General features: G+C 72.2%; 51 protein-coding genes, 2 tRNA genes and 4 pseudogenes. 24 read left to right on the forward strand and 33 right to left on the reverse strand.

Annotated elements, in window-relative coordinates:
• Positions 1-817 (reverse strand): annotated as a pseudogene (locus ACIQMV_RS15485) (OmpL47-type beta-barrel domain-containing protein); the annotation flags it as partial.
• A gap of 606 nt (positions 818-1,423) precedes the next feature.
• Here ACIQMV_RS15485 and ACIQMV_RS15490 point away from each other — a divergent pair.
• The 4 genes and pseudogenes from ACIQMV_RS15490 to ACIQMV_RS15505 form a co-directional block, all read left to right on the forward strand.
• Complete coding sequence (locus ACIQMV_RS15490; RefSeq protein ID WP_402593109.1) at positions 1,424-2,446, forward strand: multicopper oxidase domain-containing protein; 1,023 nt, start codon at positions 1,424-1,426, stop codon at positions 2,444-2,446.
• A gap of 281 nt (positions 2,447-2,727) precedes the next feature.
• A pseudogene (locus ACIQMV_RS15495) lies at positions 2,728-3,663 on the forward strand (ThuA domain-containing protein); the annotation flags it as partial.
• A gap of 6 nt (positions 3,664-3,669) precedes the next feature.
• Positions 3,670-5,619, forward strand: a pseudogene (locus tag ACIQMV_RS15500) (ThuA domain-containing protein); the annotation flags it as partial.
• A 9-nt stretch (positions 5,620-5,628) separates the two neighbouring features.
• A pseudogene (locus ACIQMV_RS15505) lies at positions 5,629-6,762 on the forward strand (family 16 glycoside hydrolase); the annotation flags it as partial.
• A 96-nt stretch (positions 6,763-6,858) separates the two neighbouring features.
• On the opposite strand, the gene ACIQMV_RS15510 reads toward ACIQMV_RS15505, so the two are convergent.
• Complete coding sequence (locus ACIQMV_RS15510; protein WP_402593111.1) at positions 6,859-7,197, reverse strand: GNAT family N-acetyltransferase; 339 nt, start codon at positions 7,195-7,197, stop codon at positions 6,859-6,861.
• A gap of 40 nt (positions 7,198-7,237) precedes the next feature.
• The gene (locus ACIQMV_RS15515) at positions 7,238-8,227 is read right to left on the reverse strand and encodes a pirin family protein (RefSeq protein WP_402593113.1); all 990 of its coding nucleotides are present in this window, start codon (positions 8,225-8,227) and stop codon (positions 7,238-7,240) included.
• A gap of 136 nt (positions 8,228-8,363) precedes the next feature.
• On the opposite strand from ACIQMV_RS15515, the gene ACIQMV_RS15520 reads away from it, so the two are divergent.
• Complete coding sequence (locus ACIQMV_RS15520) at positions 8,364-8,843, forward strand: carboxymuconolactone decarboxylase family protein (RefSeq protein WP_402593115.1); 480 nt, start codon at positions 8,364-8,366, stop codon at positions 8,841-8,843.
• A 21-nt stretch (positions 8,844-8,864) separates the two neighbouring features.
• Here the strand turns inward: ACIQMV_RS15520 and ACIQMV_RS15525 are convergent, their stop codons facing one another.
• From ACIQMV_RS15525 to ACIQMV_RS15550, 6 genes are all read right to left on the reverse strand, one after another.
• Positions 8,865-9,887: an acetamidase/formamidase family protein gene (locus tag ACIQMV_RS15525; protein ID WP_141356060.1), complete on the reverse strand. Its 1,023-nt coding sequence runs from the start codon at positions 9,885-9,887 to the stop codon at positions 8,865-8,867.
• 51 nt (positions 9,888-9,938) lie between these two features.
• Positions 9,939-11,360 carry an APC family permease gene (locus ACIQMV_RS15530; RefSeq protein WP_402593117.1) on the reverse strand — a complete coding sequence of 474 codons (1,422 nt, stop codon included), beginning with the start codon at positions 11,358-11,360 and terminating at the stop codon, positions 9,939-9,941.
• 285 nt (positions 11,361-11,645) lie between these two features.
• A tRNA-Pro gene (locus ACIQMV_RS15535) sits at positions 11,646-11,719 on the reverse strand.
• A 75-nt stretch (positions 11,720-11,794) separates the two neighbouring features.
• Entirely contained in the window at positions 11,795-12,430 is a 636-nt protein-coding gene (locus ACIQMV_RS15540; protein WP_402593119.1) for an SRPBCC family protein, read from the reverse strand.
• Complete coding sequence (locus ACIQMV_RS15545; RefSeq protein WP_141356066.1) at positions 12,427-12,789, reverse strand: helix-turn-helix transcriptional regulator; 363 nt, start codon at positions 12,787-12,789, stop codon at positions 12,427-12,429. The genes ACIQMV_RS15540 and ACIQMV_RS15545 overlap by 4 nt, the downstream gene beginning before the upstream one ends.
• Positions 12,790-12,869: 80 nt before the next feature.
• Positions 12,870-13,394, reverse strand: coding sequence for a MarR family winged helix-turn-helix transcriptional regulator (locus tag ACIQMV_RS15550; protein WP_402593121.1), 525 nt, complete (start codon positions 13,392-13,394; stop codon positions 12,870-12,872).
• A 239-nt stretch (positions 13,395-13,633) separates the two neighbouring features.
• On the opposite strand from ACIQMV_RS15550, the gene ACIQMV_RS15555 reads away from it, so the two are divergent.
• Together ACIQMV_RS15555 and ACIQMV_RS15560 are read left to right on the forward strand one after the other, a co-directional pair.
• Positions 13,634-14,071 (forward strand): SH3 domain-containing protein, encoded by a 438-nt coding sequence (locus tag ACIQMV_RS15555; RefSeq protein WP_402593122.1) that lies wholly within the window; start codon positions 13,634-13,636, stop codon positions 14,069-14,071.
• Positions 14,072-14,234: 163 nt separating this feature from the next.
• Complete coding sequence (locus ACIQMV_RS15560) at positions 14,235-15,110, forward strand: DUF2690 domain-containing protein (RefSeq protein WP_402593124.1); 876 nt, start codon at positions 14,235-14,237, stop codon at positions 15,108-15,110.
• Between the two features lie 23 nt (positions 15,111-15,133).
• On the opposite strand, the gene ACIQMV_RS15565 is transcribed toward ACIQMV_RS15560, so the two are convergent.
• The 6 genes from ACIQMV_RS15565 to ACIQMV_RS15590 form a co-directional block, all read right to left on the reverse strand.
• Positions 15,134-16,459 (reverse strand): MFS transporter, encoded by a 1,326-nt coding sequence (locus ACIQMV_RS15565; protein ID WP_402593125.1) that lies wholly within the window; start codon positions 16,457-16,459, stop codon positions 15,134-15,136.
• Positions 16,460-16,633: 174 nt separating this feature from the next.
• Complete coding sequence (locus ACIQMV_RS15570) at positions 16,634-17,584, reverse strand: catechol 2,3-dioxygenase (RefSeq protein ID WP_402593127.1); 951 nt, start codon at positions 17,582-17,584, stop codon at positions 16,634-16,636.
• Positions 17,565-18,707, reverse strand: coding sequence for a 4-oxalomesaconate tautomerase (locus tag ACIQMV_RS15575; RefSeq protein WP_402593129.1), 1,143 nt, complete (start codon positions 18,705-18,707; stop codon positions 17,565-17,567). The genes ACIQMV_RS15570 and ACIQMV_RS15575 overlap by 20 nt, the downstream gene beginning before the upstream one ends.
• Positions 18,704-19,414 carry a 4-carboxy-4-hydroxy-2-oxoadipate aldolase/oxaloacetate decarboxylase gene (locus ACIQMV_RS15580; RefSeq protein WP_402593130.1) on the reverse strand — a complete coding sequence of 237 codons (711 nt, stop codon included), beginning with the start codon at positions 19,412-19,414 and terminating at the stop codon, positions 18,704-18,706. Before ACIQMV_RS15580 ends, ACIQMV_RS15575 begins: the two co-directional genes overlap by 4 nt.
• Positions 19,411-20,202, reverse strand: a complete 792-nt coding sequence (locus tag ACIQMV_RS15585; protein ID WP_402593132.1) for a PIG-L deacetylase family protein — start codon at positions 20,200-20,202, stop codon at positions 19,411-19,413. The genes ACIQMV_RS15580 and ACIQMV_RS15585 overlap by 4 nt, the downstream gene beginning before the upstream one ends.
• A gap of 96 nt (positions 20,203-20,298) precedes the next feature.
• Complete coding sequence (locus ACIQMV_RS15590) at positions 20,299-20,949, reverse strand: GntR family transcriptional regulator (protein WP_402593134.1); 651 nt, start codon at positions 20,947-20,949, stop codon at positions 20,299-20,301.
• Between the two features lie 243 nt (positions 20,950-21,192).
• Here ACIQMV_RS15590 and ACIQMV_RS15595 point away from each other — a divergent pair, with 243 nt between their 5' ends.
• Entirely contained in the window at positions 21,193-21,537 is a 345-nt protein-coding gene (locus tag ACIQMV_RS15595; RefSeq protein ID WP_401779350.1) for a cupin domain-containing protein, read from the forward strand.
• A 15-nt stretch (positions 21,538-21,552) separates the two neighbouring features.
• On the opposite strand, the gene ACIQMV_RS15600 is transcribed toward ACIQMV_RS15595, so the two are convergent.
• Positions 21,553-22,587, reverse strand: coding sequence for a LacI family DNA-binding transcriptional regulator (locus tag ACIQMV_RS15600; RefSeq protein ID WP_402593136.1), 1,035 nt, complete (start codon positions 22,585-22,587; stop codon positions 21,553-21,555).
• Positions 22,588-22,829: 242 nt separating this feature from the next.
• On the opposite strand from ACIQMV_RS15600, the gene ACIQMV_RS15605 reads away from it, so the two are divergent.
• From ACIQMV_RS15605 to ACIQMV_RS15615, 3 genes are all read left to right on the forward strand, one after another.
• Entirely contained in the window at positions 22,830-24,005 is a 1,176-nt protein-coding gene (locus ACIQMV_RS15605; RefSeq protein WP_402593138.1) for a phytanoyl-CoA dioxygenase family protein, read from the forward strand.
• A gap of 8 nt (positions 24,006-24,013) precedes the next feature.
• Positions 24,014-24,814, forward strand: a complete 801-nt coding sequence (locus ACIQMV_RS15610) for an SDR family oxidoreductase (protein WP_402593140.1) — start codon at positions 24,014-24,016, stop codon at positions 24,812-24,814.
• Between the two features lie 74 nt (positions 24,815-24,888).
• Positions 24,889-25,893: a Gfo/Idh/MocA family oxidoreductase gene (locus tag ACIQMV_RS15615; RefSeq protein WP_402593141.1), complete on the forward strand. Its 1,005-nt coding sequence runs from the start codon at positions 24,889-24,891 to the stop codon at positions 25,891-25,893.
• A 162-nt stretch (positions 25,894-26,055) separates the two neighbouring features.
• Here ACIQMV_RS15615 and nhaA read toward each other — a convergent pair whose 3' ends face one another.
• From nhaA to ACIQMV_RS15655, 8 genes are all read right to left on the reverse strand, one after another.
• The gene (gene nhaA, locus ACIQMV_RS15620) at positions 26,056-27,933 is read right to left on the reverse strand and encodes a Na+/H+ antiporter NhaA (RefSeq protein WP_402593143.1); all 1,878 of its coding nucleotides are present in this window, start codon (positions 27,931-27,933) and stop codon (positions 26,056-26,058) included.
• A gap of 63 nt (positions 27,934-27,996) precedes the next feature.
• Complete coding sequence (locus ACIQMV_RS15625; protein WP_402593145.1) at positions 27,997-29,241, reverse strand: serine hydrolase domain-containing protein; 1,245 nt, start codon at positions 29,239-29,241, stop codon at positions 27,997-27,999.
• Positions 29,242-29,409: 168 nt separating this feature from the next.
• Entirely contained in the window at positions 29,410-30,015 is a 606-nt protein-coding gene (locus ACIQMV_RS15630; RefSeq protein WP_402593147.1) for a GPP34 family phosphoprotein, read from the reverse strand.
• A gap of 112 nt (positions 30,016-30,127) precedes the next feature.
• Complete coding sequence (locus tag ACIQMV_RS15635; RefSeq protein ID WP_402593149.1) at positions 30,128-31,147, reverse strand: Gfo/Idh/MocA family protein; 1,020 nt, start codon at positions 31,145-31,147, stop codon at positions 30,128-30,130.
• Between the two features lie 21 nt (positions 31,148-31,168).
• Positions 31,169-32,071 (reverse strand): sugar phosphate isomerase/epimerase family protein, encoded by a 903-nt coding sequence (locus ACIQMV_RS15640; protein WP_402593151.1) that lies wholly within the window; start codon positions 32,069-32,071, stop codon positions 31,169-31,171.
• Positions 32,072-32,075: 4 nt separating this feature from the next.
• A complete protein-coding gene (locus ACIQMV_RS15645) occupies positions 32,076-32,993 on the reverse strand; it encodes an ATP-binding cassette domain-containing protein (RefSeq protein WP_225080224.1) in 918 nt (305 codons plus the stop codon).
• A 5-nt stretch (positions 32,994-32,998) separates the two neighbouring features.
• Positions 32,999-34,078, reverse strand: coding sequence for an ABC transporter permease (locus ACIQMV_RS15650; RefSeq protein WP_141356106.1), 1,080 nt, complete (start codon positions 34,076-34,078; stop codon positions 32,999-33,001).
• Complete coding sequence (locus ACIQMV_RS15655) at positions 34,075-35,094, reverse strand: sugar ABC transporter substrate-binding protein (protein ID WP_141356108.1); 1,020 nt, start codon at positions 35,092-35,094, stop codon at positions 34,075-34,077. The genes ACIQMV_RS15650 and ACIQMV_RS15655 overlap by 4 nt, the downstream gene beginning before the upstream one ends.
• 351 nt (positions 35,095-35,445) lie before the next feature.
• Between ACIQMV_RS15655 and iolC the strand changes: the two genes are divergently transcribed.
• The 5 genes from iolC to ACIQMV_RS15680 all read left to right on the forward strand — a co-directional run bounded on the left by iolC (position 35,446) and on the right by ACIQMV_RS15680 (position 41,148).
• Entirely contained in the window at positions 35,446-36,417 is a 972-nt protein-coding gene (gene iolC, locus ACIQMV_RS15660; RefSeq protein ID WP_402593154.1) for a 5-dehydro-2-deoxygluconokinase, read from the forward strand.
• 13 nt (positions 36,418-36,430) lie between these two features.
• Positions 36,431-37,309, forward strand: coding sequence for a deoxyribose-phosphate aldolase (locus tag ACIQMV_RS15665; RefSeq protein ID WP_141356112.1), 879 nt, complete (start codon positions 36,431-36,433; stop codon positions 37,307-37,309).
• 184 nt (positions 37,310-37,493) lie between these two features.
• On the forward strand, positions 37,494-38,411 hold the full coding sequence (gene iolB / locus ACIQMV_RS15670) for a 5-deoxy-glucuronate isomerase (RefSeq protein ID WP_402593156.1): 918 nt from the start codon (positions 37,494-37,496) through the stop codon (positions 38,409-38,411).
• Positions 38,412-38,418: 7 nt separating this feature from the next.
• Positions 38,419-40,302 (forward strand): 3D-(3,5/4)-trihydroxycyclohexane-1,2-dione acylhydrolase (decyclizing), encoded by a 1,884-nt coding sequence (iolD, locus tag ACIQMV_RS15675; protein ID WP_402593157.1) that lies wholly within the window; start codon positions 38,419-38,421, stop codon positions 40,300-40,302.
• Between the two features lie 60 nt (positions 40,303-40,362).
• Complete coding sequence (locus tag ACIQMV_RS15680; RefSeq protein ID WP_402593159.1) at positions 40,363-41,148, forward strand: GntR family transcriptional regulator; 786 nt, start codon at positions 40,363-40,365, stop codon at positions 41,146-41,148.
• An 84-nt stretch (positions 41,149-41,232) separates the two neighbouring features.
• On the opposite strand, the gene ACIQMV_RS15685 is transcribed toward ACIQMV_RS15680, so the two are convergent.
• Positions 41,233-41,306 (reverse strand) — tRNA-Pro (locus tag ACIQMV_RS15685).
• Positions 41,307-41,407: 101 nt separating this feature from the next.
• Here ACIQMV_RS15685 and ACIQMV_RS15690 point away from each other — a divergent pair.
• Together ACIQMV_RS15690 and cobF are read left to right on the forward strand one after the other, a co-directional pair.
• Positions 41,408-41,935 (forward strand): DUF309 domain-containing protein, encoded by a 528-nt coding sequence (locus ACIQMV_RS15690; protein WP_402593160.1) that lies wholly within the window; start codon positions 41,408-41,410, stop codon positions 41,933-41,935.
• Between the two features lie 84 nt (positions 41,936-42,019).
• Positions 42,020-42,808, forward strand: a complete 789-nt coding sequence (gene cobF, locus ACIQMV_RS15695; protein ID WP_402593162.1) for a precorrin-6A synthase (deacetylating) — start codon at positions 42,020-42,022, stop codon at positions 42,806-42,808.
• On the opposite strand, the gene ACIQMV_RS15700 is transcribed toward cobF, so the two are convergent.
• The 4 genes from ACIQMV_RS15700 to ACIQMV_RS15715 all read right to left on the reverse strand — a co-directional run bounded on the left by ACIQMV_RS15700 (position 42,750) and on the right by ACIQMV_RS15715 (position 46,699).
• Positions 42,750-43,553, reverse strand: coding sequence for a cobalt-precorrin-6A reductase (locus ACIQMV_RS15700; RefSeq protein WP_402593164.1), 804 nt, complete (start codon positions 43,551-43,553; stop codon positions 42,750-42,752). The two genes, cobF and ACIQMV_RS15700, sit on opposite strands and share 59 nt — an antisense overlap.
• 449 nt (positions 43,554-44,002) lie before the next feature.
• Positions 44,003-44,758, reverse strand: a complete 756-nt coding sequence (locus tag ACIQMV_RS15705; RefSeq protein WP_402593166.1) for a polysaccharide deacetylase family protein — start codon at positions 44,756-44,758, stop codon at positions 44,003-44,005.
• A 64-nt stretch (positions 44,759-44,822) separates the two neighbouring features.
• Positions 44,823-45,842, reverse strand: a complete 1,020-nt coding sequence (locus tag ACIQMV_RS15710) for a DMT family transporter (protein WP_402593168.1) — start codon at positions 45,840-45,842, stop codon at positions 44,823-44,825.
• A gap of 8 nt (positions 45,843-45,850) precedes the next feature.
• Positions 45,851-46,699 carry an SDR family oxidoreductase gene (locus tag ACIQMV_RS15715; protein ID WP_141356131.1) on the reverse strand — a complete coding sequence of 283 codons (849 nt, stop codon included), beginning with the start codon at positions 46,697-46,699 and terminating at the stop codon, positions 45,851-45,853.
• A gap of 299 nt (positions 46,700-46,998) precedes the next feature.
• On the opposite strand from ACIQMV_RS15715, the gene ACIQMV_RS15720 reads away from it, so the two are divergent.
• A complete protein-coding gene (locus ACIQMV_RS15720; RefSeq protein ID WP_141365984.1) occupies positions 46,999-48,066 on the forward strand; it encodes an MGDG synthase family glycosyltransferase in 1,068 nt (355 codons plus the stop codon).
• Positions 48,067-48,088: 22 nt separating this feature from the next.
• Here the strand turns inward: ACIQMV_RS15720 and ACIQMV_RS15725 are convergent, their stop codons facing one another.
• Together ACIQMV_RS15725 and ACIQMV_RS15730 are read right to left on the reverse strand one after the other, a co-directional pair.
• Positions 48,089-48,559 carry an RpiB/LacA/LacB family sugar-phosphate isomerase gene (locus ACIQMV_RS15725; protein WP_141356133.1) on the reverse strand — a complete coding sequence of 157 codons (471 nt, stop codon included), beginning with the start codon at positions 48,557-48,559 and terminating at the stop codon, positions 48,089-48,091.
• A 97-nt stretch (positions 48,560-48,656) separates the two neighbouring features.
• Positions 48,657-49,793 (reverse strand): serine/threonine-protein kinase, encoded by a 1,137-nt coding sequence (locus tag ACIQMV_RS15730; protein WP_402593170.1) that lies wholly within the window; start codon positions 49,791-49,793, stop codon positions 48,657-48,659.
• Positions 49,794-50,095: 302 nt separating this feature from the next.
• Between ACIQMV_RS15730 and ACIQMV_RS15735 the strand changes: the two genes are divergently transcribed.
• Positions 50,096-50,251, forward strand: coding sequence for a hypothetical protein (locus ACIQMV_RS15735; protein WP_172632780.1), 156 nt, complete (start codon positions 50,096-50,098; stop codon positions 50,249-50,251).
• Positions 50,252-50,326: 75 nt separating this feature from the next.
• Here the strand turns inward: ACIQMV_RS15735 and ACIQMV_RS15740 are convergent, their stop codons facing one another.
• Positions 50,327-51,100 carry a sulfite exporter TauE/SafE family protein gene (locus ACIQMV_RS15740; RefSeq protein WP_402593172.1) on the reverse strand — a complete coding sequence of 258 codons (774 nt, stop codon included), beginning with the start codon at positions 51,098-51,100 and terminating at the stop codon, positions 50,327-50,329.
• Between the two features lie 63 nt (positions 51,101-51,163).
• Between ACIQMV_RS15740 and ACIQMV_RS15745 the strand changes: the two genes are divergently transcribed.
• The 4 genes from ACIQMV_RS15745 (at position 51,164) to ACIQMV_RS15760 (ending at position 54,208) form a co-directional block, all read left to right on the forward strand.
• Positions 51,164-51,970 (forward strand): lysophospholipase, encoded by an 807-nt coding sequence (locus tag ACIQMV_RS15745; protein WP_402593174.1) that lies wholly within the window; start codon positions 51,164-51,166, stop codon positions 51,968-51,970.
• A 202-nt stretch (positions 51,971-52,172) separates the two neighbouring features.
• Positions 52,173-52,655 carry a Dps family protein gene (locus ACIQMV_RS15750; RefSeq protein ID WP_141356141.1) on the forward strand — a complete coding sequence of 161 codons (483 nt, stop codon included), beginning with the start codon at positions 52,173-52,175 and terminating at the stop codon, positions 52,653-52,655.
• Positions 52,656-52,843: 188 nt separating this feature from the next.
• Positions 52,844-53,386, forward strand: a complete 543-nt coding sequence (locus ACIQMV_RS15755; protein ID WP_402593176.1) for a hypothetical protein — start codon at positions 52,844-52,846, stop codon at positions 53,384-53,386.
• A 78-nt stretch (positions 53,387-53,464) separates the two neighbouring features.
• Positions 53,465-54,208 carry a DUF3566 domain-containing protein gene (locus tag ACIQMV_RS15760; RefSeq protein ID WP_402593177.1) on the forward strand — a complete coding sequence of 248 codons (744 nt, stop codon included), beginning with the start codon at positions 53,465-53,467 and terminating at the stop codon, positions 54,206-54,208.
• Between the two features lie 82 nt (positions 54,209-54,290).
• On the opposite strand, the gene ACIQMV_RS15765 is transcribed toward ACIQMV_RS15760, so the two are convergent.
• A complete protein-coding gene (locus ACIQMV_RS15765; protein ID WP_402593178.1) occupies positions 54,291-55,175 on the reverse strand; it encodes a Cof-type HAD-IIB family hydrolase in 885 nt (294 codons plus the stop codon).
• Positions 55,176-55,340: the final 165 nt, after the last annotated feature.

Consider the following 55,340-nt stretch of genomic DNA (forward strand, 5'->3'; position numbering starts at 1 on the left):
AGGCCGCACCGTCCAGCGAATACTCGACCTTCGCCACACCCGACTCGGCATCGGACGCGGACACCGTCACGGTCGCACTGCCGACGTAGTTACCGGAAGCATCCTTCGTCCCGGACACGGTCGCCGACGTCTCCGGCGGCGTCTTGTCCTCCGGAACAGCCGCCACCACGGTGAACTCCACCGACTTCACAGCCGACGTGTTCCCCGCCTTGTCCGACGCCCGATACGACAACGTATGCGCACCGACCTGACTCACCTCAACCGGCTTCGAATAAGCCGCGAACGCACCACCGTCCAGCGAATACTCCACACTCGCCACACCCGACTCGGCATCCGAGGCGGACACCGTCACCGTCGCACTGCCCACGTAGTTACCGGAAGCATCCTTCGTCCCCGACACCGTCGCCGACGTCTCCGGCGCGGTGGTGTCGCCGCCCTGTGCCGGGGTGACGACGAGTACACCGGTCATCAGCTGGTGGCCCGGCATCGCGCAGAAGTAGCGGTAGACACCGGGCGTGAGGACGACTTCGGCCGTGTACTTGCCGCCGTTGGAGTCGAAGGGGCTCGCCTGGAGGTTGAGGCTGACGTCCTTGTTGTAGTCGGAGTTCGAGACGTCGAAGGTCAACGTGTGCGGCATTCCGGTGGTGTTGCCGGTCGCCGCGCTGTTCTCGAACACGATCGTCGTCGGGCCGGCCACCGCGGTGGTGGGGGCCGACGTGTACTTCGTGTAGTCGTCGCCGGCCGTCCAGGTGAGCACCTGGTTCGCCGCCTTCTCGGACCCGCGGCTCGCCGCCGCGTACGCGGCAGGCACGGCCAGCGAGAAGGCCGCGAGGGCGACGGCCACCAGCGCCACCAGCACCGGATGTGCGCGGAATCGGTTGCGTGGCGCTGATCTTGAGAGGGGCGGATCCGTCTTGGCATGGAGCAGTCTTCTGAACACCGCTGCACCTTTCGCGAATTCGCTTGTGCGGCACCGCGCAGGGACTCGCGATCCCGTCTAGTGGATGTCCAGCCGCCGGGATGAGCGCGTCGAGGGGGTGGTCTCCCGGACCCAACCTCTCTCAAAGTGCGGCAACGTTGGGAAGCTACCGGGCTTTTGACTACTCGCCAAGGTCTATGGCCACAATCCAACCAACTTTGACCTGAGTCTGGAAAAACTGGAGGGGCGCCCGCTACGGTGAGGCGGTCCCGAGGCGAATCCCGTTCGCCCAGCCGTCCCGATTCCCGCCGTATCCGGCCCATCGAGCCAGGCCGGACGGCTGCCACCGGAGTCCGATCCGACGACCGCCCGCCTGCCCCACGGGCCTGAACGCCCCGCGCACCACCGCCCACCGCCCTGACGGGACGGCTGCCGTCGGCGGCGGCTCACATCACCACCACGCGACGCCTTCGGGCCCGCACGCGTTTTGAGGATTGGAGAGCGATGACCGAGTCAGGCGCAGGTACGAGACGCCTCTTCTCCCGGCGAGCCTTCGCCGCGGGGGCGGCCGCCACGGCGGTCGTACCCACGGTGCTCGGCGCCACCGCCGCCACCGCCGACCCGAAGGACAAGCCGACGGGGAACGGACAAGGAAACGGCAAGGGCACCGTCCGCAACCTGACCCTGTACATGGAGAGGCTGCCGAACGGGGACATGGGCTACGGCCTGAAGCCGGGCGAGGCGACGATCCCCGGCCCGCTCATCGAGCTGACCGAGGGCGACACGATGAACATCGAGGTCGTCAACAACCTGGACGTCGCCGCGAGTCTGCACGTGCACGGCATGGACTACGACGTCGCCAGCGACGGCACCAAGATGAACGACAGCGTCGTCGAGCCGGGCGGTCGGCGGACCTACGTCTGGCGCACCCACGCCCCGTCGAACCAGGGCGGGACGTGGGAGGCCGGCAGCGCCGGCTACTGGCACTACCACGATCACAACGTGGGAACCGAGCACGGTACAGGCGGCATCAAGAAGGGCCTCTACGGTCCCGTGATCGTGCGCCGCAAGGGCGACGTGCTGCCCGACAAGCAGTTCACGGTCGTGTTCAACGACATGACGATCAACAACCGGGGCGCCCACGACGCGCCCACCTTCAAGGCCGTCCGCGGTGAGCGGGTGGAGTTCATCGTGATCACACACGGCGACTTCTTCCACACCTGGCACATCCACGGCCACCGCTGGGTGGACAACCGCACCGGTATCCTCCAGGGTCCGCAGGACGTGAGCCGGGTCATCGACACCAAGACGGTCGGCCCCGCGGACTCCTTCGGGTTCCAGGTGATCGCGGGTGACCGGGTCGGCGCGGGTGCCTGGATGTACCACTGCCACGTCCAGAGCCACTCGGACATGGGCATGGCCGGTGTGTTCCTCGTGACCGAGGCCGACGGCTCGGTCCCCGGCGGCATGCCCCACCACATGGCCGAGACCGACGGCTCGGTCGCCGACGGCATGCACCACCACTAGAAGGCAGCGGCGGCGCCCTCGATCCGGGCTCCGCCCCCCAAGCCACGCCCGTCGTACCACCTGACGGTCCGACGGGCGTGTACGACTGCCGCCGGCCGGTCCTCACCCGCAAGGACCTGAGGCGAACCTGTCCTCGTCCCTCCGGCACCCGTCCTTCCCGGGCATCGTGACCGCCCGCCGAAATCCGTCTCACCCGGCGCACGCCGGGTGAGGCGTCCGCGGCAGCCCTCGCTCCATCCCCTGATCGCTCTTCCGTTGTCGGATCGAGTCAAGGAGCAAGCATGGGCAAGAGAGACCGGTTCGCCCTCTCACGACGAAGCGGAGCGCCGCCGTCGCGTCCCGCGCGGGCCTCTGGTCACGCGTGGTCCTGGCGCCGTGCGGTCGTCCTGCTGTCCAGCGCCGCGCTGACCGTGGGACTTGCCACGCTGCCGGCCGTGGAGGCGAACGCGCAGCCGCCGGCTGAGACCACCCAGGGCGCCGGCGCCGAGAGCCAGGTGAACGTCCTGGTCTTCCACGGACCGGCCGCCAAGCAGGACGACCCCGTGAAGAAGGCCGCGGCGGCGATCGAGACCCTCGGCGAGAAGAACGGGTTCAAGGTCGTCGAGTCCGATGACGCCGGTGTGTTCACCACCGCGAGCCTCGCCAAGTACCGAGGGGTGGTGTTCCTGTCGGCCGACGGCGTGACCCTCAACGCCGAGCAGGAATCCGCGTTCCAGTCGTACATCAAGAACGGCGGCGGATTCGTCGGCGTCCACGACGCCGCCCGGGCGCAGTCCGACTCCTCCTGGTTCACCGGGCTGATCGGCACCCGGCCCGCCCTGGGCCTGCCCGACGCCGAGAAGGTCGTCGAGAGCGCGGTCAACTCGGACAACCCGCCGAGCGAGACCAAGGACAAGCTGTTCGACGGCAAGGACGACACCAAGTGGCTGGCCCGTACGCCGACCGCCTGGGTCACCATGAAGCTGGACAAGCCGGTCGCGGTGGTCAACTACGCTCTGACCTCCGCCAACGACTACCAGGGTCGGGACCCGAAGGACTGGAAGCTCCAGGGTTCGCAGGACGGCCAGAACTGGACGACCCTGGACACCCGGAGCGGCGAGACCTTCCCGTCGCGGTTCCAGACCCGGCAGTTCCAGTTCTCCAACAGCACGGCCTACCAGCACTACCGGCTGGAGATCACCGCGAACAGCGGTGAGCCGCTGACCCAGTTGGCCGAGCTGCGGCTGTTCAACGCCAACCCGACGCCCCCGCAGGCCTCCAAGGTCCAGCAGGCCGTGGTTGACGTGACGGACCGTCAGCACCCGGCCAACGAGGGCCTGCCGCTGAACTGGACCCGCTCCGACCAGTGGATCAACTGGGATCCGAACCCGATCGGCAAGGTCCACACCATCGCCCAGGTCGAGGAGTGGAAGTACAAGCCGGGCGCCGGCGCCAACGGCGCGTTCCACCCGATCTCGTGGTGCCGTGACTACGACGGCGGCCGGTCCTTCTACACCGGCATGGGCCGCACCGAGGAGAGCTACACCACCGACACCAAGTTCCAGAGCCACCTCCTCGGCGCCATCCAGTGGACCACCGGCATGGTCCGCGGCGACTGCCAGGCGACCATCGCTTCCAACTACAAGACCGAGCGCCTGACCGCCCAGAACCAGGCGGGGCAGCTCGACCAGATCGGTGAGCCGCACGGTCTCACCATGGCCCCCGACGGCAAGGCCTTCTACATCGGCAAGGCCGCCTGCCCGTCCGGCCCGATCGTCGACTGGAACGACCCCAAGGTCGGTCTGGGCTGCGGCACCATCCACCAGTGGGACCCCAAGACCAAGAAGGTCAAGCTGCTCACCACGCTCGACGTGATGGGCAACCGGGGCAGCGGCGACGAACTGGTCAAGAACGAAGAGGGCCTCGTCGGCATCACCCTCGACCCGAAGTTCGACAAGAACGGGTGGATCTACATCTACTGGATGCCGCACGAGTCGATCGACCGCGACAAGCGGATCGGCCAGCGGACGGTCTCCCGGCTGACCTACGACTTCGCGTCCGAGTCCATCGACCAGGGCACCCGTAAGGACCTGCTGCACTGGGACACGCAGATCCACAGCTGCTGCCACGCCGGTGGCGGCATGTCCTTCGACAAGGACGGCAACCTCTACATCGGCTCCGGGGACAACAACTCCTCCGGCGGCTCCGACGGCTACTCCGGGAACAACTGGACCCAGGACTACAAGGGCGTCTCCTTCCAGGACGCACGCCGCACCTCCGGCAACACCAACGACCTCAACGGCAAGATCATCCGTATCCACCCCGAGTCCGACGGCACCTACACCATCCCCAAGGGCAACCTCTTCGCGCCGGGCACGGCCAAGACCCGCCCGGAGATCTACGTGATGGGTGTCCGCAACATCGCGCGGCTCTCCATCGACCCGGTGCACAACTGGCTGAACGCCGGCTGGGTCGGTCCGGACGCGGGAGCCTCCAACCCGGAGCTGGGCCCGGCCAAGTACGAGACGGCCACGGTCATCACCTCCGCGGGCAACCAGGGCTGGCCGTACTGCATGGGCAACCGGCAGCCGTACCGTGACCGCAGCAACACCGACGCCAAGGTCCTCACCGGCTGGTACGACTGCGACCACCTCAAGAACGAGTCGCCCCGCAACACCGGTCTGGTGGACATCCCGCCGGCCCGCGACAACATGATCTGGTACTCGCCCCAGGGCGGCGGACCGGTCTTCCCCGAGCGCTCCGACGGCAGCGGCGTCCCCAGCTACGTCGACAGCGAGGCCACCTACACCCAGCCGTACCTCAAGGGCGGCGGCCAGGCCGTCATGTCCGGTCCGACCTACCACCGTTCCCAGGTGGACACCAAGAGCGGTGTCGCCTGGCCGGCGTACTGGGAGGACAAGTGGTTCATCGGAGACGAGTCCAACGCCAACAACCGGGTCGCGGTGACCCTCGACCCCGACCACATCAAGGACCAGGGCGCGCCGGCCTTCGGTGAGGACCTGCGCAGCATCATCGCGCCCGGCGGCGGCGCCACCCAGCTGCAGAGCTGGATGGACGCCAAGTTCGGTCCCGACGGCGCCCTGTACATGCTCGACTACGCGGGCGGCTTCTTCAGCCTGCACAACAACCAGAAGCTCATCCGCATCACCTACCAGGGCGGCCCGGCCACCCCGAAGCCGCAGGACGCGGGGGCGCGGGTCATCACCCAGAGCAAGCCGAAGGCGGTGGCGTTCTCCAGCGCCAAGACCGGCGGTGTGGCCTGGGAGTGGGACTTCGGCGACGGCAGCAAGCCCTCGCACGAGGCCAACCCGACGCACACGTACGCCGACTACGGCACGTACCACGCGAAGCTGACGGTCACCTACGCCAACGGCGAGAAGGCCACCGCGACGCTCGACGCCAAGGCCGGCTGTCCGGCTCCCGACGCCCGGCCGACCGTCCAGCTGCTGGACACCGACACGGGCGTGACCAACCACAAGGCCGGTGGCGGCTGCACCGTCAACGACCTGATCGACGACGAGGCCTCCTGGTCGAACCACGGCGAGTTCGTCAGCCACGTCAACGCCGTGGTCAACGACCTCCGCAAGGAAAACGTCCTCGACAACCGCGAGTCGTCGGCGATCAGCAAGGCGGCGGCGAAGTCCGAGATCGGCAAGGTCGCCGGATACAAGTCCATCTTCGACGGGACCGCGGCGAGTCTGGCCGACTGGCGGCAGGCGGGCGCGGGCTCGTTCTCGGTCCAGCCGGACGGCACCATGCGCAGCTCCGGCGGCATGGGCATGCTGTGGTACGCCAAGCAGGAGTTGAAGGACTTCTCGGTCAGGCTCCAGTTCCGGGACGTGGCTCCGGACAACGCCAACGCCAACAGCGGCGTCTTCATCCGGTTCCCGGACCCGCGCACACCGCTGGCGGAGCGCCCGGCCGGCAGTTGCGGGACGGTGGGCTCGGCCCGTACCGCCCCCGAGTGGGTCGCGATCTACTGCGGCCAGGAGATCCAGATCTACGACGGGGCCACGGGCGAAGCCCAGAAGACCGGTTCCGTCTACAACTTCAAGTCGCTTGGCCTGGACAAGGCGGGGGTGACCCCGAAGGGCCAGTGGAACGACTACGAGGTGCGTGCGGTCGGACAGCACTACACGATCATCCGCAACGGCGTGGTGATCAACGAGTTCGACAACACGCCCGGCAAGTCGTCGTCCCGTGCGGGTGACCCGCCCACGGACCTGCGTCAGTTCCTCAGCGGGTACATCGGGCTGCAGAACCACAGCAACACCGATCTGATCGAGTTCCGCAACATCCGGGTACGGAGTCTGTAGCCGGACAGCAAGAGGAGCCGGGCTCGGGGCGGTCGCCCCGGGCCCGGCTCCTCTTTTTCCCGCTTCCGCGTCGGCCGGTTCTAAGCGTGCGAGCGGTCAGCCCAGTTGGGTGTCCAGCCACTGCAGGACGTCGGGGGTCACGGGGTCGGTGATGTCGGCGAACTCCTCGTGCCTCTTCAGGAACTTGGCCACGTACGGACAGACGGGCACGATCCGCTTTCCGGACTCGCGTACGTCGGTGAGCGCCTCCTGGACCAGCTGGGAGGCGAGGCCCTGTCCGGCGAAGGCGTCGTCGACCTCGGTGTGGTAGAAGACGCGCTGTTCACCGCGGTCGCGGTAGGCGGTCAGTCCGGCGCGCTTGCCGTCGACCAGGATTTCGTAGCGGTGCTTCGCGTCCGCCCGCTGGACGGTCGCAGCGGTGGAGGGCTGGCTCATCGGATGCCTCTCGGATGGGGTCGGTGACACGTCGAACGGATCAGTGGCGCGGTGGATTCCTGCGCGGCGTGATGACGGCGTTCGGCAGTGCGGGGGCGGGAAGCCGGTCTCCCGGGTACCCCTCGACCGCGCCGAAGCGATCGGAGGAGTTCTGCCATGCGTCACGGGCCTTGGCGATGTCCTCGTGGCTGCGCCCGATGAAGTTCCACCACATGACGATCTCCTCCTCGAACGGGGTTCCGCCGAGCAGGACCGTCCGTGCGATGTCGTCCGACTCGTTCGTCAGCGTCAGCGCGTCGACGCCCGGATGGGCGTAGCCCATCTCCGCGGGAGCCACCAGGGTGCCGGCCAGGCGTACCTCTCCCTGGTCGACCAGGAGGCCGTGCTCGAAGCCGGGGTCCACGGCGAGCGTGAGGGCGGCGCGCGGCTGGAGGACGATCTCGGCGCCGAGCAGGGGCGTGAAGGTCCGCACCGGGGAGGCGTGGCCGGCCAGGGAGCCCAGGAAGACCCTGATCTCGGCCCCGTCGATCCGCGCGGGCTCGGGTACGTAGTGCTGGAAGTCCCGTGCGGCGTCGCGGTGCTCCCCCGGCAGCGCCACCCACAGCTGGACTCCGTGCAGGACGGTGGTCCGTGGGGTGGAGACCTCCGAGTGGCAGATGCCGTACCCGCCGGTCATGAGGTTCAGCTCGCCGGGCCGTACGTAGGCGTGGCTGCCCAGGCTGTCCCGGTGCTCGATCTCCCCGCTGAACAGCCAGCTCACCGTCTGGAGCCCGGTGTGCGGATGCGGGGCGACGTCCATGCCGCCCGTCACCGAGACGTCGTCGGGGCCGTAGTGATCGGCGAAGCACCAGGCGCCGATCAGGGTCCGGGTGCGCTGCGGCAGGGTCCGCCGCACGGTCATCGCCCGGGGGCCGCCGAGGGGCACGTCCCGCGCGGTCAGGACGTCGACCCGGGCCGCCTCGGTCGGCCGCTCGCCGTCCGCCGGCCCGCCGCACCGCACTTCCATGGGTTTCGTCTCGGCGTTGCTCACCGTGGACCGCCTCTCCCAAGAATCGTTTTACATTCAACTATCATGCCGCGATAATAGGTCGGCGACACCGGCAGGTGCACACGACACGACACACCACACGACAAGGGAGCCGCACAGGCCCCGGAGGAGTCCCAGGTTGAGCACCCACACGACGGAGGCCGCGGACCGGCGGATCTTCATCGACAAGCAGAGCCCCACCGCCTACCGCGCGCTCGTCCAGACCGCGGAAGCGGTCCGTACGGTCGCCGCCGAGGCGGGGCTCGACCGGACGCTCGTGGAACTGGTCAACCTGCGCGTGTCGCAGATCAACGGCTGCGCCTACTGCCTCAACGTACACACCAGGGCGGCCGTGCGGGCGGGCGAGACCACACAGCGGATCGGGGTGCTGGCGGCCTGGCGGGACACCGAGCTGTTCACCCCCGACGAGCGCGCGGCGCTCGCGCTCGCGGAGGCGACCACCGACCCCGGTGACGCGGCGCTTCAGGAGGCCGCGTACGACACGGCCCGCGAGGTGCTCACCGACGACCAGATCTCCGCCGTGATCTGGGCGGCGGTCACCATCAACGCGTTCAACCGGATCTCGATCATGAGCAAGCATCCGGTGCGGCCGCAGTAGACGGCCCCTGGCCGGGGCGGCTCAGCGCTGCCGCAGGTATTCCGCGCCCAGCGCCCGCAACCGGTCGTGGACCCCGGTGTAGGCGCGGGCGCCGCCGAGGATCCGCTTGGGCAGCTTGGCGACCATCGTGTACTGGGTGTCGCAGACGTTCGCCGCCGGTGCCAGCCCGGCCTGGCTGACCAGCTGGTAGGCGTCCAGCTGGTCGAGCCCCAGCAGATCCGCCGTCCACTGCACCAGATCGTGCTGGCTGATCCGGAAGGCGTCCTCCAGGGGGCGCGCGTGGCCCGTGCTCAGCAGGAAGTCGTCGTTCTCCAGCCGCGGCACCGCGGGCGCGCCGCCCTTGACGAGATCCACGGCCACGACCGTGTTCATGGCGGTCTCCACAGCGGTCCCGCACACCTCGCCCTCACCCTGCCGGGCGTGGCCGTCCCCGATGGCGAGCATCGCGCCCTCGACGTTGACCCCGAAGTACACGGTGGTCCCGGCGCGCAGCTCGGGTGTGTCCATGTTGCCGCCGTGCACACCCGGTGAGATGGACATCAGCCGTTCGCCCGCGGCGGGGGCGACGCCGACCGTGCCGTGCATCGGATCCAGCGGCAGGTCCACCGCGAAGTCGCTGCGGCGGGCCTCGAACCGGCAGGTGCCGGCCTTGGCGTCGATGGCGTAGAGCCAGACCCGCTCCTCCAGCGCCGGATGCAGCATGGCGGTGGTATGGGTGGCGGTCAGCGCGCCGAAGTGCGGGAAGGTGCTGGACACGCCCCAGTCACGGGCCGGGGAGATGTCCACGAAGTGCACCGCCAGCGCGTCGCCGGGTTCGGCGCCGGCGACGGCGATGGGACCGGTGACCGGGTTCAGGTAGGGGAAGGTGCACACCTGGCTGGGCAGGTCGGCCGTTGCGCGTACCCGGCCGCCGAAGCAGTCCTCGGTGGTCAGCTCCACGATGCTGCCGGGCGGCACCGTCACGACGGGCGACCCGCCGCCGAAGGAGTAGGCGTACCGGTCCGGGTCCGTGGGGATGCTGATCACCTGGGCGAGCGTGTTCAATGCGACTCCTATCCTGCGGGGTGTACGGGATGCCGCGTGGGCGAGCGGCGCCTATCCGTCGCGCGGCGGTGTCGCCGCCGGCTCGTCCGTGGTCTCCATGACGGCCAGGCGCGGTCGGCGGCCGGTCAGCAGCAGCCCGGCCAGTACCGCCGCACCGACGCCCAGCCAGACGAACCCCAGTCGCTGCGCGGCGATGTCGGCGTTGAACACGACGTAGGCCAGGATGGCGAAGCCGATGGCGGGCGCGATCAGATGCCGCCAGTAGTCACGGCTGCGCCGGCGGATCAGGTAGTGGACGACCACGGACACGTGCAGGACCAGGAAGGTCGTCAGCGCACCGAAGTTGATCAGGGTGCTCAGCAGAGTCACGCCGTCGTCGCGGGAGTTCATGTAGAGGCCCAGCACCAGCGAGACGGCGGCCGTGAGCAGGGTCGCGTTGACCGGAACCCGGTGCCGTGGGTGAACCCTGGCCAGGAAAGAGGGCAGTTGCCGGTCCCGTGCCATCGCGTAGAGCAGTCGGGAGGTGGCGGCCTGGGCCACCAGCGAGTTGGCGAAGCCCCAGGCCACGGCGGTGGCCGCGGCGGTCAGGGTGGCCAGCCACTCGCCGGAGGCCACGCGGGCCGCGTCGTAGAAGGCGGTGCCGTCGGGGTCGCCCCGGTCGATGAGCTTGTCCGGGTCGGGCACCAGCAGGGCGGCCAGCCAGGTCTGGACGATGAACAGGGCGCCGGCCAGCAGCAGCGCCGCCACCATCGAACGACCGATGGCGCGGGCGGATTCCTTGTTCTCCTCGGCCAGCATCGAGATGCCGTCGAACCCGAGGAAGCTCAGCACGGCGATGGAGACGGCGCCGAAGACCAGCCCCCAGGAGAAGGTCCCGCCGTTGTAGACCGCGGTGAAGTCGAAACCGCGGCCCTTGCCCCGGGCGAGCGCGATCACGCCGATCACCACGAAGACCGCCAGCACGACGAGTTCGGCCAGCAGCATCACCTTGTTGACCCGCGCGGTCATCCGGATGCCCGCGTAGTTGACCGCGGTGTTGAGCACCACGAAGCCCAGCAGCCAGAGCCACACCGGGACGGCCGGGACCAGCGAGTTCATGGCGATCCCGGCGATCAGGTACAGCAGTCCGGGCACCAGCACGTAGTCGAGGAGGATCATCCAGCCGGAGAGGAACCCGACGGGAGCCGCGATGCCCCGTCCGGCGTACGCGTAGACCGAGCCGGACATGGGGAACGCCCGGGCCATCTGCGCGTACGACAGCGCGGTGAACATCATCGCCACCATGCCGATCGCATAGGTCAGGGCGACCATGCCGCCGGAGCCCTGGAAGACGCTGCCGAAGATCCCGAAGGGCGCGATGGGCACCATGAAGACCAGCCCGTAGACCAGCAGGTCGCGGAAGGTCAGGGAGCGGTGGAGTTCTTGCCGGTAGCCGTAGTTCTGGAGCGAGTCGGGAGGCGGACGTTCGGCCATCGCGTTCTCCTCACTGCCGGGTGCCGGAACTGCGGGGAGAGCGTAGGGCCAGTCGGTTCCGGACGGAAGCGTTACGGTGGGGACGGGCCGGTCGGTCGCGCCCCGGCCGCGTGGCCACCGCTCATGGGCGAGGGCGAATCGAAGAGCGCCCCGGGTGATGGTCCCCAACAGGCCGTGTGGGCCCGGCCCCGTCACGTGCGCTGCTCGCCACATGGTCCCCAGGAACGATCGAGGGGCCTTCTCAGGTTTCGTCTGAAAAGGCCCCTGACCGGCGACTTCGCAAAGTCGGGACGACAGGATTTGAACCTGCGACCCCTTGACCCCCAGTCAAGTGCGCTACCAAGCTGCGCCACGTCCCGGTGCGTTCGTGCGGGGATCCGCCCGAACGCGCAGGTGAACCTTACCTTACGCGGGCGGGTGCGACCGATTTCCGGCTATCCCTCCACGCCCGTGTAGGCGGCGGTGGTGCGGTCGGCGGCCTCGCGTGCGCGTGCCGGGTCCTCGCCGCTCGCGACGTTGGCCGCGTACCACCCCTCGCTGCTCGCGGCGACGAATCGGCGGCCCTCCTCGGAGCCCATCCAGGCCATGGCCTCGCGGGAGTCGACCGGAGCGCCGCTCGACAGGTGGAGGGTCAGACCGATGAGCATCATGTCCCAGCCGACCCCGACCGCGCCGGGGCCGAACTCGCCCCACTTGGTGTCGTCGACGTGGAAGAGGTGGTCCAGCTCGAAGCGCGTGCCGCCGCCGTCCCGCGGGGTCAGGCGCAGCTCGATCCAACTGGTCTCGCCGCCGTACTCCCAGGTCGCGGCGAAGCCCTTGGGCGGGTCGCAGCGTTCGATCGTGCCGCCGGCGTTGCCTTCGAGCTGGTAGTGGCCGCCCAGGCGGAGTTCGCCGGTGACGGGGAGGAACCAGCGCGGGATGCGCTCGGGGTTGGTGCAGGCGTCCCAGACGTCGTCGAGGGGGGCGTCGTAGGACTGGCTCACGGTGACCACACGGGCCTCGGCCGCCTTGAAGACGCGGCGGCCGACCTGGCGGTCCACGGCGTTGATCTGATGGGTCACGTCGATCATGGGGTGCTCCTCGGGGGGTCGTCGGCACCGCGCAGCCGGCGTTCGCGCCTGCCGCGGGCCAGCTCGGTGGCCAGCGCGTCCAGGGGCTGGGCCCAGAAGCCGCGGAACCGGTCGAGCCAGGCGTCGACGTCCCTGAGCGGTGCGGAGTTCACCGCGTACAGCCGCCGGGCGCCCTCGGGGCGGACGGTCGCGAAGCCGTTCTCCCGCAGCACCTTCAGATGCTGCGACACCGCGGGCTGCGAGATCCCGAACTCCGCCGTGACGGCGTCGCAGACGGCGCCGGAGGTCTTCTCGCCGTCGGCGAGCAGTTCCAGTATCCGCCGCCGGACGGGGTCGCCGAGGACGTCGAACGCGTGCATGGCCGCCAACGTATCACCCACCACTTATATAAGTCACCACTGATATGCCACCCGGCGCGGCCCCGGAGCCCAGCAGACCCTCAGCGCGTGCGCCGGGCCGCCTCTGCGGCCTCGTGTTCACCCTCGACATCCTTGGCGTAGACGAGGAAGTCGTCGACCATGCGATGGAAGAGCGCCGCGAGGCGGCGCAGGTCCTCCGGGGACCAGTCGGCCAGGGCGAGCTGCATGCCGCGGGCCCCGACCTCACGGATGCGGGAGATGGCGTCCTTACCGAGGTCGGTGAGCCGGATGCGCTGGGCACGACGGTCGTCGGGGTCGGGAATCCGGATCACATGGCCGGAGCGCTCCAACTGCTGCACCGTGCGCGTGACGTGGGAGGCCTCCACGCCCAGACGGTTGGCCAGCCCCCCCGGCCGCTGCGGCTCGCAGTCGGCGATCTGGCGCAGCAGGGCGACCGCCGCCCGGTCCAGCGGCACCCCGGCCAGACTCATCAGCCTCTCGTGCTGCCGGGCCCGTGTCCCCAGGTAGGTGATGCGCATCAGGGCGCGCTCGATCTCGGCCACTTCGGGCGAGACGGGTCCGGTGGGCAACGATGGAGTGACCATACCGGCAACTTTACCATATCATTGCCTTACTCAAGTAATTTGCTGCGACCTTGGAACGCAGTACGGCGACGTGTACGCGGAGCCGTTTTCCCGACCGGTCACGCCCCGGGCCCCGTCCCCGGGGACGGCTGGGACGTCCCCGGGGACGCGGGGACGGCATCCCGGAGGCGTGGCGCGGAAACGCTGGGCGGCATGCGATCACGACGCGTGATCGCAGGAACGACAGCCCGGAGGTTTCCATGATCCGACGGACCCTCACCAGCGGCGTGCTGGCCGCGGTCGCGACGCTCGCGCTCGTGCCCACGGCGGCCGACGCCGCCCCGGCCCACCCCGGCTCACGCCCGGCCGTGTCGGCGGTCGCACCGCACCTGCTTCCCCCGATGCTGCCCGAGCCCGCCCAGCCGGCGCGTCACGTCAACCGCTGGGCGACGCACCACCGTTCGATCCACTCCCTCGGACGCGTGGTCACGCACCGCCGGGCACTGAACGTCCGCTCCGGCCCCAGCACCCGGTACCGGGTGGTCGGCGTCCGGCACTCACACCGTCTGGTGGCGCTGAAGTGCCGGACGCACGGGTCATGGGTGGGCGGCACCCGGCAGTGGTACCGCCTCGCGCACGCACGGGGTTACGTCTCCGCGCACTACGTACGGGTACGGAGCACCTTGCCGTGGTGCTGACGCGCCGTCACGCCCGTACGCGGTGACCGGCCGGGCCCGTCCAGGAGCAGCGCGCTCCCGGACGGGCCGTCCGTTCGAGGTGTGTCGGTGCCCTCAGCCCGGGAAACCATCCCGACAACCGGGGCGAAACGCCCAAAGCGGGAGTGGAGTCGGGAGCAGCAGCATGCGGCAACCCCAAGGAACGGCAGCATCAACCGGGCAGTTGACGACAGCCCTGCGCGAGCTGCGGGACCGTACGGGTCTGAGCCTGGCGGCCCTGGCCGCGCGCACTCCGTACAGCAAGTCCGCCTGGCACCGCTATCTGACCGGGGCCAAGCACCCGCCCCGGTCGGCCGTGGAGGCGCTCGCCCGGCTCGCGGGCGCCGATCCGGTCCCGGCGCTGGCCCTGTGGGACGCCGTCGGCGAGTCCCCTTCCGTGGCCGCCGAGCCCGATCCCGGGCCTGATTCCGATCCCGGGCCTGATTCCGATCCCGGACCGGATCCCGGACACAAGTCCGGAGCCGAGCCCGTCCCCCGCCCCGAGGCCGAGTGCGCGTCCGAGCCGGCGAACCCGTTCAGGGCGCGGCTGAGACGCCTGCCGCTGCTGACGGCCCTCGCCCTGCCCGCCGCGGCCACCGCGGTGGCCGCGGGCCTCCTCACGCCCTCCCCCGGCAGGCCACCGGGCGCCCGGGTGGTGATGGCGTCGACACGCTGTCACAGCGCCTCCTGTCAGGGCGAGTTGCCCGATGCCTCGTCCTGCGCCGGGGACGCGCGCACCCAGAGCGCCGTGGCGGGCGCGACGTACACCGTGTGGCTGCGGTACTCGCCCTCCTGCCGTACCGCCTGGTCCCAGGTGCGGGTACGGGGCGCGGTCGCCCGGGAGATCTCCGTACGGGTGGGCGGGAACGCTCTGTCGGCCACCTACGCCGCCGCCGACGCCAGCGGCGACACGAGCCCCATGATCAGCGTCTCCTCCCCGCGGGGTGTGGAGGCCTGCGCCGAGGTCGAGGGGAAGCTGGCCTGCACAGGCCTGGACCCCGACGCGCCGGACCACCCGTGACGCCCACGGAAAGGGCGGGAGTGTCAGCTCGCGGCCAGGAGGTCCTGGCGGGGGCTGCTCTGCGCGGGGTCCTTCCGGCTCCGCAGGGCCGCGATGCCGATGAAGACCATGGAGGAGACGCCGGCCAGCGCGAAGGCCGTGAAACCCCAGTCGCCGTGGTCGGCGGCCAGCAACTGGCCGCCGAGCCAGGGGCCGAAGACGGCGCCGAAGCGGCCCATGCCGGAGGTCCAGCCGACGGCGGTGGCGCGGTTTCCGGCGTTGGAGCGGATGGAGACCGTGGCGTAGATCATGGTCTGCGCGCTGTTGAGGAACACACCGGTGAGGAACACCACCGTGAACGTCAGCGCCGGCGGCATGTGGACGCTGAGCAGGAAGACCCCGGCGGCGGTCAGCGCGAACCAGATCGCCGAGATGCGCGGGGCGCCGAAGCGGTCGGAGGCGCGGCCGGCGACGAGCATGCCCACGATGCCGCCGAGGTTGAACAGGACCACGAAGGTGAGCGCGGAGCCCAGGTTGTAGCCCTCGCCGCGCATCAGGGTGGGCAGCCAGGTGGCGACGCCGTAGACGAGGAGCAGACCGCCGAAGGAGGCCAGCCAGTACAGCAGGGTCTGGATCCACTCGCCGCCGCGGAAGAGGCCGGCCAGGGCGGCCAAGCGGTCGGCGCCCTCCTTGCGGGCGGGCGCCGCGGGCAGCTCCACCGCGTAGCGGGCGGCCAGTTCACGAGCCTCGTCGGCGCGGCCCTTGGCGACGAGGAAGCTCAGCGACTCCGGCATGGCCTTGGCGAGCACCGGCACGAACAGCAGCGGGGCCACGCAGACCCAGAACGCGGCGCGCCAGCCGACGGGCTCCACGAGCCACTTGGCCACGTAGGCGGAGAGGAGGCCGCCGGCGTGGTGGGCGGTCATCAGGGCGCCGACGGTGAGGGCTCCGCGGCCGCCCCGGGCGTAGTCCGTGACCATGCTGATCGCGGTGGGCAGCAGACCGCCGAGGCCGACGCCCGCGATGGTCCGGCCGAGACCGAACACCGTGACGCTGCCGGAGACCGCGCACAGGCCGGAGGCCAGGGAGAAGAGCGCGACACAGGCGACCATGAGCTTCTTGCGGCCGATCCGGTCGGCGACCGTGCCCGAGGTCAGCGCGCCGACGAGCATGCCGAAGGTGGCGTAGCTGCCGAGGTCGCCGGCCTGGCCGGGGGTGATCCCGAGGGCCTTCTGCTCCAGCATGTGCGGCAGCACCGAGCCGTAGATGAACATGTCGAGGCCGTCGAAGAGCACGGCCAGCCAGCACAGGCCGACGACCAGCGCGGCCAGTCTGCTGCCGCGCCCGGACAGAGCGGTGGAGGAGGACATCGTTGCTACCTCTCGTACGTGGGTGCGCTAGACGCTAAGGAGCCCCGAAAAAAGAGTCAACGTTTTTGTCAACAATCTCAGCAACAATCAGGTCGCGTGGTCCGCGGGCTGTGGCGTCGGAACCGAAGGAGGGCCGCACACCACCGTGTGCGGCCCTCGCTCGTCCCTTCCGTCTCAGCCGACGGGGGGTGTTCCGTGGGTGTGGAAGGACTCGATGGTCCGCAGGCCCCAGGCCTGCCCCTTGGCCCGGTCGGCCTCGGTCCAGGTGACCAGCGGCCAGTCCGGCGCCAGCACCAGCCGGGTGAGCGGGTTGCACAACTCGACGCGGTTGCCGCCCGGTTCGTAGACGTAGAGGAAGAACGTCTGCTGGATGGCGTGCTTGTGCGGACCGGTCTCGATGAACACTCGGCTGTCGATGGCGAGATCGGCGGCGCGCAGGATGTCCTCACGGGTGTCGGTGGCGAAGGCGATGTGGTGCAGCCGGCCGCTGGAACCCGTCCAGTCCTCGGTGTAGACGACGTCGTACGACTTGTCGGTGAAGGTCAGCCAACGGGCCGCGATCCTGCCGGAGTCCAGCCGTATCTGCTCGGTGGGCCGGGCGCCCAGCACCCGCTGCTGGAACTCGGCGTTGGCGAGCACGTCGGCGGCGAGGAAGTTGACGTGGTCCAGACGGCGCACGCCGACGCCCCGGTTGGGCTTGGCCTGGGGCTGGTTCTTCAGCGCGGGCTTCAGCTCGCCGGGGGCCCGATGGTGCTCGCTCTCCCAGTAGAGCGCGTGCTCGTGCCCGTCGGGGTCGGTGGTGACGTACAGCCTGCCGAGTCCGGGTTCGTCCTCGGTCCAGCGGCCGGGGCGGCCCGTCTCCTCGATCGCCTTCACCCGGCGCTGGAGGGCTTCCTCGCTGGACGTCCGCAGGGCGAGCCGGCCGAGACCGGGCTGGTCGCGGGCGGTGAGCACCAGGCTGTGGTGCTCGTAGTCGTCGAAGGTGCGCAGGTAGACGGTGTCGCCGTGCCGCTCGTTGACAGTGAGCCCGAGGTAGTCGGTGAAGAAGGCGACGCTGGCGTCCAGGTCCGGGGTGAACAGCTGGGCGTGGCCGATATGGGCGATGTCACGAAGGGGCGGAGCCATCGTTGTCTCCAGGGGTTCGTACGGGGGCGGGGGTGGGGGCGGCGGGAAGGACACCGGCCGGCCGGGGGAAGACGGTGCCGTCGAAGATCTTGCGCGCGGTGCGCACCACGGCGGTGCGGCGGGCGACGGGAGGGGCGTCACCGGCGCCGGGTACGACGTCGGTGTCGACCTCCAGGAATCCGGTGGGGTGTTCGATGCGCATACGGTGACCCTCGGCGGGCGGCCGTGCGATGCCCTCGGCCACGCTGCCGGGGAGGGCGAGTCCCGCCGCCACGCTCGCGGCGCCGAGGACGCCGATGGAGGTGTGGCAGCGCACCGGGATGAAGGTCCGGGTCGTCACGGCACCGCCGTTCCGGGGCGGCGCCAGCAGGCTCAGTTTGGGCACGGTCGCGGACTCGACGTCGCCGAGGCCCATGAGCGGGCCGGCTGCCAGCCGGATCTCCCGCAGCCGGTCGGCCAGTTGCCGGTCCTCCTCCAGTTCCGCCGGATCCTCGTAGCCGGTGACCTTCAGCGCGGTGGCGGGGATCAGCACGGTCGGCATGCCGTTGTCCACGCACGTCACGTCCGTACCGGCGATCGTGTCCCGGACCCGGCCGGTGGGCAGCAGCGGGCGGCCGGCGGCCGGGAACTCGATCATCACCGGAGCGGCGATGCCGGGCACCCCGGAGATCGCGGCGCCGCCGGTGTGGTCGACGCGCCCGCCGGGGGTGGGGAAGGTCGCGACCGCCGACTCCCCAGTGTTGCGCATCCGGATCCGTACCGAGGTCTCGCCGTCCCCGGGAGGCACGAGTCCGCGCTCGACGGCGAACGGCCCGACTCCGGCGAGGATGTTGCCGCAATTCTGGCGGTCCGTCACCTCTGCTCGGTCGACGGCTACTTGGAGGAAGAGGTAGTCCACGTCCGCCGCGGGGTCGGCGGAGGCGGAGACCACGGCGACCTTGCTGGTGAGCGGATGGCCGCCGCCGAGACCGTCGATCTGGCGCGGGTCGGGACTCCCCATGATCCGCAGCAGCAGGTCGTCGCGGGCGGCGGGGTCGGTGGGCAGGTCCTCGGCCAGGAAGTACGCGCCCTTGGAGGTGCCGCCGCGCAGGAGCGCGCAGCGGACCCCCTCGGCTCCGGTCACTCCCCGGCTCCGTCCCGCACATGGTCGTCGTACGCCTGCCAGGTCACGCCCAGTTGCGCGAGGGTGTCGCGCAACCCATAGCGGTCCAAGCCGAGTTGACCGTCCAGGAAGGCGGCCCGAGAGGCGGCCTCCTTGGCCTCCCTCGCCTCGGACGCCGCGACCGTACGCCGGGCCTTCTCACGCGCCACGACCACCACGCCGTCGTCGTCGGCGAGGATCACGTCGCCGGGCCGGACCACCTCACCGCCGATCGCCACGGGTACGTTGACCGAGCCGCCGGTCGCCTTCACGGTGCCCTGCGCGGATACGGCGGCGGCCCAGGCGGGGAAGCCCATCCCGCGCAGCTCGGCGACGTCCCTGACCCCCGCGTCGATGACCAGGCCGCGCACCCCGCGCCGCCTCAGCGCGGTCGCGAACAGTTCGCCGAACATGCCGTCGGTGGAGGGCGAGGTGGTGGCGACGACCAGGATGTCGCCCTCGCCGCACTGCTCGACGGCGGCGTGGATCATGAGATTGTCGCCGGGCCAGGACAGCACGGTCACGGCGGTGCCGGCCACCCGTACGCCGTCCTGGACCGGGCGCAGGCGCCCCGGCAGCAGACCGGTACGGCCCATGGCCTCGTGGACGGTGGCCACACCGTACCCGGCGAGCGCCCGTACGTCCTCGGCGTCGGCCTTCGGGGGGTTGGTGACGATCACGCCGCTCATGCCAGCTCCTTCGTGACCTGCGGGTAGGGGCGCATGTAGGCCTCGGCCATGGTCTTGTGCGGAAGGCCGAGGTTGGGGCCGGCGTTGCGCTTGAGCTGCACGCCGCGGCGGACGGCGAGGTCGGTGTAGTAGTCCCACAGGTGCCGCTGGGCGCCCAGGCATTCCATCGCCTCGCGTTTGGTCTCCCACACCTCGGTGATGTCCAGCAGCACTTCGGGCCTGAAGCCGCTCATCTCCGGCTGGTGCGGCTCGAAGTAGAAGACGGGCGGGGCGCCGATGATCTCGCCGGGGCCGGGGTAGCCGATGGCCTGCGCGAGTACACGGGCCTCCAGCGCCATGCGGTTGGCGGCCGGATGGTCACCGTTGTACGGGTCCTCCACCGGGTGGGTGAGGACCACGTCGGGCTGGGTCTCACGGTGAACAGCGACGAGCCGGTCGGTCAACTCGGGCGTGGGAACGAGGGGGTAGTCGCCGGCGTCGAAGAAGTGGATGCCGGCGCCGAGCGCGGCGGCGGCCTGCTCGGCCTCCGCGCGCCGTATCTCCTTGATCTCCTCCAGGTTCCTCCCCTCGCGCCAGGCCTTGGCCGACTCGCCGCGCTCGCCGAAGGTCAGGCACGCGATGGTGACCTTCTCACCGCGCGCGGCGGCCAGGGCGATCGCTCCGCCCGCCCGCCACACGAAGTCCCCGGCGTGCGCGGTGACGACGAGTGTCGATCGTGGCCGGGACCGGTGTCGCCCCTGGTCGAGGAAAGTCGAGGGCTGGGGCGAGGGCGCGCCTGGATGCGTCATTGCTCATACTCCGTGCCGTGGTGGACAGGTGTGCGCCCACGGCTCGCCGCCGTACGCGCGACGCACGGTCGCGCGACCTCCCTGCCGGGCGACGCGTCAGTCGCGCAACGCGTCGATCACGCTGGTGAGGTGGGCGCGGACGGCCGCCTCGGCCGCCTGCGGGTCCCTGGCCCCGATCGCCTCGATCATGGCCAGGTGCTCATTCAGGGACTGCTGTGGACGTCCCGGCCGCAGCGCCAGCTGAAAGCGGTGCCGCACCAGTTGGGCGTTGAGCCGTTCCAGCAGTTCCACGGCCGTGCGCTGGCCGGAGAACTCCCGGATCCGGGCGTGCAGTTCGTGGTTGAGATCGGAGTAGGTGACCGGCTCGCCCTCCTTCACGGCCTTCTCCATCGCCGCGCCGAGGTCCACGAGTTCGGCCAGCTGCTCGTCGCTCGCCGCGACGGCCGCCTTGGCCGCGCACAGCCCTTCGAGGACCATGCGGCACTCGGTGATGGCGACCGCTTCCTCCACGGTCACCACCCGTACCCGCGAACCTCGGTTGCGGATCCGCTCGACCAGGCCCTGAGCCTCCAGATCGATCAGCGCCGCGCGGATGCTGGCCCGTGTCACACCGAACTGCTCGGCGAGTTCGTTCTCCACCAGCCGCTGAGCCGGTGCCATCTCGCCGTGCAGGATCGCCTGCCGCAGCCGCGTGAGCGCATGCTGCTTGGCCTGCTCCCCGCTGCTCGGACGGGCTTGGTTCGGCATCGTGCCCTCCCTGAGTGAGTGCGTCTCGAACCTAAATCTAGCGAGACAAGATTGTCAACAATTTTGTTGGTCATACTGCCCGCGCGCACCTGCCCCCTGCGCCCGCCCCCTGTGCCTGCCCGCCAAGGCCCGCTCGCACCTGCCGGGCTTCCCGCGGGAAGCGACGAAGTGTCCGTGGGCCGGGGCCGATCCCCCACACTCTGTCCACGTTCCCGTGCCGTCCGCCCCGGCTAGGGTCACGGCATGACGCACAGTTTCGTTCTGCACGTTCCCGACGCCGACCTCGAGCCCGAGCCGCTCGACCCCGAGCAGATCGTCTCCGGGACGCCCGAGGTGACCGGCAAGGTGGTCTGGGAGTCGGCCGACGGCCGGCAGATCCGCGGGATCTGGCAGATCACCCCCGGGGTCGTCACCGACGTCGAGGCGGACGAGTTGTTCGTGGTGATCAGCGGCTCGGCGACCATCGAGGTCGAAGGCGGGGCGACCCTGCACGTCGGTCCCGGCGACATGGCGGTGCTGCGCGAGGGCGACCGCACGACGTGGACGGTGCACGAGACGCTGCGCAAGGCGTACGCGATCAACCTGTGAGGCACCTCGCGGGGTTCAGCCGGCCACCGGGTGCGGCGGCATGTTGTACGGGGTCACCACCTGGATCGCCGACGGAAGCGTCGGTCCCGCGGGCGGCAGGGCGCCGTGGGCCCGCATCACCAGGTGGCAGGCCTCCCGCATGTCCTGCCGCAGGTCGTGGTGGAGCACGGCGGACAGGCGGTGCTCGCGCAGCAGGCGGGTGTTGTCCTGGTCGAGGTCGTGCGCGATGAACACCGCGCACTCGCGGCCGAGGTCCGCGAAGGCCCGCAGGGTGGCGATGTTGCCGCCGCCGATCGAGTAGACCGCGCGGATCTGCGGGTCGCGCTCCAGAGCGGCCCGCACGAGGTCGTACTGCGTGGCGTCCAGGCCCTGGCCCTCGGCGATCTCCACCAGCGCCCGCCCGGGGTGGCGGGCGCGCATGGCGCCGCGGAAGCCCATCTCGCGTTCCTCCTCGTTGCGGAAGAAGCCGCTGCTGAGGCTGGTGAGCACATTGCCGGGCCGGTTGCCCAGCCACTGGCCCATCAGGTACGCGGCCGTCGCGCCCGCCGCCCGGTTGTCGCTGCCGACGTAGCCGAGCCGGGCGCTGGCGGGCAGGTCGGTGACCAGGGTGACGACCGGGATGCCCGCCGCCACCAGCCGGCCGACCGCCGCGCTGACCTCGGGGACGTCCGGGGCCTTGAGGATCACGCCCTGCGAGCCGCGCCGCGCGATCCGGTCGAGTACGGCGATCTGCTCGCGCACCGGACCGGTCTCGCGGAAGTGGAAGCGGGAACGCACCACGGCCGGGTGCAGGGACGGCAGTTCGGCCTCCAGGGCGGCCCGTACGGCGGTGCTGAACCGCTCGGGTGCCTGCATCACGATGTCGACCATGAAGGTGCGGCCCACCAGCCGGACCTGGGTGCGCTGCCGGTCGAGGTCGGCGATGGCCCGGTACACCTCCCGCGCGGTGCTCTCCCGCACCCCGCCTCGGCCGTTGAGCACCCGGTCGACGGTGGCCTCGCTCAGCCCTGCCTGACGTGCTATCTCGCGGATCGGGAAGGGGTGGCCCATGCGGCAGGCTCCTTGGGAGGTTCCCTGAGGGGTTTTTGATGGCTCGCTGCTGGTTGTTCGAGGTGTTTGTACTGACAAGAATGGCAGGACGCAACGGCCCTCGTGGCTGGGTCCGCCGACGACCGTCCCCGTGACCGAGTCCGCCCGTCACCGTCCCCGAGTCCGCCCATGACCGTCCCCGTCACCGAGCCCGCCCGACGACCGTTCCTCGGCCGCGTCGCCCGACGACCGAAAGGACGACGATGTCCTCCACCCCCGTACACCGCCGCGTCCGGCTGTCCGAGCAGGACTGCGACCTCGACTCCTTCCGCGCGCTCGTCGAGCGGGCGACCGATGCCGCCGACTACCCGCACGCCTCGTCGGTGGTCCACGACGTCCTCGTCTACGACGCCGAGCGGCTGCGCGGGCCCGCCGACCCCGCCGCCCGCGACGCCCTGCGGGCCGAACTGGTCCACGCCCTGGACGAGGGCCCCGGCATCGTGGTGTTCCGGGGCGCCTTCCCCGACACCGCGGTGGTCGACCGGGCCACCGCCGTCTTCCGCGCCCTGACCGCCGAGCAACGCGCCTCGGGCGCGGGCGCCGGGGACCACTTCGCCAAGCCGGGCGCCAACGACCGGGTGTGGAACGCCCTGGAGAAGGCGGCGCTGCACGACCCGGAGACGTTCGCCGACTACTACGCGAACGACGTCCTGGCGCTGGTCGGCGAGGCCTGGCTGGGCCCCGGCTACCAGGTCACCTCGCAGATCAACGTGGTCAACCCGGGCGGCGCGGCCCAGACGGCGCACCGCGACTACCACCTGGGGTTCCTGGCCAACGAGGTCGCCGCCGCCTACCCGGCGCACGTCCACCGGCTCTCCCCCGTACTGACCCTCCAGGGCGCGGTCGCACACTGCGACATGCCCGTGGAGTCCGGTCCGACGATGTACCTGCCGTACTCGCAGCGGTACGAGCCGGGGTACCTCGCGTGGCGACTGCCCGCGTTCCAGGCCTACTTCGAGGACCACCACGTGCAACTGCCGCTGGCCAAGGGGGACGCCGTCTTCTTCAACCCGGCGCTCTTCCACGCCGCCGGGACGAACCGGTCGGCGGACGTCCGGCGCATGGCCAACCTGCTCCAGGTCTCCTCCGCCTTCGGGCGGGCAATGGAGACCGTGGACCGCGAGGCCGTGGCGGGCGCCGTCTTCCCGGTGCTGCTCAAGCGCAAGGCGGAGGGTGCCGACGCCGCATGGCTGGACCGCGTCGTCGCCGCAAGCGCCGAGGGCTACCCGTTCCCCACCAACCTCGACAGCGATCCGCCGGTCGGCGGTCTGGCGCCGCCCTCGCAGGCGGACCTCGTACGGCGGGCGGTGCGCGAGGAGTGGACACCGGACGCGCTCCGCGAGGAGCTGCGGGCCGCCGCCGGGCGACGCGAGAGCTGAGGAGAGTCATGGGACTTCTCGACGGATCCACGAACGGTCTGCTGCACGGCAAGGTCGTCCTCGTCAACGGCGGCAGCCAGGGTGTGGGGGCCGCGATCGCGCGGGCCGCCGTCCGTGAGGGCGCCGTGGTCGCCGTGACCGGGCGGCGGACCGAGCCGGGCGAGGACCTGGTGGCGGAGCTGACGGCCGCCGGGGGCAAGGCGATGTTCGTCCGGGCCGACCTGGCCGACGCGGAGCAGGCCAGGGGGTCGGTGGCGCGGGTGGTCTCCGCGTACGGACGGATCGACTGCCTGGTGAACTCCGCGGGGCTGACCTCGCGCGGCACGCTCCTCGACACCACGCCCGAGCTGTTCGACGCGCACATCGCGGTCAACCTCAAGGGGCCGTTCTTCGCGATGCAGGCGGCGGTGGCCGACATGGTGGCCCGCGGGGCGCCGGGCACGGTCGTCAACATCATCACGTCCTCGGCGCACGGCGGACAGCCGTTCCTGGCGCCGTACGTCGCCGCCAAGGCCGGCCTGGCCGGACTCACCCGCAACGCCGCGCACGCCCACCGCTTCGACCGGGTGCGGATCAACGGCCTGAACATCGGCTGGACCGCGACCGAGGGCGAGGACGCCACCCAGCGTGCCTTCCACGGCGCCGGTGACGACTGGCGGGAGCGGGCCGGAGAGCGGCTGCCGATGGGCAGGCTCGGCCGACCCGACGAGATCGCCGACTTCGTGGTCCTGCTGCTGTCCGAGCGGTCCGGCGTGGTCACCGGATCCGTGATCGACTGGGACCAGAACGTGCTCGGCGGACTGGACTGACGTACTGCCGCACCACTCGCGCGACCACGCCCCCCGCCACGCACGACCCACGCACCAAAGGAGCATCAGCCCCCATGCGTATCGGAATCCTCGGCCTCGGCCGGATCGGCGCCTTCCACGCCGAGACCCTCTCCGGACTCGACACGGTCGAGTCGCTCGTCCTCGCCGACCCGTTCACGGACGCCGCCAAGACCGCCGCCGAGCGGTTCGGGGCGGAGGTGGCCGACTCGGCCGAGGCGGTCCTGGCCGCCGGGGTGGACGGCGTCGTCGTGGCCGCCGCGACCGACGCCCACCCGGCGCTGATCCTCGCCGCCGTCGACGCCGGTGTCCCCGTCTTCTGCGAGAAGCCGGTGGCCCGCACCATGACGGAGGGCGTCGAGGTCCTCAAGGCGGTCCAGGGCAGCGGTGTGCCCGTGCAGATCGGCTACAACCGCCGCTTCGACGCCGGTTTCGCCGCCGCCCGGGCCGCCGTGCGGGCGGGCGAGCTTGGGAGGCTGCACACCGTGCGGTCCACCACGCTCGACCCGGCGCCGCCGCCGGCCGCGTACATCGCCGCCTCCGGCGGGATCTTCCGGGACTGCTCGGTGCACGACTTCGACATCATCCGCTGGGTGACCGGGCGGGAGGTGACCGAGGTGTACGCCGTCGGCGGCAACCGGGGCGCCGACTACATCAGGGAGGCGGGCGACGCCGACACCACGGGCGCGGTGCTCACCCTGGACGACGGAACGATCGCGGTGGTCTCCAACAGCCGCCACAACGCCCGCGGTTACGACGTCCGCATGGAGCTGCACGGCTTCGAGGACTCGATCGCCGTCGGTCTGGACGACAAACTGCCGCTGCGCTCCGTCGAACCCGGGGTGAGCTTCCCCGCCGGCACCCCGCACGACTTCTTCATGGACCGCTTCACCGCCGCCTACCGCGCCGAACTCACCGCGTTCACCGAGGTCGTGGCCGGCCGGCTGCCCTCCCCGTGCACGGTCGCCGACGCCCTGGAGGCCGGCTGGATCGCCGAGGCCTGCACCCTGTCCCTCCACGAACACCGCCCGGTCCGCATCGATGAGGTACGCACCATCTGACCCACCGGGACGAGACCGCCGACGTGGACTCCATGGCCCCGGCGACCGGCCCTGCGGGCCCGTGTGAGGGGGCGTCCGGGTCGCGGCGCCGGCCTTGGGACCCGGGTGACCGACCCGGCGGGCCACGTGACCCGACCATGCGGCCCGCTGCGGGCCGCATGGTCAGGTGGACGGGCCCGCCCCCGCGAGTGCGGCGCGTTCGCGGGCCGTGCGGACCGTTGTCGAGAGGGTGGCGATGTCGTAGGCGCCGTGGTGGCGGCGGCCGTTGACGAAGAAGGTCGGGGTGCCGGAGACGGCGCTGAGGTCTGCCGACTCCACGTCGTCGGCCACCCGCTGCGCGCCCTTGCGCTCCCGCAGGTCCCGGCGGAAGCGGTCCATGTCGAGGCCGATCTGCTCGGCGTAGCGCAGGAGGTCCTTGGGGCTCAGGTCGCCCTGGTGGCTGATCAGGACGTCGTGCAGCTCCCAGAAGCGGCCCTGGCGGGCGGCGCCCTCCGCTGCCTCGGCGGCGAGCTGCGCGTTCGGGTGGACGTCGGTCAGCGGCAGGTGCCGCCAGACGTAGCGCACGTCGTCGCCGAAGTCGGCGAGCAGCTCCCGCACGACCGGCTCGGCGAGTCCGCAGTACGGGCACTCGTAGTCGCCGTACTCGACCAGCGTCACCGGGGCGTCGAGCGGCCCGCGGACGTGGTCGCGCTCGGGGTCGACGGGCTCGCCGAGGTCGACGATGACCCGGCCCCGGCCCAGCAGCGCGCGGGCCCGACGGCGCGGGGGCAGCAGGGAGAGGACCCCGGTCACCAGCCAGGTGACGGCGAAGGAGCACAGGACGGTCGCCAGGATGCCGATCTTCGCCTCCTCCAGCCGGGTCCCGCTGAAGGCGAGGGTGGCGATCAGCAGGGACACGGTGAAGCCCACCCCGGCCAGGCCGCCGCCCGCGGTGATGGCGCCCCAGCCGATCGGCGGGCGCAGCCGGCCGCGGCTCAGCCGCACGGCGAGCCAGGTGGAGCCGACGATGCCGATCGGCTTGCCGACGACGTAGCCGAGCAGGATGCCGACGGTGACGGGCGAGGTGAAGGCGTCCGCGAGCCGGGCCGCGCCGAGCGGGAGACCGGCGTTGGCCAGTGCGAACAGCGGCACGATGAGATAGCTGGTCCAGGGGTGGAGCATGCGCTGAAGCCGCTCGTTGGGCGACAGCGCGGTGGCCAGGCCCCGGCGCAGGGTGCGTTCCAGTTCGGGTGTGGGCTGCTCGCGGAAGCGCCGGAAGAGCCGGCTGGCGCGTTCCAGGGCGTGCCGCTGGGCCGGGTGGGCGTAGGTGAGCAGGCCCATGACCAGTCCGCTGACCACCGGGTCGACGCCGGAGCGCAGCAGCGCGCCCCACAGGACCAGGGCGACGAGCGCGTACACGACGGAGATCCGTACGCCGGCCACGCGCAGCGCCATCAGCACGGCGAGGACGCCGAACGCGGTGACCAGGGCGGGCACGTAGAGGGTCCCGCTGTAGGCGAAGGCGATGACGGCGAGAGCGAGGAAGTCGTCGGCGACCGTGACGCCGAGCAGGAAGACCCGCAGGCCGCCGGGCAGCCGGGAGCCGAAGACGGCGAGGATGCCGAGCGCGAACGCCGTGTCGGTGGACATGGCCGCGCCCCACCCCCGGGCGGTGGCGTGCCCCGCGTTGACGGCCAGGTAGATCGCCACGGGTACGGCCATGCCGCTGATCCCGGCGATCGCCGAGAGCGCGAGCCGCCTGCGCTCTCTCAGCTCGCCGATGTCGAACTCCCGGCGGGCTTCCAGGCCGACGACGAAGAAGAACAGCGCCATCAGCCCGCTGTTGATCCACTCCCGCAGTCCCAGGGAGACCCCGGTCGAGCCGACCATGAACGACACGTGGGTGCGCCAGAACGACTCGTAGGTTCCGGGCGAGACGTTGGCCCACACCAGCGCGGCGACCGCGGCGGCGAGCAGCACGGCGGCGCTGCCGGTCTCGGTGCGCAGGAAGGCGCGGAGCGGGCCGTGCGCGCCGGCGCCGCAGGCGCTCTGCCCGCTCATGGGCGGCTGTTCCGGAAGTGTGGTCGGGGCCCGGGACACGTCGTCACTCCATGGAGGGGCCGGTCACCGGGCGGCTGCCCGGGCCGGCAGGTCGAAGACGTGCTCCGGCGTGACGATCTTCGTGATCGCCTCGCCGAGCAGGGTGCTGGGCTCCGTCCCCTTGTCGTCGATGTCGCTGTTCAGCAGGACGACGAGAGTCGTCCGCGCCGGGGGGAGGTGGACCGTGAGGGACTCGTAGCCCGGCAGTGAGCCGTTGTGGCCGATCCAGCCCCGCACGTCGAGGATGCCGAGGCCGTATCCGGCGCCGGGGACCGAGGTCGGGAGTGTGGTGAGCCGCTGCTTCTGGGAGGCGGGGCTGATGAGCCTGGTGCCGTCGGGCAGGACGCCCGTGGCGACGGTGCGCGCCCATACGCGCAGGTCGTCGAGGTTGGAGACCATCGCTCCGGCCGCCCAGCCCCAGGAGGGGTTCCAGTCGGCCGCGTCCCGCACCTCGCCGTTCGCCGTCCGGTTCGTGTAGCCCTGCGCGTGCGGCCGGGGGAACCGCGCCCCGGCCGGGAAGAAGGTCTGGTCGAGTCCGGCCGGCCGCAGCACATGGGTGCCGAGGTAGTCCGCGAGCGTCCGGCCGCTCGCCTTCTGGACGACCAGGCCCAGCAGGATGAGGTTGGTGTTGCTGTAGTCGAACCTCCGGCCCGGTGGGAAGAGCACGGCGTGCTTGAAGGCGTGGGCGAGCAACTGGTTCGGGGTGAAGGGCCGGCGCGGATCCGAGGTCAGCGCCTTGCGGAAGCCCGCGTCGGCCGTGTAGTCGGGCAGTCCGCTGCGCATCCCGGCGAGCTGTCGCAGGGTGATCCGGTCCCCGTTCGGCACGCCGGCGACGTACTTGCCGACGGGGTCGTCCAGGCCCACCTTGTGCCGGTCCACGAGGTGCAGCAGCGCCGTCACGGTGAAGGTCTTGGTCTCGCTGCCGATCCGCATGTACAGGTCGGGCGACATCTTCCGCCCGGTGCTCCTGTCGGCGACGCCGAAGGACTTGACGTACTGGCCCTGGTCCGGTGTCCACAGCCCCACGGTCACCCCGGGCACGCCCGCCTGCCGCATGACGCGCAGCACGGCCTGGTCGAGCTGCCGGACCACGTCGGGACTCAGTCTCCGCACCCCGGTCGGGGACAGCCCCGAAGGCGCGGCGGCGGCGACGGCGGGTCGGGTGGCGGGTCCGGCGGAGGCGGTCCCGCCGGTGGGCGGCACCACGAGGATTCCGACGGCGGCCGCGGTGACGACACCCCGTCGCAGTCGTGGACACGCATGGGTCATGCGCCGGCTCCAAGCGCGTGGGAACGAGCCCGCGGCCGTCCCGGACGAGCAGGGGACGAGGGGCCGCCGCGCGATTCCGTCGGCGTGCGCCGACGGAATCGCGCGGGCGATGACCCGCGCCGCACTTCAGCTTAGGAGCGCCCCCGCGGCACCGCCTGTCGGCGACGGCTACGCGCCCCGCCATACGTTGGCGAAGGCCGCGTCCTCGATGGCCCGGCGCTGGCGGACGGCCTCCAGTTCCATCACCGCGTCATGGACGACGGCGAGGACGGCGAGGACCGCGTCGTCGGTGACGCCCGACTCGGCCGCGGCCATCTCTTCGCGGATCCCGACGGCCGCGGCGAGGGTGAGCAGCACCGGCTCGTCGGCCGCCCAGCGGTAGCCCGCGCGGCGCCGCGCCTCGGTGTCGCTGAGGACCGAGCGGCCGCCCCGGAAGGGCAGCCAGCGGCTGCGTTCCCAGGTGACCTGGCCCTCCTGTTCCAGTGCGGTCAGATAGGCCCGGGCCAGGCCGCGCCCGCGCCGCCAGAGCCAGTCCTCCAGGGTTTCGTACGGCACCCGGCGCACCAGCGAGGAGGCGGCCTCGTCCAGCAGCCGGTCGTCGAGCTCCGGCAGGGGCCGCGGCACGATCCGGTCGGCGACCAGCTCCAGCACCTCGGCCCGCAGCAGGTCGTACGCCTCGGCGCCGGCCAGCGCCAGGGAGAGGTCCCCGCGCTCCAGCGACCGGCTGGGTTCCAGGTCCAGGGCGACGATCATCAGGTCACGCGCTGTGCTCATTACGCTCCCCGTCGAGGAGTTGCGCACCACTGCGCACCGGCGGCCGAACGCGATGTTCGGTGCTTCCCGTACGCCCCGACTGTAGCGCGGCGGGCGAGGCGCGCGGCGGGTGTCATCCGTACAGTGCCGGGCGTTCCGGCAGCTCCACCTCCACCCGGCCGCCCTCGGTCAGGGACCGGACGCCCGCCGCGCTGACCGCGGCCGCGGCGTAGCCGTCCCAGGCGGTGGGACCCGTGGCCGTGCCGTGGCGGACGGAGTCGATCCAGGCGCGCAGCTCGCGGTCGTAGGCGTCTTCGAAGCGTTCGAGGTAGTCCTGGGCGATGGTGCCGCCCCAGCGGCCCGCCGTCTGGGTGACCATGGCGTGGCCGTCGCCGACGCGGGCCGTGCCGCGCTCGCAGACGGCCTCGGCCTGGACCTGGTAGCCGAAGCCGCAGTTGACGAAGATCTCCGCGTCGGCGATGACGCCGCCGTCCGTCTCGAGGACGACGAACAGCGGGTCCTGCATGCCGTCGGGGGCGTCGCGGGACGGGGTGGGGCGCAGGACCGTCACCGCGGTGATCTCCTGGCCGAGCAGCCAGCGGGTCACGTCCATCTCGTGCACGAGCGAGTCGCTGATGAGCAGCTCGCCGGCCCATCCGGGCGGGGCGGCCACGTTGCGGTGGCGGTGGTGCAGCAGCAGCGGGCGGCCCAGCCGGCCGGTCCGCAGGAGCTGTTCGAGCCGGAGGTATTCCGGGTCGTAGCGCCGCATGAAGCCCACCTGGATGCGCCGCCGGCCGAGCCGCTGCTCGGCTTCGAGCACGCGCAGGGCGGAGGCCGGGTCCGGGGTGAGGGGTTTCTCGCACAGGACGGGCAGGTCGTGGGCGAGGGCGGCGAGCAGTGCCGCCTCGTGGGCGGGGCTCGAGGAGGCCACGAGCACCGCGTCGACGTCGGCCGCGGCCAGCGCGGCGGCCGGGTCGGTGTACGCGGCACAGCCGCCGGCGCGTTCCGCGACGGCCGAGGCGCGTTCCGCGTCGGCGTCCACGACGGCGCTGACCCGGGCCCCGCTGACGACCTCGTGGATCCTGCGCACGTGGTCGGCGCCCATCCGGCCCACGCCGATGACGGCGACGTTCAGCGTCGATGACCGGGCCATCGTCGTCCTTCCTCGGCGGGGTCAGGCACCGCAGGACTTGAGGAACCTGCGTGTGCGCACCGCGATGGGCAGCGGCTTGTCCGGCTCGCACGGGTACATGTCCTGCTCGACGATCGCGAAGAGGTCCACGCCGAGTCCCTGCGCAGCCGTCAGGACCGGTTCCAGCGCCGGTACTCCGACCGGCGGCTCGCACATGACGCCCCGCTGGACCGCCGGCCCGAAGGGGACCTCGTTCGCCACCACCTCGGCGAGGATCTCCGGGTCGACCTGCTTGAGGTGCAGGTAGCCGATGCGCTCGCCGTACGTCTCGATCAGCTTGACGCTGTCGCCGCCGCAGTAGGCGTAGTGCCCGGTGTCCAGGCAGAGGCTGACGAGATCGGAGTCGGTGGAGTCGAGGAAGCGCTCGACGTGGGCCTCGGTGTCGATGTGGGTGTCGGCGTGGGGGTGGACGACGATGTCGAGGCCGTACGTCTCCCTGACCTGGTGGCCGAGCCGTTCCATGCCCTGGGTCAGGTGCGCCCACTGCTCGCCGGTCAGCTCCGGCTGCTCCAGGATCTCCGCGGTCTTGTCGTCGCGCCAGAAGGAGGGGATGACGACGAGGTGGCGTGCGCCCATGGCCCGGGTGAGTTCGGCGACCTGGCTGACGTGTTCCCAGGTGGACGCCCACACCGACGGGCCGCGGTGCAGGCCGGTGAAGACGGTGCCCGCCGAGACCTTGAGGTTCCGCTTGGCCACCTCGTCGGTGAGCCGGGCCGGGTCGGTCGGTAGGTAGCCGTGGGGGCCGAGTTCGATCCAGGAGTAGCCGGCCTCGGCCACCTCGTCGAGGAAGCGTTCCCAGGGCACCTGCGCGGGGTCGTCGGGGAACCAGACACCCCAGGAGTCGGGGGCGGAGCCGACCCGGATGCGGTCCAGCACGGGGGCCATGTCATCAGTTCCCTTCGGTGGGTGCCGGTGCGGGCGCGGTGGGCGCGGCGAGGTCCTCCGCCTCCGGGAGCTCCTCGGTGTCGACACCGCGGACCTGCGACAACTCGTGCTTGAGGGCGGCGAGTTCGGTGCCGCCGGCCATGTGGTGGGTCAGCTCCTCCAGGCCGACGTCGCTGCGGCCGGCACTGAGTTCGAGGGTGCCGAGGCGCAGCACGCTGAAGTGGTCGCCGACCATGTAGGCGTGGTGGGGGTTGTGGGTGATGAAGATGACGCCGAGGCCGCGGTCGCGGGCGGCGGCGATGTACTTGAGGACCACACCGGACTGCTTGACGCCGAGGGCGGCGGTGGGCTCGTCGAGGATGAGGACGCGGGCGCCGAAGTGGACGGCGCGGGCGATGGCGACGCACTGGCGCTGGCCGCCGGAGAGGGTGCCGATGGGCTGTTCCAGGTCGTCCAGGACGATGCCCATGTTGCGCAGTTCCTCGTCCGCGGTCCGCTTCATCCGGGCGATGTCGAGTCGGCGGACGGGCCAGGGGCCCTTGGTCATCTCCGAGCCGAGGAAGAAGTTCCGCCACACCGGCATGAGCGGGACGGTCGCGAGGTCCTGGTAGACGGTGGCGATGCCCTTGGCGAGGGCGTCGCGCGGGCTGGAGAAGCGCACCGGTTCGCCGTCGACGAGGAACTCGCCCTCGGTGTGCCGGTGCAGCCCGGAGATGATCTTGATGAGGGTGGACTTGCCGGCGCCGTTGTCGCCGAGCACGCAGGTCACGTGCCCCGGGTGGACGGCGAGGTCGACGCCGTGCAGGGCGCGGATGTTGCCGTAGGACTTGCCGGCGCCGCGCAGTTCGACGACGGGCCCGTCGTGCGCGGGCGGGGTGTCGGGGAGGACGGCTCCGTGGGCCGCCGCCTTGTCGGTCGTCATGTCGGTCACCTCCGGGTCGCCGTACGCCGGACCCACAGATTGATGAGGACGGCGCCGAGCAGCATCACGCCGAGGAAGGCCTTGAACCAGTCGGGGTTCCAGCCCGCGTAGACGATGCCCTGGTTCACCATGCCGAACATGAAGGCGCCGAAGACGGGGCCGATGGCGGAGCCGTAGCCGCCGGTGAGCAGGCAGCCGCCGATCACGGCGGCGGCGATGTAGATGAGCTCCTGGCCGACGCCCTCGCCGGACTGCACGGTGTTGAACGAGAACAGCTGGTGCATGCCCGCGAACCAGGCGCCGAAGCCGACCAGCATGAACAGGGTGATCTTGGTGAAGGTGACGGGCACGCCGACCGCGCGGGCGCTGTCCTTGTTGCCGCCGACCGCGAAGATCCAGTTGCCGTACTTGGTGCGCAGCAGGACCCAGGTGGCCAGTGCGGCGAAGACCAGCCACCACACCACGGTGATCTTCACCTCGACACCGCCGACGTCGAAGGACGAGGCGAAGACGGCCTTCGCCTGCTCGAAGCCGTCCATGTCGCTGATGTCGTCGGTGGCGACGTTGCCGGTGACCAGTTTGGTGACGGCGAGGTTGACGCCCTGGAGGATCAGGAAGGTGCCCAGGGTGACCAGGAAGCTCGGCAGGCCGGTCTTCACCAGCATCCAGCCGTTGAAGGCGCCGACCCCCAGCGACACCGCCAGGGCGACGATCACACCCGCCCACACGTTCATCGTGAGCTGGTAGCTGAGCATGCTCGCGGTGAGCGCCGAGGTGATCACCGCGACACCGGCGGAGAGGTCGAACTCGCCGCCGATCATCAGCAGCGCCACCGGCAGGGCCATGATCCCGATGGTCGACGACTGGTACAGGACCGTCGCCATGGAGCCACCCTGGCGGACCGAGGGCGCGACAGCGAGGAAGAACACGAGCACGGCGACGGCGCCGAGGAAGACCCCGACCTCCGGGCGGGCCAGCAGCCTGAGCGCCAGCGGGCGCCGTACGGTTCGGCCGTCGGTCTGCTGGGAGCCGGGAGCCGGCGGTGTGCTCACCGCCGGTGCGGCCTGCTGGGACATGTCACTCATCGTGTGCCCTTCGCGGCGAACCCCGCGATCTTCTCGACGTTGGACTTGTCGACGAAGGCCGGTCCGGTGAGCACCGGCTGCTCACCGCCGCCGCTGTAGTTGCCGTTGTTCTTGTACAGCCACAGGCCGTCCACGGCCAGGTAGCCCTGGAGGTAGGGCTGCTGGTCGACGGCGAACTCGATGTCGCCCTTCTTGACGGCGCCGGCCAGCTCCTTGTTGAGGTCGAAGGTGGCGACCTGGGCCTTGCTGCCCGCGTCGCCCACCGACTGCACCGCGGTCATCGCGACGGGGGCGCCGAGGGTGACGACGTGGTCGACGGAGCCGTCCTGCTTGAGCTTGGCGGTGATCGTCGACTTCACCGACGGCATGTCCGCGCCGTTGACGTAGAGGTTCTCGATCGAGCCCTGGAAGGTCTTCTTCACGCCGTCGCAGCGCTGGGTCAGGCCGACGTTGCCCTGCTCGTGGATCACACAGACGGCCTTCTTGGCGCCGACCTCGTTCAGCTTCTTGCCGAACGCCTCGCCCGCCACCGACTCGTCCTGCCCGAAGAACTCCAGCAGGTTGAGCTTCTTCCAGTCGTTCAGGCCGGAGTTGAGTCCGACCACGGGTATGCCGGCCTGCTCGGCCTTGGCCAGCACGCTCCGCATCGCCTCCGGCTTGGCGAGGGTGACGGCGATGCCGTCGACCTTCTGGTCGATGGCGTTCTGGACGAGGTTGGCCTGGGTACCGGCGTTGGGGTCGGCGGAGTAGACCAGCTTGATGTTGTCCTTGGCGGCGGCCGCCTCGGCACCCTTGCGGACGATGTCCCAGAAGGTGTCGCCGGGTGCCTGGTGGGTGACCAGCGCGACCGTCATCCGGGGCGTGCCGGCCTTGCCCGCGGTGCCGCCGCCGTCCCCGCCCTCCTCGGCCTTCTTTCCGCCCGAGCCGCTGGAACAGCCGGCGAGGGCCAGGGCCGCCGCCGCGGTCACGGCCACGAGGGGGGCGACTCCGCGGGAGCGGCGAGAAGAGCGGTCCATCTTTCCTGCACCTCACTGTGGTTCGGGGAAAGCTCGGGGAGAACTCGGGAAACTCGGGGGAGGGTAGGGCATCGGGAGGTTCGGGGCCCAGGGCCGGCAAGGACGGATCCGGGGCCGTGTGCCGCTTGCGCGGCTGGTGCGTTGGGACCGGATCCAATCCCCTGGCGCGCCCGCTGTCAATACTTTGTTAAGACATCCGTTCACGAGCTAGTCCGAATGTAAGAACAAACTCTTGACAGTGTGGCCGTCCGCGTCCTACATCTGGGAGGCGGCAGGCCCCGGGATCCGTGTCCCCACCGTCGCGGGGCCCCCTGGGATCCGCACCCCAGCCCAGCCCGAGGAGCGTCGCGCATGGCAGAGCCCGCTGAGTCCGCCCAGTCCTTCGACCTGATCACCATGGGACGCATCGGAGTCGATCTCTACCCCCTGCAGTCCGGCGTACCCCTGGCCCGCGTGGAGACCTTCGGCAAGTTCCTCGGCGGTTCCGCGGCCAACGTGGCCGTCGCCGCGGCCCGGCTCGGCCGCTCCAGCGCGGTGATCACCCGCACCGGCGACGACCCGTTCGGCGCGTATCTGCACGAGGCGCTGAAGGACTTCGGCGTCGACGACCGCTGGGTCACGCCGGTCGCCGCGTACCCGACCCCGGTGACCTTCTGCGAGATCTTCCCGCCGGACGACTTCCCCCTCTACTTCTACCGCCGGCCCAAGGCCCCGGACCTGGAGATCCACACCGACGAGCTGGACCTCTCCGCCATCCGCGCGGCCCGGATCTTCTGGATCACCGGCACCGGCCTGAGCGAGGAGCCGAGCCGCTCCGCCACACTCGCCGCCCTGGCCGCACGCGACAAGGCGGGCACCACCGTCTTCGACCTCGACTGGCGCCCGATGTTCTGGCCGGATCCCGCCCGGGCCCGCCCGTACTACGCCGAGGCGCTGCGGCACGCCACCGTGGCGGTCGGCAACCTCGACGAGTGCGAGATCGCCACCGGCGTGCGCGAACCCGAGGCCTGCGCCGAGGCGCTGCTGGCGGCCGGTGTGGAACTGGCCGTCGTCAAACAGGGCCCCAAGGGCGTCCTCGCGGTGCACCGGGACGGCAGCCGGGCCGAAGTCCCGCCGGTGCCCGTCGAGGTCGTCAACGGCCTCGGCGCGGGCGACGCGTTCGGCGGCTCGCTCTGCCACGGCCTGCTGTCCGGCTGGGACCTGACGACGGCCATGCGGTACGCCAACGCGGCCGGCGCCCTCGTCGCCTCCCGCCTCGCCTGCTCCTCCGCGATGCCCACCCGTGCGGAGGTCGACGGCCTCCTCACGCGAGCCACTGCCTGAACGGAGCCTCCTCTTGAGCCTCAGCATCCCCGACCTGACCGCGGTCCGTGCCCGGCACCCCGAGGCCGTCGCGGAGGCGGCCGCGCACCGGGTGCGCCGCCCGCTGATCGGCGACAGCGGCCGGCTGATGATCGTGGCCGCCGACCACCCCGCCCGCGGCGCGCTCGGGGTCGGCGACCGCAGACTCGCCATGGCCAACCGGGCCGACCTGCTCGAACGTCTCTGCGTCGCGCTGTCGCGGCCCGGCGTCGACGGGGTGCTCGCCACCGCCGACGTCCTGGAGGACCTGCTGCTCCTCGGGGTGCTCGACGGCAAGGTCGTCATGGGCTCGATGAACCGCGGCGGCCTGTCCGGCGCCTCCTTCGAGATGGACGACCGCTTCACCGGGCACCGCGCCCGCGACATCGCCCGGCTCCGCTTCGACGCGGGCAAGCTGCTGCTGCGCATCGACTACGACGACCCGGGCTCACTCACCACGATGGAGTCCACCGCGCGGGCCGTCGACGAGATGGCGGAGCTGCGCCTGCCGGTCTTCGTCGAGCCGTTCATCGCGCGCCGCGCCGGCGGCAGGGTCGCCAACGACCTGTCCGCCGAGGCCGTCACCCGCTCCATCGCCATAGCGTCGGGCCTGGGCGGCACCTCCGCCTACACCTGGCTGAAACTGCCCGTCACCGAGAATCCGGACGACATGGCCGAGGTCCTGCGGACCTCCACGCTGCCGGCCGTGCTGCTCGGCGGCGAGATCGGCGACGACCAGGAGGGTGCCTACGAGCGCTGGCGCAAGGCCCTCAGACTCCCCACCGTGCAGGGCATGGTCGTCGGCAGGTCACTGCTGTACCCGGCCGCGGGCAGTGTGGAGAGCGCGGTCGACACGGCCGTGAGCCTGCTGTGACCGGGCCCTTCCGGTCCGGGCCTTGCCCCGGCCCCGTCCACGCTCTGCCCCGGGCCCGCCGCGGCCTCGCCCCCGCTCCGGTCCGGGCCCGCCCCGGCCCGCCCGTGCTCCGGCCGTGACACCCGTGCTCCAGCCGTGATCCGCCGTGATCCGCCGTTGTCCCGCCGCGACAAGGAGGCATTTCGTGACCAGCCCCTACCACCTCCCCGCCGGAAAGGCCCTCGCCGGCCCCTACGTCGTGGACGTGAGCCCGGAGTCCGCCGGCTGGGGCCACGCCGGCCTGCGCGTCCTGGAACTGCCGCCCGGCGGCTCGCACACCTTCGAAACCGGCGACAGCGAGTGGATCGTGCTGCCGCTCAGCGGCGGCTGCACGGTCGCCGCCAATGACGATTTCGGCAGTGACACGTTCCAACTGGCCGGACGCGAGAGCGTGTTCAGCGGTGTGAGCGACTTCGCGTACGTACCCCGCGACGCCCGCGCGACCGTCTCGTCCACCGGCGGCGGACGGTTCGCGCTCACCGGCGCCCGCTGCGCCCGGCGCCTGCCCGCCCGTTACGGTCCGGCGTCCGGCGTACCGGTGGAGCTGCGCGGCACCGGGAACTGCTCCCGCCAGGTCAACAACTTCGGCGCGGCCGCCCCCTCCGGAGGCGCTGAGGGGCAGGGTTTCGAATGCGACAAGCTGATCGCCGTGGAGGTGATCACCCCGGGCGGCAACTGGTCCTCCTTCCCGCCGCACAAGCACGACGAGCACCGGCCGGGCGAGGAGTCGGTCCTGGAGGAGATCTACTACTTCGAGTTCGCCGCCCACGACGGCACCCCCGGCCTCGGGTACCAGCGGGTCTCCCCGTCCGGTCCCGGCCGGGAGACGGACGTGCTGGCCGAGGTGCGCGGCGGTGACGTGGTCCTGATCCCGGACGGCTGGCACGGGCCGTCGATGGCCGTGCCCGGCCACCACATGTACTACCTCAACGTCATGGCCGGACCGGACGCCGAGCGCGCCTGGCTGATCTGCGACCACCCCGACCACGCGTGGATCCGCGGCACCTGGCCCGAGCAACCCGTCGACCCCCGCCTCCCCCTGTACACCGCCCCTTCCCCGTGAGGTCACGATGAGCCATTCCACGATCCGCCTCACCGCCGCCCAGGCGCTGGTGCGGTTCCTCGCCGCCCAGTACACCGAACGGGACGGCGTGCGGCACCGGCTGATCGCCGGCACCTGGGGCATCTTCGGCCACGGCAACGTGGCCGGTCTCGGACAGGCGCTGATGGAGGCGGGCGAGGACGTCATGCCGTACCACCAGGGCCGCAACGAGCAGGCCATGGTGCACGCCGCGGTCGGGTACGCCCGGCAGCGCGGCCGGCTGTCCACGCAGGCGGTCACGACGTCCATCGGACCGGGCGCCACCAACCTCGCCACGGGTGCGGCCCTGGCCACGATCAACCGCCTCCCGGTGCTCCTGCTCCCCGGCGACTACTTCGCCTCGCACGCCGCCGACCCGCTGCTCCAGCAGCTGGAGCACCCCGTCGAGGCGGACGTGTCCGTCAACGACACCCTGCGCCCGGTGTCCCGCTGGTTCGACCGGATCACCCGCCCCGAGGCCCTGATCCCCTCCGCCCTGAACGCCATGCGGGTGCTCACCGACCCGGCCGAGACCGGGGCGGTCACCCTCGCGCTGCCGCAGGACGTGCAGGCGGAGGCCTTCGACTGGCCCGAGGAGTTCTTCGCCGAGCGGGTGTGGCGGGTACGGCGTCCCGCCCCGGACCCGGCCGAACTCGCCGACGCGGTACGGGCCGTGCGGGCCGCCCGGCGCCCGCTGGTCGTCGCCGGCGGCGGAGTCCACCACAGCGGGGCCGAGGACGCGCTGAAGGCGCTCGCCGACGCCACCGGCATCCCGGTCGCCTCCACCCAGGCGGGCAAGGGCTCGCTGCGCCACGACCACCCGGCCGACCTCGGCGGCATCGGCCACACCGGCACGGCCGTCAGTGACGACCTGGCCCGCACCGCGGACCTGGTCATCGGCGTCGGCACCCGCTACACCGACTTCACCACGGCCTCCGGCACGCTCTTCCAGAACCCGGACGTCCGGTTCGTCAACCTCAACGTCACCGCGTTCGACGCCCACAAGCTGGCGGCCACCACCCTCGTCTGCGACGCGCGGACCGGTCTGACGGCACTCACGGAGGCACTGGCCGGGCACCGTGTGGACGCCGGGTACGAGACCGGGTACCGCGCAGGCAAGGAGCGCTGGGAGCGGGTGGTCGAGGCGGCGTTCCGCGCCGACGACGACAGCGCCGTACCGACCCAGAGCCAGGTGCTGGGCGCGCTGGACGCGGTCGTGGGCGACGACGACGTGGTGATCAACGCGGCTGGCTCCCTCCCCGGTGACCTGCACAAACTGTGGCGGACCCGCTCCCCGCGCCAGTACCACCTGGAGTACGGCTACTCCTGCATGGGCTACGAGATCCCGGCCGCGATCGGCGTGCAGCAGGCCGCGCCGGACACGCCGGTGTGGGCGCTGGTCGGCGACGGCACCTACCTGATGATGCCGACGGAGATCGTCACCGCCGTCCAGGAGGGCCTGCCCGTCAACGTGGTGCTGGTCCAGAACCACGGGTACGCCTCCATCGGCGGACTGTCGGAGTCGGTGGGCGCCGAGCGCTACGGCACCGCCTACCGCTACCGCGCCGCCGACGGCTCCTTCACGGGCGCACCCCTCCCCGTGGACCTCGCCGCCAACGCCGCCAGCCTCGGCATGGAGGTGCTGCGCGCCAAGACGGTCGGCGAGCTGCGCCGGGCGCTCGGCGCGGCCCGCGCCTCCGACCGGCCGACGTGCGTCCACGTCGAGACCGACGTCGAGCGTCCCGCCCCGGCCGCTCCCCCGGCCGAGGCCTGGTGGGACGTGCCGGTGGCCGAGGTGTCCGCCCGTGAGCCCGCCGTCCGGGCCCGCGCGCGCTACGACCGCGAGGTGGCCGCCCGCCGCCGCCATCTGTGAAGGCGCCCCGGCCGGGGCCGCTCCAGCCCGTGTCCCACCCGACCCGAAGGGGGTGCCGCCATGGCGGCGACCGGTGACCGGTCCCGTCCCGGGACCGTCTGCGCGCTCGATTCCCTGGACTTCGCGCTGGACCGGGGCAGTCCGGTGCCGCTGTACCACCAGTTCGCCCAGCAGCTGGAAGCCGCGATCGAACGCGGGCTCCTCATCCCGGGGGACCTCCTGGGCAACGAGATCGACCTGTCCGCGCGCCTGGGCCTGTCCCGCCCCACGGTCCGCCAGGCCATCCAGTCCCTGGTCGACAAGGGCCTCCTGGTGCGGCGGCGCGGGGTGGGCACCCAGGTGGTGCACAGCAGGGTCAAGCGCCCCCTGGAGCTGAGCAGTCTCTACGACGACCTGGAGACGGCCGGGCAGGGACCGACCACCAGGGTGCTGCGCAACGAGCGGGTGCCCGCGACCGCCGACGTGGCCGCCGCGCTCGGCCTCGCGGAGGGCGCCGAGGTCACGGTGCTGGAACGGCTGCGGTTCACGCACGGCCAGCCGGTGGCCTTTCTGTGCAACCACCTGCCGGCGGCCCTGCTCGAACCGGACACCGCCCGGCTGGAGTCGACGGGTCTGTACCGCGTGATGCGCTCGGCGGGCATCACCCTCCACAGCGCCCGCCAGACCATCTGCGCCCGCGCGGCCACCGCCGAGGAGGCCCCCCTGCTCGACGAGCGGGAGGGCGCCGCCCTGCTCACCATGCAGCGCACGGCCTACGACGACACGGGTCGCGCGGTCGAGCACGGCACCCACGTGTACCGCGCGTCCCGGTACACCTTCGACTTCCAGCTGCTGGTGAGGTCGTGAAAGGGGCGCCACTGGTCCCCGAACATGATCAAGGGGATGTTCCGGATTCCTCCAAAACATCCCCTGACCTGCGACTCTTTCGAGTCGGGACGACAGGATTTGAACCTGCGACCCCTTGACCCCCAGTCAAGTGCGCTACCAAGCTGCGCCACGTCCCGGTGCGCGTTCGTGCGGTGAACCACGTGATCGCGCGAACGTCACTTTACCCCACCTCGGGGTCCGCGCCGAAAAGGGGCACGGGGTCGGGGACAATCGGCGTATGAGCGGCACTTCCTCCGACAGGCCGGCGGGCGCGCGGGACCGGGACAGTGAGGGGCGGGCGCGCAACGCGCGGCCCCGGGACGGGCTCGGGCGGCCCCTGCCGTACGACGCCGACGGTGTACCGAGGCAGCCCGAGGGCGTGGTGCGCACCCCGCCGGCGACGGTCGCCGAGGCTCAGGCACTGCTGGACGCGGGCAAGCCGTTCCACGCGCACGAGGTCTTCGAGGACGCCTGGAAGTCGGGGCCGCCGGCGGAGCGCGCCCTGTGGCGGGGGCTGGCCCAGCTCGCGGTGGGGCTCACGCACGCGGCCCGCGGCAACGTCACCGGCGGCGCACGGCTGCTGCGGCGCGGGGCGGGGGCGGTGGAGGGGTGGGTGGCGGACACCGGGGAGCGGACTCCGTACGGCATGGACGTGTCCGGGGTGGTGGTGTGGGCGCGGGAGCTGGCGGACGCCGTGGACAGCGGGGCGGCGGGTGCCGTGGACGCGGCGGAGCGGGCGCCTCGGCTGCGCGGCGGCGGGGCGTAGCCCGCGGGCGGCGTGAGCGGTGCCGGTAGCGGTCGGTGCGACGCCGGTGGACGCGTTGTCAGTGCCGTACGGCAGACTCGGGGCGTGCGAAAGATTCATGTGATCGGCATCGGCGCGGGCGACCCCGACCAGCTCACCCTCCAGGCTGTCAGGGCGCTGCGCGACACGGACGTGTTCTTCGTCCTCGACAAGGGCGAGGCGAAGTCGGACCTCGTACAGCTGCGCCGGGACATGCTTCGCACGCACATACCGGAGGGGACGTACCGCGTGGTGGAGGCGCGTGACCCGGAGCGGGACCGGACGGCGGGCGGTTCCGCCTACTCCCCCGCCGTCGGCGACTGGCGCAGCGCACGCGCGGACATCTACGAGCGGCTGATCACGGGGGAACTGGGCGAGGACGAGACCGGCGCGTTCCTGGTGTGGGGCGATCCGGCGCTGTACGACAGCACGCTCGGCATCCTCCAGGACGTGCTGGCGCGGGGCACGGTGGACTTCGCGTACGACGTGGTGCCCGGCATCAGCAGCGTTTCGGCCCTGGTCGCCCGGCACCGTACGGGGCTCAACCGGGTCGCCCGGCCCGTGCAGATCACCACCGGGCGGCGGCTGGCCGAGGGGTTCCCGGAGGGCGTGGACGACGTGGTGGTGATGCTCGACGCCCACCAGGCCTTCCGGCACTGCGCCGACCAGGACATCGACATCTACTGGGGCGCCTACATAGGCACCCCGGACGAGATCCTCGTCTCCGGCCCGATCGCCGAGGCCGCGCCACGCATCGAGCGACTGCGGGCCGAGGCACGCGAGCGCAAGGGGTGGATCATGGACACGTATCTGCTGCGCCGCAAGCCCGAGGGTCGGCCGGAGAGGGCGGAGTAGGCCGGACGACCCGGCCGAGGCGTTCCAGCACGGCCGCGACATCCGGCACGGCGGTCAGCCCTGGAGGCAGCGGCGGACGGCGTACGACGACGACCGGCAGCCCGAGTTCCCGCGCGGCCGAGAGTTTGGCCGCGGTGGCCGCTCCCCCGCTGTCCTTGGTCACCAGTACGTCGATGCGGTGCTCCCTGAGCAGCTCTGTCTCGCCGGCCACGGTGAACGGCCCGCGGGCCAGCACCACCCGTGTGTCCGGGGGCATCGGCGGCTCGGGCGGCTCGACCGACCGTACGACGAAGCGCGTCTCGGCCAGGTGGGCGAAGGCGGAGAGGCCCAGCCGTCCCGTGGTCAGGAACGCCCGGCGCCCGAGCCGCGGCAGCAGCTCCGCCGCGGCGTGCAGCGAGGCGACCGGGTGCCAGCGGTCCCCGGGGCCCGGCCGCCATCCGGGCCGGCGCAGGACCACCACGGGTACGCCGGTCGCCGCCGCGGCCCGCGCCGCGTTCCGCGTGATCGCCTCGGCGAAGGGGTGGGTGGCGTCGACGACTGCGTCCACGCGGTGCTCGCGCAGCCAGGAGGCCAGCCCCTCCGCCCCACCGAACCCCCCGACCCGTACCTCCCCGTCGAGCGCCCCCGGCCGCGTCACCCGCCCCGCCAGCGAACTGGTCACCCGCACCCCGTCCCGCGCCGCAAGCACCGTGGCCAGTTCACGGGCCTCGGCGGTACCACCGAGAACCAGGATGTGCGAGGACATGACATCGAGCGTAGGGGGTGACGGACGGGGCACGGCATCGGGGTGCGGCGACGAGGGCACGAGGTCCCGCCGGGCGACGGGCCTCTCCGCGTGCGGCGCGTGGCCTCATACGCGTGCGGCGCGCGCATCACCCCCGATTCGAACCCGCGATTGCCGCGATTCGGCATCGCGCCGCGCGCGGCATCGCATACCGGCGCTGCGTGGCGCGACGCGCCGCGGAGGCGAGCGTGCCCGCACGCCCATCGGCCTGGCCGTCCCGGCTACGGCTCCGGCTCCGGCTCCGGCTACGGCTACGGCTACGGCTACGGCTACGGCTCCGAGGCCTGCCCTCAAGACCCGCGGTCCATCGCGCGTCGGGCGGGCGCGCCCGGCCGCGGAGCAGCAGGCGCGAGGCGCCCAGAGGCTGAGGCGTGGTCGGCGTGGGAGCCCCGGGAAACGGATGGGCGGGCTCAACGCTGCCCGGCTCGGCGCAGGCCGTGTTCGGACAGGGGGCCCACCGACCAGCCGGCGTCGTGGCAGACGTGGAGAAGGCCGGGCAGGGCGCCGAGGGTTGCCTGCCAGGAGTCGGGGGCGGAGGCCTGGTCGGTGTCGTGCAGGAGGATCGTGCCGCCGCCGCGCAGGTCCGCGGTGACGGTCGTGCGGACCGAGGCGGGGGTCGCGTCCGCCGTCCAGTCGCGGCCCCAGGCGGTCCACAGCACGGGGCGCAGACCCGCGCGCCGGGCGGCGGCCCAGCGGCCCGCGGTGAGAATGCCGTAGGGCGGGCGGTACCACCGCGGCCGCAGGCCCGTGGTGTCGTGCACGGCGCGGGCCGCCCGCGCGGTCTCCCGGACGTCCCGGGCCGGAGCCGGCAGCCAGGGGCGGCTGTGGGTCCAGCCGTGCACGGCGAGCTCGTGTCCCCGGTCCGCGATGTGCCGGGTGAGGCCGGGGAAGCGGGCCACTCTCTCGCCCAGGACGAAGAACGTGGCGCGTACGTGCAGCCGGTCCAGCTCGTCCAGGAAGTGCGGCGTGGAGTCCGGGTCCGGGCCGTCGTCGAAGGTCAGTGCGACGTGGTCGGGGCGGCCGGTCCCGGCGAGGCCGGGAAAGCACAGGGCCCGGAAGCGGGGCAGCCAGGTGGCCGCCGGGACGATGTGGGCGGCCGCGACGGCGGCCACCGGCGTGAGGGCCGCCAGCGCGGTGCGCGCGGGACGGCTGCCTGGCTCTGCCACCTGCCGACTCCTCCTCACCGGTGCTCTGCCCGCCACCTGCCGGGTCCTCCTCGTGCTCATGGCCTCACGGGTGCTCCGCCTGCGCCCTTCCCGGACCGGAGGCCGCGCCGACCGCCGATTCCGCGTCCCACTTGCCCGACACGGCGGGGGAACGGGACAGACCGACCGTCCCCGCCGCGAGCAGACCGATACCTATCGCCTCGGGCACCATGCGTACGCCCAGGGCGATGTGTTCCCCGAACAGCGCCCATCCCAGCGCCATGCTCGTCAGGGCGTCGCCGAGGGTGAGGGCGGGCTGGGAGGCGACGAGCGTGCCCGCCCGGAAGGCGCACTGGAGCAGTCCGAAGGCGGCCAGCCCGGTGATCGCCGTGGCGTACGGCGTCCAGTTCGACAACAGCGTGGCCAGGCCCTGCGGATAGAGGCCCGTCACCTCCTTGAGCAGGGCGGCCGTCGCCGCGAACAGCACGGCCGAGGCCAGACCGAGCACGGCGGCCCGGGGCGGGCCCTTGACCAGCCGCGCCACGCCGATCAGCAGGAGCACCAGGCACGCCAGGGCGACGCCGACGGGGATCCAGCGCGCCGCCTCGGCCGTGTCGCGTCCGGCGGACGGCGAGGCGGCGCCGAGGAAGACAGCCAGTCCGGCGGCCAGGGCGAGGAAGGACAGCCAGGTGATCCGGGCCGGCCGCCGGCGGAAGACGATGCTGCCCATCGCCAGCGTGAACAGCAGTTCGGTCGCCAGCAGGGGCTGGACGAGTGACAGGCTCCCGACGGCCAGCGCCGCGGCCTGCAACACCGCGGACACAGCCAGCATGGCCGCCCCGGCCAGCCAGAAACGCCGCCGCCTGACCGTGACGGCGTGCGACGTACGCGCGCCGACCGGTCCGTGTCCGCCCTCCGCCGCCGGGGGGTCCGGGCCGCCGCCCTCCCCGCGCCGGTCCGGCGTCCCGCCCGCCGTACCGCCGGTGCGCCGGTCGCCCCCTCCCCCGCCCCCCGGCGTCTCCGTCGCCGCGCGCCTCATCAGTACCGAGGCCGCGGCGTTGGCGCACGCGGCGAACAGTGCGAGGACGATGGTGAGCGCGTTCACCCCGTGCGTCACCCGAACCGTGCGGCGAGGCGGCGGTACAGGGCGGGCGCGGCACCGCGCACCCGGCCCGGCAGCCGGGTCCAGCCGGGGACGTACACCTCGTCCCGGCCACGCGACACCGCCTCCCACACCGCGTCGGCGACCCGGCTCGCCGGGACGGGCCGGGGCCGGGAGCGCCGGTAGGGCACTCCGCGGCGGTCGAAGAACGGCGTGTCGACCACCCCGGGCACCACATGGCTGATGCCGACCCCCGTGCCGCGCAGTTCGTAGCGCACGGCGTCGGCGAAGGCGCCCAGCGCGGCCTTGGCGGCGGAGTAGACGGCCTCGTCGCGGACACCGACCGTGCCCGCCAGGGAGCCGATGATGACCACGCGGCCCGTGCCCTGCCTGATCATCTGGGGCAGCAGCAGCCGGACCAGGCGCAGCGTCGCCAGCACGTTGACGTCGAACAGCTCGTCGATGGCAGGCTGCGGCATGGTGCTGAACGGCCCGGCCCACCCGATGCCCGCGCCCGCCACCAGCAGGTCGACGCGGCCGACGCTGTCGAGCGCGAACTCCGCCAGTCGCCGCTCGGCGCCCTGGCCGGACAGGTCCGCCGGGAAGGCCACGGCCGAGGTGCCCCGGGCGACCTCCTCCAGCCGGGCGCGGTCGCGCCCGTTGAGCACCAGGCGCCAGCCGCCCTCCGCGGCGAGCCGCCGTGCCACGGCCGCGCCGATCCCGGACGAGGCCCCGGTCACCAGCGCGCCCCCGCCCGGCGCCGCGGCACCGCCGGTCCGGCCGGGCGCGGCGCTTGGCGCCACCGGTGCCTCGACCGGCGTGCCGGAGCCGGACCGTACGCGGGAGGGGGCGTGGGACATCGGGACGCACCTCGAGGATCGGACGGACCGAGGGCCGCCGGTGCGGCCCCGGCGGTACGGGACGGCCTCCGGGCTGGTGAAGTATCCCGGAGGCTGTGCCCGAAACGTGGGACGGGCCCAAGGGTGTGCCCGTTCGTTTGACTGCGGTGGGTGAGGGTTACTCACTTCCAGTGTCGTCCGAATCGTCCGTGCCGCCACCGCTGCCCGCCGCTCGCGAACCCGGCACGCGCCACGCGCCCGCCCGGCCGAGCCCGACGTCCCCGCCGGAAGCGGAGCGGCTGCTCGTGGTGACCGCGAGCATGGGGTCGGGCCATGACACGGTGGCCGCCGAACTGGTCCGCCGCGCCCGTGCCGCCGGCAAGGAGGCCCGTGTCGTGGACGTGCTTGGCCTGCTGCCAGGCGGTCTGGGAAGCGGCCTGCGCGGCTTCTACCGGACCGTCGTGCGTCGGGCCCCCTGGGTCTACGCCGGTATCTACGACCTGTTCCTCGCGCCCGGCCCCCGGCCACGCCCGAGCGGCACCCCGCTGGCACGGCTGGCCGGTGGGCGTCTGCTGAGCCTGGTGGGTGAGTGGCGGCCCGATGTCGTCGTGCCGGTCTTCCATCTGGCCGCCCAGCTCACCGGCCACCTCCGGGCGCGCGGCGCGCTGCGGGTGCCCAGCGCGGTGGTCGTCGTCGACTTCGCGGCGCACCGGCAGTGGCTGCATCCGGGCAACGACCTGCATGTGTGCCTCACGGACGAGACCGCTCGGGAGGTCCGGCGGGGCACCGGCCGGGCGGCGGAGGCGACCGGTCCGGTCGTGGCACCGGAGTTCTTCGCCGCCGGACCGGGGACGGCCGTGTGGCGGCGCCGGCTGGAGCGGCACGGCGGCGGGCGGCCCGCGGTGCTGGTCTCCGCGGGCGCCTGGGGAGCCGGCAGCCGGCTGGCCGACACGGCCCGGCTGCTCGCCGCGCACGGTTTCCTGCCGGTCGTGCTCTGCGGACGCAACGAACGGCTGCGCCGCGCCCTGTCCGCGACGCCCGGTGTCCTCACCCCCGGTTGGGTGACGGACATGCCGGAGTTGCTGCACGCGTGTGCCGCCCTGGTGGACAACGCGGCCGGGCAGACCGCGGTACAGGCGCTCGCCGCGGGCCTGCCCGTCGTCGGTCACCGCCCGCTTCCCGGACACGGCGCGGAGGGGCTGCGCCGTATGGCGGCCCTCGGCGTCTGCGACCACGCACCCGACCCGGATGCCCTCCTGCGCGCCCTGACCCGCCTCACGGCGCCGGGCGCGCCACGTGAGGAACGGATCGCGGCCGGGCGTGCCCTCTTCCGGCAGGACCCGCTCGACTTGGTCGTACGGGCCGCGGGGGCGAGTCGCCCTTCCTAGGCCCTGCCCCTCCGGGGGCTTCTCAGGGCCGGTCGCCCCGGGTCTCGTCCCGCCGGAGGTCCAGGCGTCCTACGCGGGCGACGTTCTCGCGGTCCTCGGTGTCCTCGCTCGGCGCGGCGGCGAACCAGGCGTCGAGGATCTCCTTGAGCAGCGGTTCGGAGGTCAGCCGCAGGCCGAGCGCAAGCACATTGGCGTCGTTCCAGCGGCGTGCTCCGTCCGCCGTGTAGGCGTCGGTGCACAGAGCGGCCCGTACGCCGGGCACCTTGTTCGCGGCGATGGACGCGCCCGTGCCGGTCCAGCAGCACACGACGGCCTGGTCGGCCCGTCCCTCGGCGACGTCACGGGCCGCGGCGGCCGAGCACGCCGCCCACTGGGGGTCGTCCCCGGGGCGCAGCGCACCGTGGGTCACCACCTCGTGCCCGCGCTCGCGCAGCAGGGCGACGAGCGAGCGGGCGACGGGTTCGGCCATGTCCGAGGAGACGGAGATCCGCATGTGCCGGAGACTACTCAGCGCGCCGTCCGGACTCCAGGGGCGCCCGCCCGCTCCGGCCGGCGACCGAGCGCGCGGGGTCGTCCACCCGCGGGCGTGTCTAGGAGAACCACGCCATCCCGAGGAGCAGCGCGGAGACGAAGAGGACGGCGCCGCCCACGACGGCGGCGGCACGGGAGTGGCGGCGCAGCGAGGAGCGCACTCCGGGTCGGCGCGGGGGCACCCGGTGCACGCTGGTGTTCCAGCCGGAGTCCATGCCCGCGGCCCCCGACGCGACGCCGGCGCGAGCGGGGACGGGAGCGGCGGCGGCGCGGCGGTGCGCGGGAGCCGTGCCCCGCTGGCTCGGACCGCGGTGCTGTCCGCGTCCCCCGCCCCCGTCCCACTGCTCCGGGGGAAGCGGTTCGGGAGCGCCCCGCCACGCGCCGCCCGCGAACCAGTCCGCCGCCTGCCGGGCCGTGGGCCGTTCCTCGGGCCGTTTGGCCAGCATGCTCAGCAGGTACGCCTCGAAGGCGGGCGGCAGCGCCGCGCCACGCTGGTGCGGCGGTACGGGCGAGGAGTCGACGTGCTGGTAGAGCAGCGCGGTCGCGGTCGACGCCTCGAAGGGCGGGGAGCCGACGGACAGGTGGTAGAGCACGCAGCCCAGTGAGTACATGTCGGAGGCCGCGCTCGCCGGGGTGCCGATGGCCCGTTCGGGCGCCAGGTAGAGACCGGTGCCGACGATCTGCCCGGTGGTGGTGAGCGCGCCCGAGGGGTCGTCGACGAAGCGGGCTATGCCGAAGTCGGCGATGCGGACGGTGCCCTGGTGGTCGCTGAGCAGGTTGCCGGGTTTGACGTCCCGGTGCACGATGCCCTGGGCGTGCGCCGCGGCGAGGCCCTCGGCGGAGTGCTGGGCCACCTGGGCCAGACGTTCCGGTGAGAGCGGGCCGCCGGCGGTCAGTTCACCGGCCAGGCTGTCGCCCTCGATGAGTTCCATGACGAGGAAGCAGCGGTCCTCCCAGGCGCCGAAGTCGAGCGTCCCGACCACGTGCGGATGGTTCAGCCGGGCCGAGGTCTGCGCCTCCAGTCTGAACCGGGCCTCGGCGGAGGCGTCCGACCCGTCGTTCAGCAGCAGTTTGACCGCGATCGGTCTGCCGAGCACCTCGTCGAGGCCCCGCCAGACCTCGCCCATTCCGCCGCGCCCGATGACCGTCTGCAGCCGGTACCGCCCCGCCACCAGCACCCGTAGCCCCGCCCTCAAGATCCCCGAAGTCCCGCCCTCACGACCACTCTCCGCAGCGGGCGCGGCAGCAGCCGGGCAGCGCATACGGATCGCGGCAACCGCGCCTCATCTTAACGATCACTCAGGGTGCTCCCGACCCCTGCGCGGCCCTCCCGGGCGGATTGTCCGGACAAGAAACCTTCCGAGTTTCGGACCGGGGCCCTCCGAGTGAAAAGCACGGAGTCGCCCGTCGCACAAATATGTAGAGCTGATCACGTATGTCATCGTCGCCCTACCCGGCTGATCCACTCGGGAAGGACTCGGGAAGGAGAGGACGAACAGTGACCCCTCTTACATGGCTGCTCATCCCCCTGGCAGTGGTGTTCATGACGAGCGTCTGGGGCCTCCTCGCGGGACGGCCGCGGCGCACCGACGACATGGCGGACGTGGAGCGCTACGACCGCCTCCGCGCGGCGCTGGCCCGCGCGGCCTCCTGACCGGACGACCTCCCGACCCGGACGACCTCCCGACCTGACACCTCCCGACCTGACACCTCCCGACCGGATGACCGGCTAGCGCAGCAGCAGCTGCAAGCCGCCCACGACGGTGGCCGCGATCACCAGCCGCTCGAACAGCCGCTGGTTGATGCGGTGCACCGCCCACTTGCCGAGCAGCGCACCGGGCACGACGAAGACCACCAGCACGGCGTCCAGCAGGAGCGAGCGGCCGTCGATCAGTCCGAGACCGGCGCTGAAGGGCACCTTGGAGACGTTGACGATGAGGAAGAAGAAGGCCGACGTACCGAGGAAGCCGAGCTTGCGGAAGCCCGCCGACAGCAGGTACAGCGACATCACCGGGCCACCCGCGTTGGCGACCATGGTGGTGAACCCGCCGAGGACGCCGTAGAAGCGGGCCTTGAGACGGCCCGGACGGGTGGTGACCGAGTCCGGCTCCTCCCCCCGGTCGGCGCTGCGGCGCCGCCACACCGTCACCCCCGCCATCAGCAGCAGGATCGCCCCGATCGACGTCCGTACGATCCCGTCGTCGGCCCACATCAGGAACAGGGTGCCGACGACCACCCCCGCCGCGACCGCCGGGAACAGCCGCCACAGCGTGGGCCAGTGCGCGTGCCGCCGGTAGGTGAGGACGGCGAGTATGTCGCCGGCGATCAGGACCGGCAGCAGCACCCCGGTGGAGGCGCGGGCGGGCAGGACGGCCGCGAAGACGGCGAGGCTGACCGTGTTGGCCCCGCTGACGGCGGTCTTCGAGAAGCCGACGAGCAGGGCCGCGAAGGCGAGCGCGGCGAATCCCCACCCGGATATGTTCCAGAGCGTCATCGTGTTCATGCGGTGACCGATGCTATGTCCTGACAACCGAGGGGCGTAAGGACCGTCTCACCTGGAGGAGCCATGGCCGACGTCCGCGAGCACGTCCTGACCGGTGTCCGGGGCGCACTCGCCGTCCGCGAGTGGCCGCATCCGCGACCGCGGTACGTCGCCCTCGTGGTGCACGGGTACGGCGAGCACTCCGGCCGCTACGAGGAGCCGGCCCGCGCACTGGGCGCGCACGGGGCGGCCGTGTACGGCCCCGACCACGTGGGCCACGGGAAGTCGGCGGGCGAACGCGTGGTGGTCGAGGACTTCGAGGAGGTCGTCACCGACGTGCGCGCCGTGGCGGATCTCGCCCGTGCCGCGCACCCCGGACTGCCGCTCGTGCTGATCGGCCACTCCATGGGCGGGCTGATCTCCGCCCGCTACGCCCAGCGCCACGGCGCGGAACTCGCCGCGCTCGTGCTGTCCGGGCCGGTCATCGGTGCCTGGGAGCTGCCGGGCCGGCTGCTGGCCCTGGACGAGATCCCCGACACGCCGGTCAGCCCGGCCGCGCTGTCCCGGGACCCGGCGGTCGGTGCGGCGTACGCGGCGGACCCGCTCGTCTGGCACGGCCCGATGAAGCGGCCGACGGTCGAGGCGTTCGCGCGGACCCTGAAGGCCGTCGCCGAGGGCGGCGACGTCGGGGAGCTGCCCGTGCTGTGGCTGCACGGCGACGACGACCGGCTGGTCCCGCTCGGCGGGAGCCGGGCCGGGATCGAGCGGCTGGGCGGCGCGCTGACCGAGCGGATCTACCCGGGCGCCCGGCACGAGGTGTTCCTGGAGACGAACCGCGCGGAGGTGTTCGCCGACATGACGGAGTTCCTGGACCGCGTACTCGCGCGCTGAACGCCCGTCTCCCGGCCGGGAAAGAGCGTCCGACCTGGGCGGGGCGGTTGTTTGCCCCCTTTCGACGAGGGCACTCGCGCCCCCATGGAGTGGTTGCGCGGTGCGGGTGGGACCGGCCGGGACCGGCGAGGCCGAACGCATCGCACCGCTCCGTACCGCCAGAGACGACTCCCGGAGACGACTCCCCAAGGAGAACCACCGTATGACTGTCGTGAAGAGCACGATCCCCGAAGCGGCCCTTCAGGTCACCGGGGACGCGCTGCAGAGCACTCTCGTGGACCTTCTCGGGCTCTCCCTGATCGGGAAGCAGGCGCACTGGAACATCGTGGGACCGCGGTTCCGGTCCATCCATCTCCAGCTCGACGAAGTGGTGGCGGCGGCCCGCGAGTTCGCCGACACGGTCGCGGAGCGCGCCGCGGCGCTGGGCCTGCCGCCGGACGGACGCCCGGAGACGATCGCCTCGGCCTTCACCCTGCCCGGCCCCAAGGACGGCTGGGTGCGCGACACGGAGGTCGTCGAGGTCATGGTCGAGTCCCTGGAGGCGGCCATCAAGCGGCTGCGCGAGCGCATCGACGCGACGGAGAAGCCCGACCCGGTCTCCCAGGACCTGCTGATCACGATCACGGCCGAACTGGAGAAGCATCGCTGGATGTTCGCCGCCGAGAACGTGAGCGAGCGCGGCTGAGCACCGCGGCGGCGGGCCGCCGGGCCGGCGTGCGTACCGCCGTCACCCGAGCGGCCCCGTCCCGCGGCGGCGGGCATGCGGGACGGGAGCGCCGCGCCTAACGTCGAGAACGCACACCAACGGCGGTGTCCGGGACGGCCCCGACCCCGTCCGCGGGTGTCGGTTCGGCGTGGGAGGCCGGTCAGCCAATGAGACTCACCGAAGCACGCCGCCGCGACCGGGACCGGCCGCTGCTCGTCAGCAGGTGGCACGAGACGGCGGACCGGCATCTGACCCAGCTGCGACGGTCGTTGCTGATCACGTGGATCTCCTTCGGGGTCACCTTCGGCACCGTCCGCGTCATCACGCACGGCATCCGGGGCGGCTGGCTGCCCTGGGGCAACATCTCCGCCGGTGGCGAGCACCTGCACCACTACAACCTCGGCATCGCCACCCTCGCCGGGGTGGGCCTGATCGCCGTACGCGGTGACGAACGCGCGGTCGGGCACCCCGCCGTCGCGGCCGCCTACGGCTGCGGCACGGCCCTCATCTGCGACGAGTTCGCACTCCTGCTGGATCTCCGCGACGTCTACTGGGCCAAGCAGGGCCGGATCAGCGTCGACGTCTCCCTCGGAGTCATCTCCGTGCTGGGCGCCTACCTGACGGCGAAGCCGTTCTGGCACGAGATCGGCCGTGTCACCCGGCACCACATCGTCGCCGCGGCCGCACGCCACGGCGGCGCCAGCGCCTGATTCCCGCACCGCCCACCACGGCCCGGCCGCCGTCAGGCACGCCGCGCGGGCGGTCGCACCCACTGTGAGGAGCAAGGCATGAGCCCAGCCGAGCACCAGGAGCGCGGCGCCGAGGCCTCCGGGCAGGACCCCGCCCCGCAGCAGTGCGGCGTCCAGGACCGGTCCGTGCGGAGCCAGGCGGCGGGACCGGGGCCGTCCGCGATACGCATGCGCGTAGCGCGGGCCGATCCCCGGTCGGTGATGTCGATGAGCTGTCTGGTGCTGCTGGGACTCGGTGCCTGCGTGCTCGTCACCATGGTGCTCGTCTGGGCCATGCTCACCGCGATGGACCCGGAAGCCTGGCCCTCCTTCGGCTGGACGCTCGTCATCGCCGCCGGTGTCGTCGCCCTGGAGGTCGTCCTGGGTACGGCCATGGCGACCCTGGGCGCGTTCCTCTACAACATGTCCTCGCAGTACGCCGGGGGTGTCCATCTGACGCTGGCCGACGACCCGGCGATGGTCCGCGAAGGCCGGCCCGATCTGCTGCCGGACGTCGGCCGTGCGTACCACCGTCTCCAGGACCGCCTGGGATTCCCGCCGCCCGGCTGCGGAGCGCGCTACGTCGAGTTCGCCGACCGCTGCGGCGACGCGTGGCGGCGGCTGCGCGGCCGGGCCGGCGACCGGCGGACCGCTCGGCAGGGCAATCGGCAGGACAGCCGGTACGACACTCGGCAGGACGCGGACAGCCGGCCCGGCCCGGACGACGGCCACGGTCAGAACGACCGCGACCGCAGGGACCGGGACGACCCGGACACCCGGGTCGAGGAGACCACTCCCGGCTGACGCTCCCGGCTGACGACCCGGGCTCCCCGCTGCCGACGGCCGGGACTCCCCCGGCTCCGGGCACCCGACGGTCAGCCGGCGGTCAGCCGCCGAGGCCGGGCGGCAGGTGCAGCAGGCGCGCGATGGTGCGCAGTACGCCGTTGTCGTTGTTGGAGGGGGCCAGGTGGCGGGCCCGGCCGATGACCTCGGGGTGGGCGTTGGCCATGGCGAACGACCACTCGGCGGCGTCCAGCATCTCCAGGTCGTTGAGGTAGTCGCCGAACACCAGGGTCTGGGCAGGCGTGATCCCCAGATCCCGCTGGAGCCGGCGCAGCGCGGCGCCCTTGTCGGCGGTGCGGTTCATCACGTCGACCCAGTGCTCGCCCGAGACGACGACCTGGTGGGTGGCGGCGAACGGCGCCAGCGCCGGGGCGGTGGTCCGTTCGGCCGACCCGAAGTCGAACAGGGCCACCTTGATGACGTCGTCGTCGACGGCCGCCGCGTCCGGCACGATCCGGTGCCGGACGTAGTACTTGCGGACCTCGGCCAGGAAGGCCTCGTCGGTCCGCTCCACATGGGCCGACCGCTTGCCGCAGACCACGGCGCCCACGTCCACGCCCTGCGCGACGAGTTCCCGTACGGCTCCGACGAGGCGGGCCGCGACGGCCGGGTCCAGGGGGTCGGAGCTCAGCTCCACGCCGTCCCGGACGACATAGGTGCCGTTCTCCGCGATGAACACCATGCCCTCGTCGTGGCCGGCGAACTGCTCGGCCAGCGTGGCGTACTGGCGGCCGCTCGCGGGGCTGAACAGCACACCGCGGCGGCGCAGCTCGGCCAGGGTCGGCCACAGTCCGGCCGGGAGCCGCTTGGCGTCGTCCAGGAGCGTGCCGTCCATGTCGGTGACGATCAGCCGTATGCCGGCGGGGCCCGTGACGGTTTCCGGGGCGGGTTCGAGGGTGGTGAGCAGGGGCGAGGGTGTGCTGGGCATGTCCGTTTTCCGTGGCGGGCGCGGCGGGCGCGCCCGGGGTGGTGGGGCGCCGGCTCCGTTGCCGTGCGCGGGGGCGGTGGTCGACGCCGCACCGGCTCCGGGACGTCGTCAGCCGGGTCGGTCGGGCCGCGCCGCCGCGGTGACGCCACGGCCCCGCCAGCCTAC

It is taken from the genome of Streptomyces sp. NPDC091412 (assembly GCF_044756885.1).
GTDB lineage: Bacteria > Actinomycetota > Actinomycetes > Streptomycetales > Streptomycetaceae > Streptomyces.

What these genes read in the sequence shown, in the direction of transcription:
- ACIQMV_RS15490 (WP_402593109.1), top strand. Translation starts at nt 1,424, where the DNA reads ATGACCGAGTCAGGCGCAGGTACGAGACGCCTCTTCTCCCGGCGAGCC.
- ACIQMV_RS15510 (WP_402593111.1), bottom strand. Translation starts at nt 7,197, where the DNA reads ATGAGCCAGCCCTCCACCGCTGCGACCGTCCAGCGGGCGGACGCGAAG.
- ACIQMV_RS15530 (WP_402593117.1), bottom strand. Translation starts at nt 11,360, where the DNA reads ATGGCCGAACGTCCGCCTCCCGACTCGCTCCAGAACTACGGCTACCGG.
- ACIQMV_RS15540 (WP_402593119.1), bottom strand. Translation starts at nt 12,430, where the DNA reads ATGATCGACGTGACCCATCAGATCAACGCCGTGGACCGCCAGGTCGGC.
- ACIQMV_RS15545 (WP_141356066.1), bottom strand. Translation starts at nt 12,789, where the DNA reads ATGCACGCGTTCGACGTCCTCGGCGACCCCGTCCGGCGGCGGATACTG.
- ACIQMV_RS15550 (WP_402593121.1), bottom strand. Translation starts at nt 13,394, where the DNA reads ATGGTCACTCCATCGTTGCCCACCGGACCCGTCTCGCCCGAAGTGGCC.
- ACIQMV_RS15555 (WP_402593122.1), top strand. Translation starts at nt 13,634, where the DNA reads ATGATCCGACGGACCCTCACCAGCGGCGTGCTGGCCGCGGTCGCGACG.
- ACIQMV_RS15560 (WP_402593124.1), top strand. Translation starts at nt 14,235, where the DNA reads ATGCGGCAACCCCAAGGAACGGCAGCATCAACCGGGCAGTTGACGACA.
- ACIQMV_RS15565 (WP_402593125.1), bottom strand. Translation starts at nt 16,459, where the DNA reads ATGTCCTCCTCCACCGCTCTGTCCGGGCGCGGCAGCAGACTGGCCGCG.
- ACIQMV_RS15570 (WP_402593127.1), bottom strand. Translation starts at nt 17,584, where the DNA reads ATGGCTCCGCCCCTTCGTGACATCGCCCATATCGGCCACGCCCAGCTG.
- ACIQMV_RS15580 (WP_402593130.1), bottom strand. Translation starts at nt 19,414, where the DNA reads ATGAGCGGCGTGATCGTCACCAACCCCCCGAAGGCCGACGCCGAGGAC.
- ACIQMV_RS15585 (WP_402593132.1), bottom strand. Translation starts at nt 20,202, where the DNA reads ATGACGCATCCAGGCGCGCCCTCGCCCCAGCCCTCGACTTTCCTCGAC.
- ACIQMV_RS15590 (WP_402593134.1), bottom strand. Translation starts at nt 20,949, where the DNA reads ATGCCGAACCAAGCCCGTCCGAGCAGCGGGGAGCAGGCCAAGCAGCAT.
- ACIQMV_RS15595 (WP_401779350.1), top strand. Translation starts at nt 21,193, where the DNA reads ATGACGCACAGTTTCGTTCTGCACGTTCCCGACGCCGACCTCGAGCCC.
- ACIQMV_RS15600 (WP_402593136.1), bottom strand. Translation starts at nt 22,587, where the DNA reads ATGGGCCACCCCTTCCCGATCCGCGAGATAGCACGTCAGGCAGGGCTG.
- ACIQMV_RS15605 (WP_402593138.1), top strand. Translation starts at nt 22,830, where the DNA reads ATGTCCTCCACCCCCGTACACCGCCGCGTCCGGCTGTCCGAGCAGGAC.
- ACIQMV_RS15610 (WP_402593140.1), top strand. Translation starts at nt 24,014, where the DNA reads ATGGGACTTCTCGACGGATCCACGAACGGTCTGCTGCACGGCAAGGTC.
- ACIQMV_RS15615 (WP_402593141.1), top strand. Translation starts at nt 24,889, where the DNA reads ATGCGTATCGGAATCCTCGGCCTCGGCCGGATCGGCGCCTTCCACGCC.
- nhaA (WP_402593143.1), bottom strand. Translation starts at nt 27,933, where the DNA reads ATGAGCGGGCAGAGCGCCTGCGGCGCCGGCGCGCACGGCCCGCTCCGC.
- ACIQMV_RS15625 (WP_402593145.1), bottom strand. Translation starts at nt 29,241, where the DNA reads ATGACCCATGCGTGTCCACGACTGCGACGGGGTGTCGTCACCGCGGCC.
- ACIQMV_RS15630 (WP_402593147.1), bottom strand. Translation starts at nt 30,015, where the DNA reads ATGAGCACAGCGCGTGACCTGATGATCGTCGCCCTGGACCTGGAACCC.
- ACIQMV_RS15635 (WP_402593149.1), bottom strand. Translation starts at nt 31,147, where the DNA reads ATGGCCCGGTCATCGACGCTGAACGTCGCCGTCATCGGCGTGGGCCGG.
- ACIQMV_RS15640 (WP_402593151.1), bottom strand. Translation starts at nt 32,071, where the DNA reads ATGGCCCCCGTGCTGGACCGCATCCGGGTCGGCTCCGCCCCCGACTCC.
- ACIQMV_RS15645 (WP_225080224.1), bottom strand. Translation starts at nt 32,993, where the DNA reads ATGACGACCGACAAGGCGGCGGCCCACGGAGCCGTCCTCCCCGACACC.
- ACIQMV_RS15650 (WP_141356106.1), bottom strand. Translation starts at nt 34,078, where the DNA reads ATGAGTGACATGTCCCAGCAGGCCGCACCGGCGGTGAGCACACCGCCG.
- ACIQMV_RS15655 (WP_141356108.1), bottom strand. Translation starts at nt 35,094, where the DNA reads ATGGACCGCTCTTCTCGCCGCTCCCGCGGAGTCGCCCCCCTCGTGGCC.
- iolC (WP_402593154.1), top strand. Translation starts at nt 35,446, where the DNA reads ATGGCAGAGCCCGCTGAGTCCGCCCAGTCCTTCGACCTGATCACCATG.
- iolD (WP_402593157.1), top strand. Translation starts at nt 38,419, where the DNA reads ATGAGCCATTCCACGATCCGCCTCACCGCCGCCCAGGCGCTGGTGCGG.
- ACIQMV_RS15680 (WP_402593159.1), top strand. Translation starts at nt 40,363, where the DNA reads ATGGCGGCGACCGGTGACCGGTCCCGTCCCGGGACCGTCTGCGCGCTC.
- ACIQMV_RS15690 (WP_402593160.1), top strand. Translation starts at nt 41,408, where the DNA reads ATGAGCGGCACTTCCTCCGACAGGCCGGCGGGCGCGCGGGACCGGGAC.
- ACIQMV_RS15700 (WP_402593164.1), bottom strand. Translation starts at nt 43,553, where the DNA reads ATGTCCTCGCACATCCTGGTTCTCGGTGGTACCGCCGAGGCCCGTGAA.
- ACIQMV_RS15715 (WP_141356131.1), bottom strand. Translation starts at nt 46,699, where the DNA reads ATGTCCCACGCCCCCTCCCGCGTACGGTCCGGCTCCGGCACGCCGGTC.
- ACIQMV_RS15720 (WP_141365984.1), top strand. Translation starts at nt 46,999, where the DNA reads ATGGGGTCGGGCCATGACACGGTGGCCGCCGAACTGGTCCGCCGCGCC.
- ACIQMV_RS15725 (WP_141356133.1), bottom strand. Translation starts at nt 48,559, where the DNA reads ATGCGGATCTCCGTCTCCTCGGACATGGCCGAACCCGTCGCCCGCTCG.
- ACIQMV_RS15740 (WP_402593172.1), bottom strand. Translation starts at nt 51,100, where the DNA reads ATGAACACGATGACGCTCTGGAACATATCCGGGTGGGGATTCGCCGCG.
- ACIQMV_RS15745 (WP_402593174.1), top strand. Translation starts at nt 51,164, where the DNA reads ATGGCCGACGTCCGCGAGCACGTCCTGACCGGTGTCCGGGGCGCACTC.
- ACIQMV_RS15750 (WP_141356141.1), top strand. Translation starts at nt 52,173, where the DNA reads ATGACTGTCGTGAAGAGCACGATCCCCGAAGCGGCCCTTCAGGTCACC.
- ACIQMV_RS15755 (WP_402593176.1), top strand. Translation starts at nt 52,844, where the DNA reads ATGAGACTCACCGAAGCACGCCGCCGCGACCGGGACCGGCCGCTGCTC.
- ACIQMV_RS15760 (WP_402593177.1), top strand. Translation starts at nt 53,465, where the DNA reads ATGAGCCCAGCCGAGCACCAGGAGCGCGGCGCCGAGGCCTCCGGGCAG.
- ACIQMV_RS15765 (WP_402593178.1), bottom strand. Translation starts at nt 55,175, where the DNA reads ATGCCCAGCACACCCTCGCCCCTGCTCACCACCCTCGAACCCGCCCCG.